The sequence below is a fragment of the Nesterenkonia suensis genome, assembly GCF_054782935.1.
On record NZ_BAAGRN010000011.1, the window covers coordinates 1 to 53,706 of the forward strand.

Below are 53,706 nucleotides of genomic sequence, written 5' to 3' on the forward strand. Positions count from 1 at the left end.
AGCCTTGATGGCCGCGGTGCGGGAGGAGTATTCGGACTGGTGGTCCAGCACCAGACGGACAGCGCGCTCCTTCAGAGCGGGATCGATTCGACGAGGCATGGCTACATCCTTTCAGCTTGAAAAGATGTGGCATCAAACCTGGGGCGCTTCAGTCCGAGTCGGAGCCGCCACCGCAGCGTGATGATGCATTTCTTGATCGGTTCGGGCGTCTTGTGCGGGACACGGTGCGGCTGCTGGAGCGGACCTGCATCCTGCCCGCGCCTTCGGCCCGGTAGCGGGCGGGCCATTCGCATGCGATCACGGGTGAGACCGATGAACATCTTCGCGGCGACGAGGGTCGAGTATCCGTCCTCGACGATCAGGCGGAAGCCTCGTGCGCGGGGTCAGGACAGCGTTAGCGTGGGACACGCAGGCCTCACGGGGGCTCGTGAAGCGGTGAATTCGACAGCTCCACTTCACAGTCCGGAAGCCCTCACCTGCCGGAAGACTCAGCCCTGTGTCGGGAAATAACGTCCCCGGGCATCACAACTAGCCGCGTGATGACGGCACAGTTCTCAGCCCATGTCCTATTCCGACCTCTGGTGCCGTGTCATACCGATCGATTACCGTCGACACCATGACCATCAACACCGAGCTGCTTCAGTTCGTCTCCATCGGGGAGCTGCTCGGCGCCAACGCTCCCGATCTGCGCATACCGGATTTCCAACGTCCGTATTCCTGGTCGCCGCGCATCGCGGCACAGCTGTTCACGGACATCGCGGAGGCGCTCGACAGCAGGCCGGCGTATTCCTACATTATGGGCACTGTCATCCTCTTGAGGCGCCCGCATGAGTCGCATTTCGAGGTGGTCGATGGACAGCAGCGAATCCTGACCCTCCATCTGCTGCGGGTGCTCCTGCGCGGCCAGAGGATCGCCACCCTCCAGTCTGGTGACACGCCGATCTCCCATGTCTATCAGGAGCTCTTGGGACGGGTCTCCGACCTCGACCGTTCTCGCGTCGAGAGGTACCGCGAGTTCCTCGACGCCAAAGCTAGAGTTCTTAAGATCGTAACCGATGACGAGGATGAGGCCTTCCAGTTCTTTGACTCGCAGAACTTCCGCGGCAAGTCACTGCGCCCGCACGACCTGCTCAAGGCCTTCCATTTGCGTGAGATGACGGATACCAGCACTGCCGAGAAGCGCGTCGTGGTCGCGCAATGGGAAAGGGCCGAAGAGAACGATCTGGACCGGCTCTTCGGCACCTACCTGGCCCGCATTCAATGGTGGAGCCGTAACATGCCAGCGCATGCCTTTACCGCTGACGACCTCGAGCTCTTCAAGGGCGTTGGCAGGTCTACACTCCGCCTACCGGGAGCCGAATACCATCGAACTGCCCAGGCGGTGCTTCCCGGCCTCCAAGGGTGGGCGTATCCTGATGCCGACCCGACTACCCGTAGAGATCTCAAACGTGCTCAGCACCAACTCGATGCTCCGGTAGCTGCGGGGAAGTCATTCTTCGACTACGTCGCGTTCATGCTCGAGGAGGCTGATCGGCTGGATGAAGAGCTTTTCTCCGACGCCAACGCAGTTGGTCTCACGAGTGAGGATTGTTCGGCCTTCCGCGACGGGGCGCGCTTCAGGTACTGCCGGGAGCTGTACGTTGCTGCGGTCCTGTACTACACGAACAAGTACTCCGAGTTAGATCTCCCGCAGGTGCAACGCTACCTCTTCCGTTGGGCATACGGCCTCCGTTTGGTGTATGAGCGTCTGAGCTGGAGAACCACGGACAACTACGCGCGGGGGCTCAGTACCAATATGGACGGTAGGAACAAGGTGAACCTATTCTCCGCGATCCGCGACAGTCTCGATCCGAGGAAGATTGGGCTGGAGAATATAAGGGCTCCGCACAAGGCGCGGACTGAACACCCTGAGGATGCGCGGCTACTCGACCTGCTGAAGGAGTCTCGCTGAAATGACACAGACTGCCGCTCAGGATGATGTTCGGGCTATCCCCGTGGGTCAGCTCTTCAGCCCGGAATCTCCCAGCTATTCGATCCCCCTCTATCAGCGCAATTACACCTGGGGTGAGGAGGAGATACACCGCTTGATATACGACGTATTCGACGAGGCCGAGCAGGAGGAAGCCAAGGACTATTTTCTAGGAAACCTCGTGGTCTCCCCGCCGCAACGGGCCGATGAACCATTTGACGTGATCGACGGACAGCAGCGCCTGACCACTTTGTACATCCTGCTGGTGAAGCTCTCGTCCCGGCCAGGTCTCAAGGATCGCATCGGTCCGCTTCAGCCGCTTACCTACGAGGCTCGGGAGAGGGCTACCCGCGCTCTCCGTGGTGTCGCCGATACGATCCGTGAGCCGGCGGAAGATGGGAAGGAGCGAGAGGACAGCGGCATCCTCCGCGCTTCGACGATTATTGACCAGCTACTGGACGGCGGGGCCGACGGGGAACGTTTACAGAGTTCACGGGTGATCAACTATCTTCTTTCCAGAGTCCTTGTCATCCGCATGCCGATCGACCGGGGTGCCGATCTGAATCGTTACTTCGAGATCATGAATACGCGCGGTGTACAGCTTAGTCCCGTAGACATCGTTAAGGCGCGACTCCTCCGTCAACTAACTGACTCTCGCGATCGCGCCCTGTTGAATCTCGTCTGGACAGCCTGCTCCGACATGGAGCACTATGTGGGGATGAGCGTTACTGCCGCAAACACCGCGCAGCGCACCGAAGTCTTTGGCCCCGACTGGGACCAGATGCCGACACCAGATTTCTTTCGTTTGCGGGCACAGCTCATCGACGCCACCTCGGAAGTAGGCTCGTCAGGCACCGGCGCCTCTTCGACCGCCCCCGAATCCACCGCGCTGACGCTCGACAATGCGGTGGATGCCTACTCCCAGACCACGGTCACGGCCGAATCGGAAGAGGCCAACGGCGGGGAGCGATTCACATCGCAGATCACCTTCCCGACTCTGCTGCTGCATGTTCTCGCGGTGAAGACATCAGACAACGCCTCCGCACGGACGGAGGACCGTCAGCTTGACGACAAACTGCTAGTGCAACGTTTCTCGGCACGAGTAGATTCACTGCCGCCGTCGGAGCGGATGGGCTGGGTGCGAAAATTCACCACGGACCTGTTGCGCATCCGACACCTATTCGATCAGTACATTCTCAAACGTGACGCGACGCTTACCACCGGGCACGAATCCACCACTGACGAAGAGCCTGGCAGCTGGTCACTGTCCCGGCTCGCACGCGGACAGTACCGTCACGGCAACAGCTGGCAACACACACCCCGGTACCCTGCGACCTTCGCCGCTGACGAATCCCGTGGAGGTCCGCTCAGCCTTCAACGACGGATCCTGTTGCTGCAGTCGGCGCTGCGCATCACCTACACCTCACCTCGGACGATGCATTGGATGACCGACGCCTTGCGCTACGTCACCGGACTGGCCGATGGCGATGAGCCGATCACGGCCCGGGGCTTCCTCCAGCGTCTAGAGTCTTATGCACTCGGGCGCCTGCGCGAGGCGATGACCCCGGACCCGGAGAAGGAGGAGACTGGCCCGGATGGGATGGCGCTCGGTTTTGCCATCCCACGCATCGTCTTCACGTACCTGGATTACCTATTGGTGGAGGAGGTGGGCCGATGGGACTTCACCTTTAGCTACCGGACCTCTGTGGAGCACTTCTGCCCCCGTGCCGAGGATGTCGAGCATTCCTCCCGCGCTTACCGCGTAGAGGATCGGCACCTTCTCGACTGGTTCGGCAACTTGGCGCTCGTCACTGTGAGCACGAACTCGAAGTTCAGCAACTACCTTCCTGCGCAGAAGGCGAACAACCACGATGCTCGTCGCCAGAGTCTGAAGCTCGACCTCATGGCGCGGCAAGCCGAGACCTGGAGTTGGAGCGACGCAGACGTGCGAGCCCATCACAAACAGATGGTGGACTTGTTGCGCCGGGCGCTTGCAAGAGACCAATCTCGATCAGTTCCTGGCATCTGATAGTCCCCGTTCGGGCGACATTACGTGTGGACGGAGCAACGGCATCGTGTGCCGTCCGGGCATGAGGCGGATCGGTGGGTCAAGAGGTTGTTTGGCTACGGAGCGTGGTGGAGTTCAGGTTCAATGTTTAAGGCTCAGGTCGACGGGGGATGACCGCGGGATGACCTGGTGCACCGGCATTCGAGAGGTGAGATGGTTGGGGAAGGGCTTGATGGCTCTTCGCGTTTGAGGGTGTAGAAGCTGGGACGCGCGTCGGAGTCGGCGTGGCGGTGGATGGATAGAAGTCGAGGCCTTCCGATGATGGAGGTTCCTACACCTAATCCATCCAGAAGACCTCGACGATGCCCCAGCCTACTTTCACGACCCCTGACCTCAATAGCTTCTGCCTGCTCGATGNACCACGATCGAGCAATACTGGAATGCCGCCTGGCCGAAGACGATCCGTGGTGCCGACACTGCGGCGGTGAAGGCATCCCGCGGGGCACGGTGGTCCGCCGCCTGGCGCATCTTCCCCTGGGGTGGCGGCCGACCACCCTGTGGGTGCGGGTCCGCCGATACCGGTGTACCGACTGCGCTCGGGTCTGGCGTCAGGACACCAGTACGGCTGCGGCACCCAGGACGAAGCTGAGCAGGCATGCGGTGCTATGGGCCCTGAAGTCGGTAGTGATTGACAGGATGTCCATCGCCAGGGTGGCTGCCGCCCTGGCGGCTTCCTGGCATACCGTCAACGACGCCGTGTTGGCCGCCGGCCGGGACCTGCTGATTGAGGACCCCCACAGGTTCGACGGGGTCGCGGTGATAGGGGTCGATGAACACTGCTGGCGCCACACCGGCAGGGGGTCCCACTACGTCACTGTGGTCATCGACCTCACCCCCGTGAAGGAACGTCGTGGCCCGGCCCGGCTGCTGGACATGATCCCGGGCCGATCCAAAGCGGTGTTCACCACCTGGCTCAAGGCCCAGAGAGACGAGTTCAGGGAGGGGATCGAGGTGGTGGCCATGGACGGGTTCACCGGGTTCAAGACCGCCACCGCCGAGGAACTGCCCGAGGCTGTGGCGGTGATGGATCCCTTCCATGTGGTGGCCTTGGCCGGGGACGCGTTGGACCAGACAAGGCAACGGGTCCAGCGTGAGACCACCGGACACCGCGGCCGTTCAGGGGACCCCCTCTATGGGGCGCGCAAGACGCTGCGCACCGGGGCTGACCTGCTCACCGAGCCTCAGAGCCGCAGACTCGAGAAAGTCTTCGCCGCTGACGAACATGTGGAGGTCGAGGCCACCTGGAGCGCGTATCAGAAGATCGTCGCCGCCTACCGGTGCGCCTCCAAGCCCACGGGCAAGCAGATGCTGACAGAGGTGATCAACTCGCTGCGCCGCGGGATCCCCACCAGGCTGGTTGAACTGAAGACGCTCGGCCGGACGCTGAACCGCCGGGCGGTCGACATCCTGGCCTACTTCGACCGCCCGGGCACCTCCAACGGGCCCACTGAGGCGATCAACGGCCGTCTCGAACACCTGCGTGGGACCGCCCTGGGGTTCCGGAATCTGGCTAACTACATCACCCGAGCGCTGCTGGACACCGGAGGATTCAGATCCCTGCTACACCTTCATCTGCGATGAGCCGGCTTGATGCAATAGCGTCGAGCCCAAGAAGGAGGGTATGAGTGTCGATCGTTGAAGCAGTGACGTCGATTCGAGACGCCCAGGCGCGCGAGTGGGCGCAGACCTACTACGGGAAGAACGGCCAAGCAGCGTATTCAGGGGCATACTTTGAGGTTCTTGGGGCGCGCGAGTCCGATGCCGACCGTCTGTCCGCAGGAGACTTGTACGCGACTATGTGTTTGTCTGTCGATGTTCCTGTCGCCGCGGGAATTGATCTGCTGGAGAGGGAATCGGCACGGGTGAACGAACTTTTGGGAAGGATTCCTTCAGACCGTGAGCTGAGAACGGTGACGTGCAGTGAGTACGCCGCTCTCCTGGGCAAGGAATCTGCTGCCTGGAAGCTGTGGCACATCCTGCGCGCGACGGACCGTGAAGAGGGTCGTTGGGGAATCGGTCCCACCCGCGCGAGCAAGCTCATGGCACGCAAGCGCCCGCATCTCGTTCCTATTGAGGACTCCGTTGTCAACAAGGTGATCGGTTTCAATGGCAATGATTCCTGGATGATGTGGTGGGAAGCACTATCAAGAAGTGGCGACGAGCTCGAGAGGGTGGCGCAGGTGGTCCGAGAAGCTGTTGGTCGTACGGACCTGTCGACCCTCAGGGCACTCGATGTTGTTCTTTGGATGAAGGGCAAGGGCTTTTAGCTTCTCGACATTGAGGCGATTGAAAGATTGTGCGATTTGCACTGTGTCGGCTCGGTAACCAGCATGTCTCAGTCATAGCTGCCGGTCAGGGGCATAACAGTGCGCCTTCCGAAACGACAACCAACTACTCGCTGATGGCTGACCGCAGACAGAGGTTGCTACGTGCCGGAACTCGGTGGAGTTCCGTGTCAACATCTAGCTTGCATGTGCGGGCAGTGCAGCCCTGGCCGTTCCGTGTGCGTAGGTGTCACGTTGCGTTCTCGGCTCGAAGACTTTTCATGCGCGCAGCCCACGACGCGGGGATCTCGTAGTCCAGTCCGCGCGCAATGACAGCCTTGTCGGGGTCGGCGGGGCAATGTGCTGCGCCCCAGGTCCCGATCGTCGCGAGGACGGGGACGAGATCGATGCCGCTGTCACTGAGGTTGTAGACAGCTTTCTGCTTGTGCGTCGGGTCATCGGCGCGGGTGAGGATGCCGGCGTCGACGAGTCGGTGGAGGCGGTCGGCGAGGACGCTGCTGGTCAGGCCCTCATCCGAGCCGCGCAGAATGTCGCGGAAGTGTCGACGATGTGCGAAGGCGATGTCACGCAGGATCAGCAACGTCCACCGGTCTCCGAACAGCTCGAGGGCGAGGTTGATCGGGCAACCCGATCGTCCGGTCGCAGCCACTGCTCAGGCCTTCGCGGAAGCGTAGTGACGGAACTCCGCCTCGAGCAGATCGACGGTGGCGTCGAGGGCCGAGACCATGGGCCAGTGTCCGCTGACGAGGTGCCTGCGCCGCCATCCGGGAGCCGATCTGGCGGCAGGCGGAGCCTCCTTCCAGGCCTCGTCGAACCCTCCGCTGGGTGTGAGAGCGACATAGGTCGAAGGCTGCCATTCTGCAGGGGTCGATAGGTGGGCCTGGTCGAGGATCGTTCGCCCTGGGTGCGGTGTGAAGCGTGAGGCCAGATGGTCTCGCTCACGGGGGGAGAGGTCGGTCTCGAAGTCGAGCATCTGCCGAGTGGGGGCGTGCCACACGTTGCCCGCTGCCTCGATGTCGGCCCGCTCCTGTGCGCGCTGTACGTCTGACCCGCCCCAGTCGTCGAGGAGGGATCGCTTGTCCTTCGCGATGAATGCGCCGACATGGATGAGACCGACCACGTGGTCTGTGAGGCGGTCCGCCGCTGAGGATGTGACGATGCCTGAGTAGGAGTGTGAGATCAGGACGACAGGCCGCGAGCTGTCGCCGCTGACGTGTTCGACGAGTTGATTGACATGGTCGTCGAGGCGTACTTCTGCGATATCTGCATCGGATTGACCGGATGCGAGCCCCTTGAGCGTGATCGATTCCGCGTCGATGCCCCGGTGTCGCAGCCGCTCGGCGGACTGCTGCCAGATCCAACGTCCCATCCAGGCTCCGGGCACGAGGATGGCCTTCGCTGCTGGCGTGGTCATGGCGCTCTCCTGACTGATCGCACTTTACGATCAGTCTGAGGATAGCGGTGACTGATCGTAAAACACAACCAGTAGGCTGTCTTGGGATACTGGCCAGGTTTGAGGGCCTGAGGCTGGTCGGCGAGCTCGTGGCGCAGGTGCGGGAGGGGCTGGCGCGCCGCTGAGCAGTGCCGTGTGTCGGATCGCCAGATGTGACTGAATGCGGTGCTCGTCCGCTTCGACGTGTGAATCGTCGGAGTGGTTCGCCGCTGCGGTCTCTCATGCCTCGGCTGCACTGGTCTCCGGTGATCTTGAGTCCGTTCACCGAAGGCCGCAAATGCTCCTCAGGCACCGGCGGCGGCTGACAGCGCCCAGAGCGGTGTTCAACGCTAGACGCGAGTAGGTGATGACTACGATGCTCAGCAGCGGGGGCGTCGTGCTCACGAACAGTCTGAAGACATCGAGGGCGAAGAGGGAAACGCTGCTGGCGACGAGGGCCGCGAGGACTGGCGGGACAGGCGACTCGTCGAGGAACGCAATCTCGTCGCTGACGACATCGGCCGCTGTGGTCGGATCCGTCGGGCCTCCACCTTGCCACCTTCGCTGCGATCGCGGGGTGTTTGCGCAGAGGGCGGCGGCACCTGCGAGTCTCACCGTGAACGGCATGCCCGCTGGAAGCTCCAATGCAGTGGCCGGGTTCCGCCCCGAGGTCGATCTACGCAAGCCCTTGCTCCCGTCTGCCGGAACCCGTACCTTCGGCATGAAAGCGTGCCAAGTCAGGGGCGGTGAGGGCCGCACGTGCGGTCCGTACAGCGGGCCGGTGGAACCCGCCAGTCGAGGGGCCGGCAGGGGCGACCTGATCCGGCCTTGCGAAGAGTGCACCCGCCGGAGGATCGGGAGCAGCAGGCGGATCCCCGTGGGAATCCCTCGGACATCGTCGACTCCGCAGGCTTGACTCTGACACTGTGTGAGCCTGTGAGGTGAAGTGGTCATGTTGAGAATCGGAGATTTCGCAAGACTGGCCGGCGTCTCGGTGCGCATGCTGAGGCACTACGACCAGCTGGGTCTGCTGACCCCGGCGCGCACTGACGAGTTCACCGGGTATCGCTACTACGAGGTGGCCCAGCTGGATCGGGCCAATCAGCTCGTGGCGACGAAGGAGCTCGGGTTCACCCTCGACGAGGTGAGTGAGATGCTCCTCGAGGGGCTCAGCGGCGCTCGGCTGATTGAGATGCTCCACGAGCGCGAGGCCGCGCTCATGGCGCAGATCGATGCAGATCAGCTGCGGCTGCAGCGGGTCCGCGCGAGGCTCCGATCGATGGAGGAGGGAACCACCATGTCCACGAGGAACTTCACCGAGAAAAGCCTCCCGGCAGTCCGACTTGTCCAGCTCTCTGCGACCGTGTCATCCATGGAGGAGATCGAGCCTCAGATCGGGCCCATGTTCGGGCGCGTCAATCAGGCGATCGACGACGCCGGCCTGGCCCGAACAGGTCCGGGCATCGCCCATTACACAGTCACGGATGCGGGAGTGCTCGCCGCCGCTGGTGAGCAGATCGGCGACGCCTCCCCGCCAACTGGGCTGGACGTCGTGACATTGGGTTCGGTGCCACGGGCATTGACCATGACGTTCGAGGCAGACGGCATCGAGGGGATCCAGGCAGCATGGCAGGCGCTCGTCGTCGAAGTGGACGCGCGCGGTCTGACGCCGACGGGAGTCTGCCGCGAGGTGTATCGGGAGACTCCGTTGGACCCGGAGGGCACGAAGTGGGTCGTCGACCTGCAGCAGCCTATCGAATGAGGTGGAGGAAACGCGGGGGCCGGTAGAGTTCCGTTTCATGTCTGAGCAGCTGCCGCTGTGCCCCGGGTGCGGGTCTGAGTACACCTATGAGCAGGGCCCCCCTGTTGGTCTGCCCGATGGATGGCCACGAGTGGTCATCCATCGGGCAGACGCCGATGACGCAGTAGACGCCCCCGGGCCCGTGGTGATCCGCGATGCGGCGGGCAACCGTCTCGCCGACGGCGTCGGCGACCACGACATCGACGCCGCGGTGCCCGGATTCGGCCGCATTCAGCTCAAATCGAGTGTGGTGAAGAAGGCGTCCTGAGCGAGGCGTCGACGTCACTCCCACGGGCTGATGCGCAACGGGCTGCCTCCGTCGATGGAGAGACGCGCCTCGGGGCGCTGCGGCGGAGCCTCAATGATCTCGGAGAGGAGGGGCGACAGTCTGCCCACGACAAGGTCCTCCCTCCGACCGGCCCGCTCCTCTCAGCGTACGCCGCCCTGCATAGCATGCTGGTCCTATGCCCAGCGCCGTGACTCTGATCCGTTCCGAGAAGCTCTCCGGCGTCGCCGAGTACGCCTACGCGGCCACCGCGCCGACTGAGGCCAGGCTGATCTTTCTCGCCGGCTCCTGCCCGCTTGATGCCGACGGTGCCACAATCGACGACGTCATCAGCACCCACGTGCTGGTGGCCTCGTCATCCCAGGCCGACCTCGTGGAGGCACGGGAGGCTGTGCGCGGCGCCTTCGGCGACCATGACGTCCCGAGCGCGCTGATGGGAGTCACCGTGCTCGGCTATGACAGCCAGCTGGTGGAGATCGAAGCCGTCGCGGCCGTGGTGGACTGACGGTCGGCGAAGCGTCAGGGACGCGGCAACGCGCGCTCCAGCGGAATGCGCCCATCCTGCCAAGGCGTCAGGATCCAGACGACCACATAGGCTCCGACGCCCAGGACGGGAAGCAGGAATGAGACGAGGAGCAGGGCACGGACCAGCCAGACGTTGACGGTCAGCTTCTCGGCGATGGCACCACCGATGCCGGCGAACATACGGTCTGGGCCTCGCCGGACGCCGAGGCGGCGGATGGAGTCGAAGACGCGTTCCATGGTCATGATGGTACGCCTGGTCAGCCCGCCGGTCACCGGGTCGGTTGCTTCAGTAGCGCACGGTCGCGGGGGCCGGCCGTGCGGGAGCTTCATAGGGCTCGGGCCAGAACTCGGTCACCTCGGTGATCATTCCCGCCTCATCGAAAGTCAGAAACGCCTGCGCGTCACCTCGCCCGTCGCCCACCGTCCACGTGAACCAGAGGACGGCGCGCCCGGCATCACCGAGGATCCACTTCTCCTGAAGGTGCCCCTCGCCAGGGTAGGAACGGTTGAAGCTCAGGAAGGCGTGCCTTCCGTGCCAGCGCTCGCGGCTGTGAGGAGTCGTGTAGACGACGTCGGCATGCAGCATCTCGGACCAGGTGTCCCAGTCGCGGGCCTCAAGCCGGTGGAGATAGGCGCGGGCAAGAGTTGAGGTGTCCACCATGGGCAGAGTCTATGTCCTGGACGTATGCGCGGGTCGACAGCGTCAGACTGGGCCGACGTCGTGTGGACCGGGATCTCAGTGTTTGAAATGGACGAACAGCCGCCCGAAGTTCTTGCTGTCCTTCTCCACCCGGTGGTACCTGGCCTTGACGTCCTTGCGGTCCAGGAACCGCAGCACCCGTTTCTTCAGCTGCCCGCTGCCCTTGCCCGGGATGATCTCCACGGTCTTGACCTTGGTGCGTTCGGCCTCATCGATGATCTCGGCCAGGGCACGGTCGATGTCGCGGCTCTTGTTGTAGATGTCGTGCAGATCGAGCGTGAGTCTCTTAGCCATCGTGGGGCCCTGTCGTGGGTGGAAAACGTGAGCGTCTTTTCAGGCTACAAGGTCTTCCGACGGAGAAATCCTCCGGCAGCAGGGCCGCCGCGGGACGCGGTTCCTGGTTCAATGAAAGGGTGCCGGCGAAACGGAGGATCCGCTCATGGTCGCACCCAAGGATTCTGAGACCGTCGACGGCTTCGAGATCAAGTATCACGCGGACGGCAGGACGCGCTGGTCGAAGGGCAAGGTCGTGGATGGGACGCCGGTCGGATACTGGGAGGGGTATCGGAAGGATGGGACCCTGACGCGTCCCGGGCACTTCGACGCCGGCGAGCCTGTGGGCGGGTGGATCACCTACGACAAGCAGGGCCAGCACTACAAGGTGACAGACCGCGGCGCGGGTTCCGGCTGATCCCGTGGAGAACGGATCTTCGGAGTTTTCCACAGTTGCCACCCGGGGGTGGCGGCCCGTTCGGCGTCGGCGGAGGATCGAGGCATGAGTTTCCACGAACTTCCTGAGAACTGGACCGAGATGCCCCTGACCTCCCAGCAGCTGGCAGCTGACGTGGTGGACCTGCTGATCAGCGAGAAGGACCGCGCTCAAGAGACGATGCTTCTGCTGCCCTGCGATGCACGCGGGGTCGCCTACCCAGTCCCGGTGCTGATCGGCGAGACCGACTGGCGCGTCGATCCGACCGAGCGTCGAGAAATGCTGGAGGCTCTGGCCTCCCTGCAGCTGGAGTCGGCGCTGATGGCAGCCTCCTCCCACCGTCGGCTGCCCGACGACGTCATCGCCGCCTGGGCCACAGACCTCCAGGAGGTCTTTGCCGACGCGGGCACCCAGCTGCTGAGTTTCTTCTCTGTCTGGCCGTCCACGGTGGAGCCGGTGGCCATGAGGCTCACAGCGTAAGCCAACTGGCAGGGATCAGTCGGCCGTCCACGCACCTCCGGGCTGCCGCATGGCTTCACCCTCGCTGATCCCGCACCTCCACGGTGACGGTGACGTGGTCGCCGACGTCGATCTGCTCGGCGCGCTGGACTGCCACTTTCACCGGCAGCAGGAAGCAGCCGTCCTTCGGCCAGACGGCCGTGTCGAAGTCAGTGGCGCCGATGGTGGCGCTCACCGGCACCTGCCCCCAGTATATGAGACCCCGAGCAGCCTCCTTCAGCTGGGCGGCGACCTCTTCCGGCATGGGAGCAAAGACGAATGGTGCAGGTCCGCGCCATTCGATGAGCTCTGCGTCGAAGGTCCAGCCCGTCATCGACTCTCCATGCGCCCATGCTAGCGGCAGGCCGGGGCAGGGACGTTCGTCAGGCCGGAGCCCTCCGGCCGGTCGAACCCGCGGCGTGCCCCGTAGGAATCACGGCGGGCCGCGTAGGCCAGGGTGGCCTGCTCGGGGCGTCGCCGCGTCAACCGAGCCCGCCACTGACCGCCTCCAGCGCGCGATCACTGCAGAGAGTCAGACGGACCTCGTCGTTGCTGACAAATTGGTTCACCGTCTGCTCCGTCCTCAGCTCGACGTCACCGCTGCGCGCATCACGGCAGGGGTGCAGGCTGGTCAGGCCGGTGAGTCCGTGAATCCGCAGCTGGCGGCGGAGTTCCTCTTCGGCCCGGTCGTCCACCGCTGGCTGCTGCGAACCGGCCCGCTGGACGACGAGTTCGCCGATGGTGTGCTGGCCATGGTTCTGGCAGGCTTGCGGCCCCGCTGACCCTGGAGTGAGGCTTCCATCCCGCCAGGCCGAGCAGTCATTGTGCGAGGTGGCCCTGCGGGCTACTGTGTGGGCCGTACTCGATCTCACCGTCAGGAAGGCCGTCGTGGGAAAGCTCATCGCGTGGAACATCATGTCGATCGACGGTCTCTTTGAAGGGGACGAGCCGTGGGACCTCCGCCTCCATGAACACATCTGGGGCGAGGACCTGCGCGACCTCAGCCTCCAAGTCGGCGAGGGGGCCGGGCTCCTCGTCTTCGGGCGCACCACGTATCAGGGAATGGCGGCCCATTGGCCGAGCGACACCAGTGAGCCGGAGATCGCCCGGTACATGAACAGCATCCCCAAGCTCGTGGTCTCCCGGACGCTTACCGATCCCGAGTGGAACAACACGGACGTCACTGCCGATCCTGTCGCTGAACTCGCGCGCCGGAAACAGGGGGCTGATCAGCCCATCTACGTCTTCGGCAGCGCGAAGTTGGTGGATTCCCTGCTCGACGCTGGCCTCGTCGATGAGCTGCTGATCGGCATCGCGCCGGTGATCCTCGGCTCCGGCACGCCGTTGCTCAAGGAGCGCGCCGCTGCGCGTCCGCTGCATCTCCTCGAGTCGCGCGCAGTGGACACCGGCGGTGTCCTGCTCCGCTACCGCGTCACAGACGGATGACGGCTGCCGCTCTCCGGCGGCTGCATCGTCGAGTGCTGCCGTCTCCTGGCCGGCCATCCGGGCATCGGCCGGCGCCTGCCCTAGGGATAGGAGGAGGTCCATGACCTCCCCGCTGAACCCCTTCACGGTCTGCCTGCCGATCGATGACAGACGGCGTGCCATGGATTTCTGCCGGGATGCGTTCGGCTTCGAGCCGGCCGGTCCGCTCGCCGTCGTCGGGCTCATCAGGCGAGCGGTCATGCCCTCCTGCCACCCTGTGATTGGTGCTCTGGCGGTGACGGCGGACTCGGCGGTCGGCTGCACTTCCAGGTGACGGATCGCCTGGATCATGACGGACAGGACTGAGGAGACCAAGACATGTCCGGATGGGGTGCCGCGCCTCGACCTGCGCGGAAGACTACGGTGTCGCCTGCCCGAGGCGGCTGACGAAAGGACATGATCATGACGGACAGGACTGCGAAGAACCACGAGAAGGTCGTCAGCAAGATTGCGGCGATGGACGAGCCCCAGCGGTCTGTCATGCGCCGCCTGCATGACCTGATCCTCGACGCTGCGCCGGATCTGAAGCCACGCATCTGGTATGGCATGCCCGGTTATGCGAAGTCGGCGAGCTCTCCGGTCTTGGTGTTCATCCGCAATGACGAGCTGATCTCGCTCGGGGTGAGTGAGAAGGCCGGGCCCGTACCGGCAGGCGAAGGAGAAGGTCGGCTTCTCCCGTCGGCCTGGTTCGTCGACGAGCTGGACGACGTGACGGAGCGTCGCGTCGCAGAGATCGTCCGCGCTGCCGTCTCCTGACGCCAGCTGGGCTCATGCTCGCAGCAGGCGGCGCACCCGCTCCTGGTGGCGGGTCCATCGGCTGCCGGTCGGCAGGGCCGCCGGGGTCGCGTGGGCCAGCTGGACATGGCCGAGGTAAGTGGCCACGGCCGTCACGGCGGCGCTGTAGGCAGCCTCGCCGTCGTGGCCGGCTGTCTCATAGAGGGAGGCGACATAGTCGATCCGCCGTTGGGTGACGCGCGCGACGACGGGGCCCGCCGCCGGCTCCTGGGCGGCGGCGAGCAGGGCCACCTCGACTGGGTCGGCCCGGTGATCCAGGACGACGGCGAGCAGCTCGTCCAGGCGCTCGGCCGGGCGATCGATACTGTCCATCGCCGTGATGACGCTCTCGGTGTGGTGCTGCTCCCAGTGAGCCAGGGCCGCGTCGACGAGCGCCTGGCGGCTGCTGAAGTGCCAGTAGAAGCTGCCCTTCGTCGCGCCGAGCTCCGTGGCCAGCGGTTCGACGGCGACGGCCGACAGACCGCCGCGTCCGATGGCCGTCAGCGCAGCCTCGATCCAGTCCTGTGCGCGAAGCCTGCGGCGCTCGCTCTTCTCCTCCGCCATGTCCATACGCTACCGTATGCTCATCACCATACGGGGTCGTATGGTGCGGGAGGGATGAGCATGATCCACAACGTCCATACTCGCGAGATCGCAGCCCCCGCGGACCGTGTGGCTGCGGGGATGGTGACCCTCGGCGGTCCGGAGGACCGATGGTGGCCGGCACCGGCGTGGGATCCGATGGTCCTCGACCGTCCGCTGTCCGTCGGGGCTGCCGGGGGTCACGGGTCGATCCGTTACCACGTCACCGCCTACGAGCCGGGCCGCCGCATCCGGTTCGCCTTCGACCCCACCTGTGGCCTCAGCGGCCATCACGAGCTGTCCGTGATGCCCTCCGGGTCTTCTGTGATCATCCGCCACGAACTCCACGCCTCCGTCTCCGGGACGCTCTGCCTGGGCCAACCGTTGCTGGTCAGGATCCATGACGCCGTGATCGAAGACCTCTTCGACAACGCCGAGCATGAGGCGACCGGAGCCGTGCGTAGGCGCGCTCGGGGGTCACGGACAGTCAGCATGCTGCAACGCCTCGGACTCCCGAGGGCCGACCCGGTCCCCGTCCCGACCGCGGCGCGGCTGGCGCAGCAGGTGATCGCCCGAGAAGGGAGCAGCGAGCGGGCTGACCTGATCGACGCCTATGAGGTGCCGCACCACCCGCGGCTGCCCGCGGATCCGCAGGATTGGGCCGACGCCGTCTTTCGCCGCCCGCCGCGCTGGGTCGTGGCGATGCTGGGGCTCCGCCAGGCCCTGGTGGGCCTCGTCGGCATCGAGCGCGGGGACGCGGAGTCGTTCGCCACGCGTGCCCGGACCGACGATGAAGTGTTGCTTGGCAGCGACGCCGGGCATCTGGGCTTCCGTGCCTCGGTGCTGGTGGCCCCCGGCTCGGTCACGCTCAGCACGGTCGCCCGCGCCAAGAACTGCCGGGGACGCGTCTACCTGTGTGCCGTCCGGGTGTTGCACCCGCTGATCGTGCGGGCGATGCTTACCCGCGCGCATCGGGAGTTCGTGACCGGCCGCCACGACGGCGCCGAGGTGGGTCGCCAGGACGAGGCGCGCCGCCAGTACAGTGGAGCCCATGGCTGAACCGACCCGCTGGGTGACCGAGACCGGGGACGACTACTCGCAGTGGTACATCGAGCGTTTCCGCCGCATGGCGGCCGAGGGGAAGGACCTCGTCGGTGAGGCGCGTCTGGTGGACGCCATGGTCCCGCGGCAGGCCCGGATCCTCGACGCCGGCTGCGGCACCGGGCGGCTGTCCGGCGAGCTGCACGCCCGCGGCCACATGGTGGTCGGAGTCGATGCCGACGATGAGCTCGTCGCCGCGGCCCGGCAGGATCACCCCGGCCCCCGCTATGCCGTGGCCGACCTCTCCGAGCTGACGCTGGAGATGCTGGGGGAGAGCGAGACGTTCGACGCCGCCGTGCTGGCGGGAAACGTCATGGTGTTCGTCGCCCCCGGCACGGAGGTCCAGGTGCTGCGCAGCGTCCTGAACTGCGTGACCGAGGAGGGCTTCCTGATCCTCGGCTTCCACGTGGACCGCCACCTGAGCCTGGAGGACTTCGACCGGCATGCCGCCGACGCCGGGCTGCGGGTCGAGCACCGCTTCGCCACCTGGGATCTGCGGGCCTGGCACGACGACGCCGACTTCGCCGTCACCGTGCTGCGCCGCGCGGCCGACTGAGGCGCTCGCAGAGCGCCGTCATTCGGCGCGAGGACGACGGCGGTGCTGCTTGGTCTCGGATCGACGTCGCTTCGCCTCCAGCCGTCGACGGCGTGAGGCCCGAGTGGGGCGGGTCGCTCGACGAGCGGTCTCGGGGACCACGGCGTCGCGCAGCTGGGTGGCCAGTCGTTGTCGTGCGGCGGCCCGATTGCGTCGCTGCGACCGGTGCTCCGAGGCGCTGACGGTCAGCACGGTCCCGGTGAGCCGGGAGCCGAGTCGGTGCAGGACCCGCTGACGCTGCTCCTCGGTCAGCGCCGTCGTCGCGGCGAGGTCCAGGCTGAGCTGCACGCGGGAGTCTGTGGTGTTCACGCCTTGTCCGCCCGGACCGGAGGCGCGCGAGAACTGTTCGTCCAGCTCGGCCTGCGGCACGCGCAGCCCGTGCGGCGCCCCAGGGCCGGGGAAGACATACAGATCGTCCATGGGGACGAGTCTGCCGCATCCGGCGTCCGGCCGCTCGCACGGGTCCCGGTGGGAAGCTGAGCGTGCCCCCAGTAGGCTGGGGACGTGGACACCTCGACGGATCTCAGCCTGCACACCACCCTGATCGGGGAGGACGGCCCGGTGGTGGTCTTCCTGCATGGGCTTTTCGGACAGGGGAAGAACTTCACCCAGATCGCGAAGGGGCTGACCCCGGAGCATCGGAGCCTGCTGGTGGACCTGCCCGATCACGGCAGGTCCGGGTGGACCGAGCGTGTGGACTACACCGAGATGGCTGACCATGTGGCCGCGGAGCTCCGGTCCGGCGTCGCCTCCGAAGGGCCCGTCCACCTGGTGGGGCATTCCATGGGCGGCAAGGTCGCCATGGTGCTGGCCCTGCGGCACCCCGAGCTGATCGATCGGCTCGTGGTGGTGGACATCTCTCCGGTGGCCTCCGGGGGGTCCAGGGGTCAGTTCGCCCATCTGCTGGACAGCCTCGCCACCCTCGACCTGTCTCGCCTGGACTCACGTCGAGAGGCCGACGCGCAGCTCCAGGAGCCGATCCCGGACGCGATGACGCGCGGCTTCCTGCTGCAGAGCCTGGTCCGTGAGGACGGCTCGTTCCGCTGGCTTCCCCACCTGGAGCTGCTGCGCTCCGAACTCGACGAGATCGGCGGCTTCCCGGACACCGGAGACGCGCAGTTCACCGGGCCGGTGCTGTGGGTCGCCGGCGCTGACTCGGACTACATCGCCGACGAGCATCGGCCGGTGATGCGGGAGATGTTTCCTCAGGCGCACCTGCTGCGCATCAAGGACGCCGGCCACTGGGTCCATGCGGCCCAGCCCGAGGTCTTCACCGCAGTCCTGCGGCAGTTCCTCGGATCATGACCGATCACACTTTCGTCCCGACGGACTTCGATCCGCCCACGGGGTGGGCCACGGATCAGTTCCTGCTGGAGCCTCTGGGGCCGCAGCACAACGCCGCGGACCTGGCGGCCTGGACCTCCAGCATCGAGCACATCCGCGCGACCCCCGGCTATCCGGACGGCAGTTGGCCTCCCCGTGAGGGCATGAGCCCGGAACGGAACCTCCAGGACCTGGAGCGCCACGCGCGGGACTTCGCCCAGAGGCGGGGGTTCACCTTCACAGTCCTGGCCCCGCAGGATCGGGAGATCATCGGGTGCGTGTACCTGTATCCGGCCCCGGGCCCTGAGCACGATGTCACCGTCCAGACGTGGGTGCGTGCCGACCGCGCGTCGTTGGACGGGCCGTTGGCCGAGGCTGTGCGCGACTGGATCCATGCTGCGTGGCCGTGGGATCGGTTGGACCGCTGCGGCCGGTGAGCGGGCAGCCGATGTCCAGGTGATCAGCCCGCCGCCGGCACGTGGTCCGGGTGCGCGGTCCGACGGCCCTTCTCGCCTCGATCCAGGGCGTCGAGGACGGCGGCGTCCTCGGCGGGGAGGTCCCAGTCGAGGATCTCCAGGTTGCTCGCCATCCGTTCGGGATGGTCGGTCTTCGGGATGACGACGTCGCCGCGCTGCAGGTGCCAGCGCAGGATCACCTGGGCCGGCGTGCGCCCCAGCCGGTCGGCCAGCTCGACGACGGCGGGATCTGACAGGTCGTCGCCCTTGCCGAGCGGGCTCCACGCTTCGACGGCGATCCCGTGGTTCCAGCACCAGCGGCGCAGCGCATCGTTGGCGAAGTACGGGTGCGCCTCGATCTGGTCCACGGACGGGAACACCCCCGTGGCCTCGATGATGCGCTCCAGGTGGTGGGATTCGAAGTTGGAGACGCCGATCGCTCGCGCCCGGCCGGACTCAGCGGCGGCGATCATGGCCCGCCAGGTGTCGACGTAGTCGATCTGCAGCATCGGCATGGGCCAGTGGATGAGGAACAGGTCCACGGCGTCCACGTCGAGACGGGACAGCGACTCGTCCAGGCTGCGGTCGACGTCGTCGGGGGCGTGGTTGCCGTTGTCGAGCTTGGTGGTGAGGAAGACGTCGTCCCGGGGGACACCCGAGGCGCGGAGGCCCTCGCCGACGCCGGCCTCATTGCCGTACATCTGGGCTGTGTCGACGTGGCGGTAGCCGGCCTGCAGGGCCGCTGCCACGTTCCTGGCCGGATCCGACGACCGGCCGGTGCCGTACCCGATCCGCGGGATGCTGGTTCCGGAGTTCAGCTGCTGGTGTTCCATGGGCCGAGCATACGCGTCTGCATCGATCCGGGGTGCTCGGTGGCGGCGTAGGATGCCGTCATGTTCGGTCTGACGCTGATGCTCACCCGCTTCCTCTCTGCTCTCCGGACGGCGTGGCAGGACCTCGTGTTCCGCGGGGCGCTGCTGAGCCTGCTGATGCTGGTGCTCAGCGCCACGATCTTCTACACGCTCACCGAGGGCTGGTCCGTCCTCGACGCCCTCTACTTCTCCGTGGTCAGCGGCCTCACCGTCGGGTACGGGGACCTGGCGCCGAGCAGCCCGCTGGCGAAGATCTTCACCATGCTCTACGCGCTGCTGGCTGTGGGGCTGTTCGTCACCATCGCCGCCTCCCTGGGTGGGGCCTTCGCCAGGAATCGTTCCGAGCGCCGCGCGGGACGCCGTCGTCGTCGGCAGGACGGTGCGTCAGCGGGGGAGTCGCTGCTGCAGGTCGACGGGGAGCTCGATGGTGAGCAGCTGGAGGACCTGCGCGCCCGAGTCCACCCGGACGGGCACACGTCGACCTGGTCTCCGCGCACCGCCGACGGTCGGGAGAGCTGGGTGACGGCGACGATCTCCGGACGCCTGGTGGGATTCATCCGGATGGTCGGTGACGGGGACCGGGATGCCGTTCTGCGCGAGCTGCTCCTCGATCCCGAGTACCACCAGCTGGGGGAGTCTCTGGTGCAGCGGGCCGCCGAGCAGGCGCGGTCGGCCGGATACCAGCGGCTCTTCGCCGACTTCGCCGACCCTCAGGACCGTGCACTGTTCAAGGCCTGCGGATTCTCTCGGGTCGCGGCCGGCGTCCGGCAGCTCACCTGAGGGCGAACACCGGGAATGTGTGCGGGGCAGGGTCGGTTGCCGCCACCATGCGTGCGATGACCTATTCCCAGTACGGTTCCCCGGACACTCTGCAGCTCACGGAGCAGCCGACCCCGAAGCTGGGCCCCGGCGCGGTGCTCATCGCGGTGGAGCGAGCCGCGGTCAACCCCGTGGACTGGAAGCTCATGGCCGGAGCGCTCGACGGCATGCTCGACGCGATCTTCCCCGTGATCCCGGGCTGGGACGTCTCCGGGGTGGTCGAGGCCGTGGGCCCGGACGTCCCCGAGTTCTCTCCCGGCGACCGGGTGGCGTCCTACGCCCGCAAGGACGTCGTCCACGGCGGCACCTACGCCGAGTACGTGGCGGTGCCGGCCGCCTCCGTGGCACGCGTCCCCGAGGGCGTCTCCTTCGATGATGCCGCGGGTTTGCCGCTGGTGGGGCTCACCGCGCTGCGCTCCCTGGAGACGCTGAGCCTGTCCGGCGACGACACCCTGCTGATCCACGCCGCCTCCGGCGGCGTGGGCCACGTCGCGGCCCAGTTGGCGACGGCTGACGGTGCGCGGGTCCTCGGCACCGCCTCGGAGCGGAATCATGAGAAGCTCCGAGCCCTGGGAGTGGAGCCGCTGACCTATGGTGAGGGGCTCGAAGAGCGCGTCCGCGAGCTGGCGCCCGCAGGCGTCACCGCCGTGGCGGACTTCGCCGGGGGAGTGCTCCAGCAGACGCTGGCCGTGCTGGCCGAGGGCGGTCGCCACGTGTCGATCGCGGACCCCGCGGTGGAGGAGCACGGCGGTCGCTGGGTGTGGGTGCGCCCCGACGGCCAGAAGCTGGCGCAGCTCCTGACGAAGGTCGCAGACGGCACCCTGCGCGTGGAGATCGACCGGCACGTCCCGCTCGAGCAGGCGGCCGAGGCGATGAGGCACAATCAGTCCGGTGACGGATCCGGGAAGATCATCCTCGACGTCACGGAGTGATCGGCTGATCCAGCAGCTCCTGCACGGCGCTGCGGTCACCGCCCACCTCGAGAGATGCGGTCGTGAGGTCGCGCCGCCCCCACAGCAGCAGAGCGACGTCCTGGGCCCGGCCGCGGATCTCCGCGGCCGGGTCTTCTGCGTCGGCGGGCATGGTCCAGCTGGTCTCGGCGTCTGTGGCGTTGATCCGCACCGGCGACGACGGCGGCTCCGCCCGTCCCCGCCGCAGCTGACGGGGATGCATGACGGTGACGATCTCATCGATCGAGTCGGCCCAGACCGCCGCCGCCACCTGTGGTGGGTCGGCGTCGAGGGCAACGGCGAGGTCATCGAGGTGGATCAGGGTCTCGTGCAGCTGGCGGCGATGCCAGAACGACGCCGTCCCGTCGCCTCCGAAGGTCCGAGCGGAAGCGTCGGGGCTGAGGCGAGTGAGTGTGCTGTGCAGGTGATCGGCGCACGTCCGGTAACGCGCGGCGGGATCCTGGGGATGTTCCACAGTCTGTTCCTCGTCCGGGGTCGAGGCGTGGCCCTGCGCCATACCTGCGGCCCACACGTAGACGTCACTGAGATGCACAGTGAGGTCCCGGACAGTCCACGGGCCACAGGCAGGCACCGGTGAGTCAGGGTCGGCGACGAGCAGGTGCGCGTGGAACTCCCTCTGCAGTCCGGCGAGCAGGGGGAGGTGGTCGATATCAGTGCGACGGGAAACGTCACTCATGGAGACAGCGTAGCGGCGGAAGCCATGGAGCGGGGTGGACATGCTGAGGGCGGCACCTGAGGGGGTGCCGTCCTCAGCGTGTGGGGCGGTGCATGTGGTGGGCGCTGTGGTGGGCGCTGTGGTGGTCAGGGGTGGGCGCGGATGTGGATGCGGTGCCTGCTGTGGAGCAGATCGACGGGTTCGGCCGGCCCGGTACGCCGGTGAGGGCTCGGGCTTCGGCTTGTCGGGCGGTGAGGACCAGTTTCCGGGCCTCCGCGAGCTCGGGCTCATCAGGCAGGCACACGCGCCCAGGCGGCACCGGAGGCTGACCCTGCGGGTCAGTGCTCCGCTGTGCGCGTTGCGGCTCGTCCTCCATGTATTCCACGCTATCCACCCCCTCTGACACGTCCCGGAGAGGCCGGATCAGACCTTCCAGCACCGAACCGTGCCATGCTTCTTCCCATGCGAGCAGTCGTCATCGATGAGGTCCGTGCCCGTCCTGAGGTGCGTGAGGTGTTCGCCCCGAGTGTTCCGGACGGCGGCATCGTCGTCGCCGTGCAGGCCACCGGCCTGTGCCGCAGCGACTGGCACGCCTGGGCGGGGCACGAGGACATCGCCTGGCCGCATGTGCCGGGCCATGAGCTGGCGGGGATCATCCAGGCGGTCGGCACCGGAGTGGAGAAGTGGGGCCCCGGGGACCGTGTCACCGTGCCCTTTGTGTGTGGCTGTGGCAGGTGCCGCTGGTGCCTTCAGGGGGAGCCGCAGGTCTGCCCGCGCCAGGAGCAGCCGGGCTTCACCCAGTGGGGATCCTTCGCTGAGCAGGTCGTCCTGCACGCCGCCGACGCCAACCTCGTCGCCATCCCGGACGGCGTGAGCTCACAGGCGGCGGCGAGTCTCGGCTGTCGATTCGCCACCGCGTATCGGGGGCTGGTCGGACGGGCCCGGATCAGTGCCGGCGAGACCCTCGTGGTGGTCGGTGCCGGCGGCGTCGGGCTCAGCGCTGTGATGATCGGCCACGCGCTCGGCGCGGAGGTGATCGCGGTGGATCGCAGTCAGGCGGCGCTCGACCTGGCCCGCAGCCTGGGTGCTGCGCAGACGATCCTCACTCCGCAGGCTTCAGAGACACCGGGCCAGGGCGACGACGTCCCCGCCTGTGTCATGGCCCTCACGGGCGGCGGGGCCCACGTCGCCGTCGACGCCGTGGGCTCCGAACAGACCTGCACGGATGCGATCCACAGCCTCCGCCGTCACGGCCGACACGTGCAGATCGGGCTGCTGCCGGCCGCAGAGGGTCACCCGCGGGTTCCGATGGACCGGGTCATCGCCTGGGAGCTGGACGTCCTGGGCAGCCACGGTATGGCGGCCGGCGCCTATCCGGGGATGCTCGCGCTGATCGCCGACGGTCGACTGGACCCGGAGCGGCTCCTCACCCGGACCATCGGCCTGGAAGAGGCGGCCGCCGCCCTGCCCACCATGGCCGATGCGGCCCAGCCCGGCATCACGATGGTCGACCCGCGGCGCTGAGCGGTGGTGTCACACATGCCGTCCGACATTGACCACCCGGCCCGAGGCGTCTCGGTAGAAGAACCTCTTCACGCCCCAGGCCTCCACTGTCAACGGGTGGACGATCTCCGCGCCGGCCTCCTGCGCGAGCCGGTGGGCCTCGTCGACGTCGTCGACGAACACCGAGACCTCCGGGTTCACCGGCGCGGAGGCATCCCGGGTGATCAGCCCGAGCTGATGCCCGGCGTCATCGGCCAGGAACGCCACCCACCCGAGGTCCATCACCACCTCGAGTCCCAGGACCTGGCGGTGCTGGCGGATGGCGGCGGGGAGATCCTCCACGGTGAGGAGGGCTGTGACACGCTGTACCGTCATGCTCCTATGCAACGCCGTCAGCGGATCCTGGACAAAGGCCCGCCGCCCGCGCCGCGCGGGATGAGCACGGTGCCGTGATCGGACTCGACCTCCTCGGCTGACTGCTGCCCGGTGACGACCCTCCTGAGCTCCACCGTCTCCTCCTTCCTCGCGGTGAACCTCGCGCAGCGGTCCTTCCCGGTGGGGCTGGGACTGCTGAACCTGCTGATCTGACGCGGTCTTGTGCCCTGAGTCTCGGCATGGTCTTGTAGGGAAGGACCACCAGGTCCAGGCCGCCGAGGAGAAGGAGGACGCCGTGCGCATCGCCGTCGTCGGAGCCACCGGGAACACCGGAACGGCCGTGCTCAGGGATCTGCATCTCCGTCCGGAGGTCAGCTCTGTGCTCGGCATCGCCCGCCGTCTCCCTGACACGGACACCGAACCCTATTCCCACCCCGAATGGACCACCTGCGACATCCAGTTCCCGAAGTCCCGGGAGGTACTGGCGGAGGCCTTCCGCGACGTCGACGCCGTCATCCACCTGGCCTGGCTGGTCCAACCGAACACGCAGCGGGAGCTGCTGCGCCAGGTCAACGTGGAGGGCACCCGTCACGTGCTCGAGGCCGCCGCCGCGGCGGGAGTGCCGCGGATCGCCGTCGCCTCGTCAGTGGGGGCCTATTCGCCGGTCGACGACGACCAGCCGCGCAGCGAGGACTGGCCCACCCAGGGGATCCCCGGATCCCCTGACAGCATGGACAAGTCGGCCCAGGAGCGGGTGCTGGACGAGTTCGAGGCCGAGCATCCGGACATCGCCCTGGCACGCCTGCGCCCGAGCCTGATCTTCCAAGGCTGCGCGGGCTCGCAGATCCAGCGCTACTTCGCCGGACGGTGGGCACCGGTGCAGGTGCTCGACGCGGTCCGCCCGCCGGTGGTGCCGCTGCCGCGGGGCATCCGTGCCCAGGCGGTGCACGCCGCCGACGTCGCCGCCGCCTCCATCGAAGCCGTCCTGCAGGGAGCCCGTGGGGCCTTCAACATCGCTGCCGATGACCTCCTGGACGCCCAGCGGCTGGCACAGATCATCTCCGGAGGGAAGGGTCGCGCCGTGGTGCTGCCCGCCGGCGCACTGCGCGCCGCGATGCGGACCGCGCACCGGGTGCGCGTGCTGCCCGCCGATGAAGGCTGGCTGGACATGGGCCTGAAAGCCCCGATCATGGACACCAGCCGTGCTCGTGACGAGCTGGGATGGCATCCTCGGCGCAGCGCCGCCGAGGCGGCGGACAGTCTCCTGCGCGGGATGGCCTCCGGTGACGGCGCTGCCTCGATCCCGATGCGACCCCGGTCAGGTCCTCGGGTGGACACCACTCCGCTGCCCGCCTCCGGGCATCAGCTGCCCCAGGATATCGACGCCGTTCTGCTGCGCCGGTACATGGCCGACCACCTCACCGGCGCCACCGCAGGGGTGGAGCGCATCGAGGCCATGGCCGAGGCCTACGAGGACACCCCGGTCTTCCCCCAGCTGTCCGCCGTGGCCGACGAGATCCGCTGGGAGCACACGTTTCTGCAGAAGCTCATGACCAGTCAGGACCTTCCACGTCCCGGTGTCACCGCCGCGATGGCCTGGGTGGGGGAGAAGGCCGCGCGTCTGAAACCTGATGGTCGGTCCCCGCTGCGCAGGTCGCCCGCCGAACTGCTGCTCGAATGCGAACTGATGTCCAGTGCGATCACCGCGAAGATGCACGGGTGGCTGGTGCTGCAGGAGCACGCCGAGGCCCTCGGTGTGGAGGAGGAGGTGTTCGCCCAGTTGGTCGACGACGCGGAGGGGCAGCTCATGGCGCTGCGGGAGGCGCATCGTCATGTGCGTCGGCGGGCCTTCCGGAGCAGCCCGGACGCCCTGCCCGAGTAGTCTGTGACCATGCGCACACAGAACATCCTCCAGACCGACATCACAGCCCCGAACGTCACCCTCGGCCTGATGCGCATCGCGGAGAAGTCCGATGACCAGATCCGTGAGCTCGTCAGCGCGGCCCGTGAGGCCGGGATCGACTTCTTCGATCATGCGGACATCTACAGTCCGGGGCTGACCACTCATGAGTGTGAACGGCGCTTCGCCGAGGCGCTGCGGCTCAGCCCGGCTGAGCGCGAGGAGGTCACCCTGCAGACGAAGGCCGGGATCGTCAAGGACGGCCCGTACTACGACCTCTCCAGTGAGCACATCGTCAGGTCGGCGGAGGAGTCGCTGCGTTCCCTGCAGACCGACCACATCGACGTCCTGCTGCTCCACCGGCCGGACATCCTGGTCGCGCCGGAGGAGGTCGCTCGCGCCTTCGACCACCTGGCCTCCACCGGGAAGGTCCGCCACTTCGGGGTCTCGAACCACACTCCGGGGCAGATCGAGCTGCTCCGCACTGCGGTCACCCAGCCGCTGGTGGTCAATCAGATGCAGCTCTCGCTGCCGCATGCAGCGATCCTCGCGGAAGGCGTCATGGCCAACACGCTGGACCAGAGCGCCGCCGTCTCACCCACCGGGGAAGGCATCGTGGAGTATTGCCGGATCAACGGCATCACGCTGCAGGCGTGGTCCCCCTATCAGTCGCCCCACGGAGTCTTCATCGGTTCTGGGCAGTACCCGGAGCTCAACGCGGTGCTGGACCGCCTGGCGCATGAGTACGCCGTCACTCCGACGGCGATCGCCACGGCGTGGATCACCCGCCATCCCGCCGGCATCCAGGTGGTGCTGGGCACCACTCGTCCGGACCGTGTCGCTGAAGCCGCCGCAGGTTCTGAGATTCCGCTGACCAGGTCCGAATGGTACGAGCTTCTGCGGGCGGCCGGTCACCCCGTGCCCTGATCGGCGGCCGGAGTCCGGACCCTTCGCCGGGGACGGTGGTGGCGCCTATCATGAAGTGACCATGACCGAGTCCGTTGCCGCCGACGCCGTCGCTCGCGCGATGGAGGAAGTGCCGCGTGCCGACTTCCTGCCGGGGCCGCAGCGACGGTTCGCCGCCGCCGACGAACCGCTGGCGATCGGCCACGGGCAGACCAACTCTCAGCCCAGCACGGTCGCACGCATGTTGCGCCTGCTCGATGTCCGCCCGGGACAGCGGGTGCTCGACGTCGGCTCCGGCTCCGGCTGGTCCGCGGGGCTGCTGGGCCGCCTGGTCGGCCCGCAGGGCGAGGTGTTCGGTGTGGAGCTGATCCCCGAGCTGGTGCTGCGCGCCCAGGAGGCCCTCACGGAGCAGCAGATGCCCTGGGTGCAGGTGCGGCAGGCCCAGCAGAACGTGCTGGGGCTGCCCGAGGCCGCGCCCTTCGGACGGATCCTCGTCTCTGCTGACGCGCCACAGACCCCCTATGAGCTGATCGACCAGCTCGACGACGACGGTGTGCTCGTGGTGCCGGTGGTCGGCGAGATGCTCAGGATCTGCCGTACGGCCGAGGGCGTCGAAGCCACGGTGCATGGCCAGTACCGATTCGTGCCGCTGCGCTGACTCCCGGGTGGTTCACCGCCGTCTCCGGGCGGAGCGGGGCGGGACGTCGTCAGGGATTCCCACTCGGAAATAGGCCACGGGGTGTTCTACTCCCAGCGAGGGGGCAGTGGACGGGCAGTCGATCACCTGTGAGGCCGGGGACACCGACAGTCCCTGCCGGTGCAGCTCCAGCCAGAGCCGCTGGAGCTCTCGGCCGGCCCCCAGCAGTCCGGCGGGGGAGAGGTCCGCCGTCTCCATGACCACCGGGACACCGGTGCCGGCCCCGGCCAGCGGTGGGGAGACCCGGCCCAGCAGGGTCGGCAGCACGGGGCGCAGCGCTCGCAGCCCATGGTGCAGGATCCTACGCATCGCTGGGGGCAGCTGAAGACATTCCGCGGAGAGGCCGTCCTCATGCCAGCGGGGATCCGCCGGGTCCAGGCGCAGCCAGTCCAGCAGCTCCGCCACCAGGGCCGGGGAGGAGGCCAGGTGTCGGCCCGCGCGTCGTTCCAACGGATCGGCGTCCAGAGCATCGAGGATGTGGAAGCCCTCCGGCAGGGGCAGCTTCGCCGGGGGCTGCAGTCGGCCGCGGTGGACACGGCGGCCGAGCACATCGTCGACGTCGGCGGTCACCTCCTGCGCCTCGCCCGGAGTCCAGGTCAGGGTGATCCGCATCTCGGGCCCGACCCCGTGGAGATCCGCGATCCGGAGCTTCTGGCCGTCGGCGGCCGCGGCGACGGCGAAGCACTCGATCCACGCCCCCAGACTCAGGTGGAGGTCGCGGTGTTCCGGGTCGCCCACCGGCAGCGTGCGCGCAGAGTCCACCGTCAGCTCGAGACGCGCCCCACCGTCGAGGAGCCGCGGCTCCCAGGGTTGGGTGTTGTGGGCGCTGGGGGCGCGCGACGCCACCTGGCACCAGGCCAGCGGGTTCGGCGGCTCGCCACGGTGGGGCAGCCGGCGGCGGAAGAAGCTCAGCCGGTGCAGCGGTCGACCCCCGGCCTGCGCGAACACTGCCGCAGATGCGGGATTCTCCTCGCCGATGAACGTGACTCGCAGGTGCTCCCAGTCGCCCGCATGCAGCTCCGCGAACAGCTCGCGGGCGACCAGCGAGAGCAGGCCGTGGCCCTGCCGGTCGGGCCGGGTGCCCTGGACGATGAGCACCGCGTCCCGGAGCCGGCCCCGGAGTCGACCCCGCCGGAGCAGCGCCGGAAGCTGACGGAGCCCCAGCTCCCCGCGGGAACGCCGCAGCAGCGGGGCCGGGTCCGGCACCACCAGGGCGAAGCTCGCCAGCGTCCCGGAGTCATCAGCGAGCAGCACCATCAGCCGCGGATCCATCAGCAGCTCCAGGCCCGCGGTCTGGCGGACCATCTGTCGCCGAGAGATCGGCGTGTAGTAGGGCAGCTGGGCGAAGGAGGCGTTGAGCCCGCGTCGCAGCATCTCCACCTGGCCGCGCACCCCGCGCAGTCGCAGCCGGGAGGCGGGCACACGTCGCACCCCTGCGGAGGAGAGCTCGGCTGCGGTGGGGCGTCGCCGCCGCTCGGGAGGGACGCTGCGCACCGGAACCTCCCAGGTGGCCGCCGGGTACCAGGAGTCGAAACCCTCGGCGGTGAGCGTCTCGGCCAGCAGCGGCGGAGTCCAGGGCGAATCGTAGAACCCCGGGTGCTCGCAGCCTCCGGTCAGGGCCCCGCCGAGCTGATTCGGCAGCAGGGCCACCGGCCCGAACACGCCCGTCGCTCCCGTGGTCTCCGCCCGCCGGTGGATCTCCTCCAACAGCACGCGCAGCACCGTGGCGGATCCGGCCTCCACCGCGCCGAAGAGCTGGAAGGGGCCGGGCCCCAGGTCGGCGGAGAGCACGGCGTCGGCTTCGCTGGACCGGTGGGTGAGGCAGCGGCCCACCGGGGCGCCGTCGTCGTCGCGGACCAGCAGCAGGTCCACCGAGTCCACGTGGGGATGCTCCCCGCGGAACCAGGCGCGCACATCGTCGGCCAGCAGGGGGACGTCACGGGGGTCCGGGGCGCCCAACGCCAGGAACTCCTCGCAGGCCGCCGCCGTGAGCACCGTCTCCACGGTGAGCTGCGACGTCGGCATCAGCGCCTCCGGCGCAGCGGGTTCAGCGCATGGACCAGCGCCGTGAGCCGGCCGGCCCCGGTCACCGTGGCGCGAAGCTCCGGGGTGAGATCGCCGGGACTGCGGTCTCCGGGGCGCTGGTCCTGCCAGCGTTCCACCATGCGCAGCTCCTCGCCGTCGGCCCGCCAGGTGCCGTTGACATAGCCGACGTCCTCGGCCTGCAGGATGCGGATGAACCCGCCGGCCACCGGAGCCTGCGTCGGGTTGGCGGAGCGGGTGCCGGTCTCGGGAGAGGTCCCGACCAGCCAGTGCATGATCGCCTGGTGCTCCGGGGCCTTGGCGAAGGCCATCAGCGACTGCCGGGAGTCGAAGCACACCACCAGGCCGATGCGCAGCGGGAACTCGTAGTAGCTGCGGTGCCACAGGTAGCCCGGCGCGTTCTTCAGCGCGCGGGCCAGCGGGGCCCAGGTGATCAGCTGCTCGGCGAACGCCTTGGGGGTGCGGTACTCGTTGCAGCCGAGGAACAGCGCCCCGGTGCGGGCCTGCGGCGCTCGGCAGGCGGAGAAGTCGCGGGTGCGCATGCTCAGCCCTCCCCGGTCCTGAGATAGACGTTCTTGATCTTCCGTCGCGAGGCGTCGTCGGCGAAGGGGCCCGTGCGCCAGGGGTGGACGTGGACGCGCAGATCTCCGGCGCTGTCATCCTCCTCCAGGGATTCGGCGACGTCTCGGGAGACGGTGGCCAGATGCTTGAGCACTCCGGCGGCCAGCGTCTCGGCCAGGCGGGCGCGGGCGTCGTCGTCGAGGTCGGCCTCGGGGTGGAGCTGCGGATCATGCAGCTGCACGTGCAGGGTCGGACGCTGCTCCAGCTCATCGGTCTGCTGCAGCTCGATTTGAAAGGACTCGATGAGCCGAGCGATCTGCGGGTCCCGGTACAGGCCGTTCTGCACGTCCACCGGGTAGATGTTCGCCCCCATGTAGGAGATCGTCGAGTCGCTGCGGCCGAACAGCAGCAGAAAGGGCAGCTTCATCCGCTGATGTCGGTAGGCGCTTTTGAGCCGCGGCACGAGCTCGGGGAAGTCGGCGCTGAGCTCCACCATCTGAGGGAAGGAGAGCAGGCGGGCCTCGTCGCCGATGTTGTAGCGGAGACGCGGGCTCATCACCGCCGCCGAGTTGATGGTGACCACCAGCTCGTTGTCCTCCGTGGTCTCCAGGTAGGTCTCCAGCGGGTTGTACTGGAAGACCATCGGGATGCGGGTCTCGTCCTCGCCGAGGACCCGCGCGCGGAAGTCCGGGTTGCTGATCAGCTCGCGACGCAGGGTCACGGACAGGTCAGTCTCCCCGCCCATGCCGATGGTCAGGTCCGAGGCCCCGTAGCCGGAATAGACCCGGTGGAAGCGGCGCTGGAGGTGGTCTCGCAGCCCCTCGGTCATCGCCTCGCCGCCGACGAAGCCGTTGAGTCGGAACTCAGCGAACTCGTCCCCGGCGGCTTCCAGCCGGTCGGTCAGATGCTTCAGGAAGGGTGGGTAGGCGGTGATCAGGTAGGTGAACCGTGGGCCGAAGTGGCGCATCGTGTCCAGGATCTTCTCCAGATCCGGGCCCGTGTTCTTGACCATGGCGATCTTGGCCATGGCCTGTCCGGTGTTGGTGCCGGTGGCCCAGGCGCCCATGGAGAACGCGTTGATGCAGAACAGGTTCTCCTCGCCGAAGAGGGTCGTCACATAGCCGGCCACGTTCTTGTGCACGGTGTCGAGCTCCTGCTTGGAGCGCATCCAGTTGAAGGGGGTGCCCGAGGAGCCGGAGGACTCGTCCACCACGGTGCCGGCGACGTCGATGCGTCCTCGCCAGCACCGGGTGGCCTCCTCGTAGCGCCGGACGTACTCGTCCTTGGACGTCGGAGTGTAGGAGGCCAGGTCCCACCAGCTGAACCGGTAGCCGGTGCGGGCCAGGTAGTCCTGGTAGGCGGGCACGTCGAGGGAGGCGTGCTGGCAGATCATCCAGGCGTTGAGCTGGGCGAAGCGTTCCAGGGCGGGGTGGTAGTTCCGGGCGGTGAACCGCCACAGCAGCGGGTCGGTGCGGTAGAGACGGTAGGCCGCCGTCAGGCCCAGGTTCGCCGAGCGCAGCATCACCTGCCGGGCGATGTTGACCGGGCCGCGACGGATCGGCAGGCGCCGCAGATGGGCCTGCTCCACGTCAGGCACGACGGGGCGCAGACGGAGGGTCTTGAGCGAGGACAGCAGGGTGGAGGGCGCCATGAGGGTCAGTCTATGATGCGCGCCACGTCAGGTTCAGCGGAGGCGGACACTGAGATCAGATCGTGGCCGAGCCGGTGGATCGCGTCCAGCACCTCCGGGGGATCGACCACCTGCAGCGGCAGCTTCAGCTCCGCCAGGTGCACGGCGATCCATTCGGCCTCGTCGGCGCCCACGGTCATCAGGCAACGGTCCGGACCGGCGGGGGCGACGTCGGCGGCATGCGGCGAGACCCGGGCGCGGACCTGGTCCGCGGGGGCCTCCACGATCACCCGTGCCACCAGGGCGTAGGGGGAGCGCAGCACGGCCTCCTTCACGGTGGCCACGGGGTCCGGGGACGGGATCGCGCTGTAGCGCAGCGTGGTCACATGCAGGTCGCTGATCCGGTCGACCCGGAAGGTCCTCCAGTCTCGGCGCAGGTGGCACCAGGCGAACAGGTACCAGCGCCCCGCGAAGGAGACCACGCGGTAGGGGTCCACCCGGCGGCCGGTGGGGCTGCCGTCTCGGCGGTGTGCGAAGGTGACGGTGCGGCGTTCCGCCGAGGCCTCGGCCAGCCGCGCCACATGTTCCACCGGGGTCCCGGCGTCGCGGTTTCCGATGACGGCGGTGCCGCGCCGCACCTTCTCCGCGGCCGCAGACACCTGCGGGGGCATCGTGCGGCTGACCTTGGCCAGGGCGGACAGCGCCGCATCCTCGAGGCCGGACAGGCCGAGGTCCGTCAGGTGGGCCAGGCCGATCACGACGGCGGAGGCCTCCTCCGGCTCCAGGACCAGCAGTGGACGGTCGGCCCCTGCGACGAGGCGGTATCCGCCGCCCTGTCCGGCTGTCGACTCGATCACGTACCCGAGTTCTCTCAGCCGTTGGACGTCACGGCGCACGGTGCGCGTGGTGACGCCCAGCCGCTCGGCGATCTCCTCGGCGCTGGCCGAGGAGCGCGCCTGCATGAAGCCGAGGATCTGCAGGGCACGGCGCGTGGGGTCGGTGGTGTCGTGGGGCATGTCTCCACAGTACTCGCAGGATGCGGACAGTATCTGTCCGCATGAGCGGGAACACTGAGTCGCACCTACCCCGAGAGGAGACCGTCATGCCCTTCCTGACCGCCGAGGTGACCGATGAGCGGGACGCCTGTGCCATCTATGCCGTCCAGCAGCTGGAGCAGCTGCGCATCGCCGCTCTGGACCTGGACGACGCCCAGCTGCGTGCGGCCCCCACCGCCGGCGCTCTGAGCATGGGCGGGCTGATCGCCCATGTGGCGCAGACCGTGGTCCGCTGGCTGCATCATGTCTACGTCCACGGTGTCGCCGAGCCGGACAGTGGGCTTGCCGAGGAGGCCTTCGCCCTGGGCTTCGACGGGTTCTGGACCGGCGAGGAGGTCCCTGAGGAGACCGGCACGCAGCTGCGTGACCGTCTGGCGACGGCGCGGGATCTGGTCCGTCCCGTGCTGGCGGACGCGGATTTCGACGCGCGGGTGCCGATCCCGGAGGCTCCCTGGTTCCCGAAGGAGCTCGAGTCGTGGAACGTCCGCTGGGTGGCCCATCACCTGGTGGCCGAAGTCGCGCGGCATGCGGGACACGCGGACATCATTCGTGAGCACCTGGACGGACAGATCGCCTATGCGCTCAACGCCCGGGACGTCGGGGAGACCTTCGACTGGGCCGAGTACGCGGGATGATCGTCCGCTGCGGCCTGTGATCACGCGCAGAGGTCGGAGAGGCGCTCGCGGAAGGTGTCGGCCACCGGCGCGGAGAACAGGACGAAGCGGACCTCCTCGAGCGCGTCCCAGCGGCCGGGGGCCTCGGTGAGAGCGAGCCGGGCGGCCTGGGCGACGTCGTCGGCCTCCCACCCGTAGACGCCGGCGCCGATGGCCGGGAAGGCGACGCTGTCAGCACCCAGGCGCAGTGCCTCCAGTAGGGAGTCCCGGAAGCAGGAGACCAGCACGGACGGGTCGGTCTCGCCGGCGTGGCGGTTCGGTCCTACCGTGTGGATGACCCAGTCGGCAGGCAGTTGACCTGCCGGAGTGGACGCCGCCCGGCCGGGAGGCAGTCCTTCAGGCCAGTGGTGCGCCCGCAGCGTCCGGCAGTGCTCAAGGAGTTCCGGGCCGGCCGCGCGATGGATGGCGCCGTCCACGCCGCCCCCGCCCATCAGGGAGGAGTTCGCCGCGTTGATGATCGCGCTCACGTCCTGCTCGGTGATGTCGCCGTCGACCACGGTGATACGCATAGGGCCAGAGTAGTTCTCGTCGGAACGACATGGCACCGTCCGTGAACGTCACGGCGTCCGGTGGCGGGGCAGCTCATGCCTGGGCCTTCCCCACGGCTGGGCGTGGCGCTCGGCGGTGGGGACGGCACAGTGCAGCTGATGGAAGGGCTCAGAGTCCCAGGCCGGCCAGCAGGTCGAGGATCGTGTCGGTCAATCCTCCGGCGATGGCCAGGACAGTGTCGAGCAGACCAGAGATCACGGTGAAGCACCTTTCGTCAGGATGTCGATGTCGTCTCGTCCACCGCATCGGCGGCGACGGACCCATCCTGGCAAAACGGATTCAGCAGTTCGCAACAATTATGTTGCTTTCGTGTTGATGATCATCCTGTCATCCAGAGGAACTGGATCATCACGGAGTCGACCCCAGGTCAGCACGTCCACGCGGACTCCGGCGACCAGGAATTTCTCCCTCTCCAGGCCCTCCTGGACGAAGCCTGCCGCGCGGGCGATCGCACCAGAGCGCGGATTGTTGCGTCGGTGGCCCAGCTCCAGGCGGTGAAGATCGCCGCCACCCTGGTCTGTGGGCGTCAGCGCCCAATCGGCCACAGACCGAGCGGCTGTCGTCATCAGCCCACGACCCCGGTGATCCCGGTGCATCCAGTAGAAGAACCACCCCACCCGATTCGCCCGGTCGATGCTCAGGCCCACCAGCCCGACGGGCGAGCCGCCGACATCGACGGCGAAGGCAAGCCGTCCTGCTCCGGCGTCTGTGACGGCGCGGATGTAGGCCTCCGCCGAGGCCAGGTCGGACACCTCGCCCTGGCGGGACATGGCCGGGTCGGAGTCGAAGGCGGCGAGCACCTGCGGCGCATCGCCGGTCACCAGCAGTCGGAGCTCAGGCATCGTGGGTCGTCCTCTCGTGGTGGGTGTTCCCGTCAGTGACAGGGATCCTGCGGTCCAGGTCGAGCTGCTCCAGAAAGTGCTCATCGTGGCTGACCAGCAGAAGGGCCCCTTGATGGGACTGCAGGGCCTGGATCAGGTGCCGCACGCTGGCGAAGTCCAGGTTGTTGGTCGGTTCGTCGAGGATCAGCAGCTGGGGAGCGGGCTCGGCCAGCAGCAGACAGGCCAGTGTCGCCCGCCAGCGTTCGCCGCCGGAGAGGCTGCCTGCCGGCTGGTGGACGGCGTCACCCCGCAGGAGGAAGAGTGCCAGCTGGTGCCGGACCCGAGTGGGGTCGGCCTGCGGTGCGTGGTGGCGCACGTTCTCCAGCACGCTCAGCCCGGGGTCCAGCACCTGGAGGTCCTGCGGCAGCACGCGGTGCGGCACCAGCAGCTCAGCCTCGCCATCGGCAGGATCCTCCTGCCCGAAGAGGCAGCGCAGCAGGGACGTCTTGCCCACTCCGTTGGGACCGGTGAGCGCCACGCGCTCGGGTCCGCGCAGCATCAGATCCAGCACCGCCGAGCCGTAGGCCGGACGGAGCGCCCGGGCTCGCAGGACGTCCCGACTGGCGGGAACGGCGGTGTCCGACAGGTCGATGCGGATCTCTGCGTCGTCCCGGACCCGGCGCTCTGCCGACTGGAGGGTCTCCCTGGCTTCATCGAGTCGGCCCTCGTGCAGGGCCTTGAGCCGACCCGCCGACTCCTCGGCGCGACGCCGGTAGGCGTGGGCGACGATGGTCGGCAGACTGTCCGCCTTCTTCCGTCCCTGACGGTCCCGTCGGGCCTGCTTGGTGTGCTGGGCGGTCAGGTCGCGCTGCTGTCGCCGAATCTCGGACTGCGCCGTCGCCACGGCCTGGGCGGCCGCCTCCTGGTCGGCGGCCACTGCCGCCTCGAACAGCGACAGGCCCCCTCCGTACCAGTGGAGGTCGCCGTCGCGGACCTCTGCAATGCTGTCCACGCGCTCGAGCAGGTCACGGTCATGGCTGACCACCACCAGGGTGCCCGGGAAGTCCAGAATGAGGTCATGGACGCGGCCCCGAGCCGCGGCGTCGAGGCTGTTCGTCGGCTCATCGAGCAGCAGCACGTCGGGGCGCCGCAGCAGCCGCGCGCTGAGGCTGAGCAGCATCAGCTCCCCGCCGGAGAGCGAACCGACAGGCCGGTCCAGGTCGATACCCTCGAGGCCGATGCGAGACAGAGCGGCGGTGAGTCGCTGATCGATGTCCCAGTCCTCGCCGACGAGGTCGAAGTCTCGGACCTCCACCGAACCGGCCTCGATCCGGCGCAGCGCCGACAGGGTCGCCTCGACGCCGAGCAGGGCCGAGACCCGACGTCGAGGGTGGATGGCCGGATCCTGGGGGAGGCTCGCGAGCTCGCCAGAGAGCCGGACATGGCCCCCCGTGGGGGCGAGCTCCCCCATGATGATCTTCAGCAGCGTCGACTTTCCGGCGCCGTTGTCGCCGACGATCCCGTGACGCCCAGGGCCGAGGCTGAACGTGACGCCGTCGAGGATCGTGTGGCCGTCAGGCCAGCGAAAGATGAGATCGGTGCAGGTCAGAGCACCAGTGGTGTGCAACATGAGGAGTCTCCGGGGTGCGCAGGGGCGGGGGATGCGTGGAGACGCTGCACAGCGGGGCGGCTGCCGGGCCGAGGGCGTCGTGCCGCAGAAGGGACCGAACGCAGGTGAAGCACCGAACCGTCAGAGAGCACAGTGTTCGTGCCGCTTCTCAGCGGCCGCACTGCACAGGTCTCAGACGTCAGTTCTTCACCGGTCACCTCGTGGTCGACGACAGGGCCGAATTCAGAATACCCCCGGATCAGGACGAAGACCAGGCCCGATGCTCGGACTCCAGCAGCCCCATGGAGACCTCGTCATGGAACCGCCCCCGGTGGAGGACGGACTCCCGACGGCGGCCCTCCACGCTGAAGCCAAGCTTCTCGTAGAGGCCGATGGCGCGGGCATTGAAGGAGAAGACGGTGAGCTCCACCTTCCGGGCGCCCATCTCGTCGAAGGCCAGCCGCAGCATCAGCTGCGCCGCCTCCTCGCCGAGGCCCTGGCCCTGGGCGGGTGGACCGAGCACGACGCCCAGGGTCGCGATGCGCGCTGGCACGCTGAGACCGTGGAGGGAGATGTGTCCGGCCACCGCGCCGTCGTCGACCCGGGTGACCGTGTAGCCGACGGCGCCGGGGGAGTCGTTCCGTGCCCAGGTGGAGATCAGCTCCCGCACCTGGGCCTGGGGCTGCTGGACGATCCGTGTCTGCTGGAACAGTGCGACGTCTGGCTCGTTCCACCACTCGGCCAGCACCGGCAGGTCGTCCTCGGTCGTGGCGCGCAGCGCCACCTTGTCTCCCTTGAGCAGGCTCGCGGCCCAGTTCCTCAGCTCGTCAAATTCACCCATGGCTCCTGACCCTACCGGCGGGTTCGCGTAGTCTGGAGCGTATGAGCGCAGAGCAGGGGGGATCCCACCATCAGGGCGCCGGTCAGGCGCCGCGCGAGTGTGCCGCCTATGGCGAGAACGGCGCTGAGGACCTGGCCTACGACCCGGACCACTGTGGACGGGTCGTGACCGCCCATGACGTCATCGACGCGCCCGCCTCCGAGATCTTCGAGCTCATCGCCGACCCTGCCCGTCAGGTCGAGTGGGACGGCAACAGCAACCTCTCCCATGCCGAGCCCGGCCAACGTGTCACCGGGGTGGGAGACGTCTTCCGCATGACGCTGACCAACGGCAAGACCCGCGAGAACCACGTGGTCGAGTTCCTCGACGGCGAGCTGGTGGCCTGGAAGCCCTCCACGATGGGAGAGCCGCCAGCCGGCCACCTCTGGCGGTGGTCCCTGGCCCAGCTCTCTTCGGGCGCTGTGGAGGTCACGCATACCTATGACTGGTCGCAGCTGGACGACCCGGCACGTGTCCAGCGCGCTCGCAGCACGTCTGCGGAGATGCTGGCCGCCTCCATCAGCCGGCTGAAGACGCTGGCCGAGTCGGCGTGACGCCGACGTCGCAGCTCAAGACCATCGTCGCGGCGGCGCTGATTCGGCGGCCTGACCACGGCGTGGCGGAGATGCTCATCGCCCGCAGGACCCAGCCCGCATCGGTCCGACGCCTCTGGGAGTTCCCCGGCGGCAAACTGGAGCCGGGGGAGAGTGCGGAAGAGGCCACGCATCGCGAGATCGCCGAGGAGCTCGGCGTCGGGATCCTCCTCGGCGAGGAGGTCACAGGCCAGGGTGGAGAGTATCTGCCGGGCCTGGGCTGGAGGCTCGCCGGCCCTGCGGTGATGCGCCTGTTCCTCGGGGAGATCGTCGACGGTCACCCGTGGCCGCTGCAGGACCATGATCGTCTCGACTGGGCGTCGCTCACTCCGGAGCTGGTCGATCACCCGTGGATCCCGGCGGACCGCCCGATCGTGGCTGAGCTGCTGCGCCGCTTCGGCGACGGAGGATGTGGCCACGAAGACCCCAGACATGGGAGACGCGCGCAGAAGCAGTGAGGAGGGCTTCTGCGCGCGTCGCGCTTCCCATCGCGCTCTGCCATTAGAACACGTATTCTAGGGGGGCTGCAAGCCTTCTGGGCTCTCTATCGAATATATATTCTATCTCGGGAGTCTGTGAGAAAACTGTCAGAACACTGGTTCGAGAGCCGCTCCGAGGGTCGTTCATGACTCAACTCGGCAGGGTCACCACGAACCGCATAAACTGAGCGGGATCGTCCCCCGCCCGCTGACAGTTGGAGAAGCATGTCCAGCACTGACACCACTCCGGAGACCCGGGAGCAGGAGGCTGCGCCCGATGTCGACGGCGCCGTGCCGCACCCGCTCGACGAAGCTGCCGTCGAGGCCTGCGTCCAGAGGGCCCGCGCGGCGTTCGACCAGGCCTCCGATCTCGAGCAGCTGAAGGAAGCCCGGCTCGCGCACACCGGTGAGAAGGCCCCCATCACGCTGGCCAACCGGCAGATCAAGGATCTCCCGAAGGAGGGCAAGAAGGATGCCGGCAAGCTGCTCGGCGGCGCCCGCGGCAGGATCCAGAAGGCCCTGGCGGCGCGCACCGAGGTGCTCGAGGCCGAGCACGCCGAGCGGATCCTCGTCGAGGAGACCGTCGACGTCACCGCTGCGCTTCGCCGCCGCCCTGCCGGCGCCCGCCACCCGCTGACCGTGTTGCAGGAGCGGGTCAGCGACGTGTTCGTCGGCATGGGCTGGGAGATCGCCGAAGGGCCCGAGGTCGAGTCTGAGTGGTTCAACTTCGACGCCCTGAACTTCGACCCGGACCATCCGGCGCGCGAGATGCAGGACACCTTCTTCATCGAGCCCGCGGACTCGCACCTGGTGCTGCGCACCCACACCTCTCCGGTGCAGGTGCGCTCGCTGCTGGAGCGTCAGCTGCCGGTCTACGTGCTCTGCCCCGGCAAGACGTTCCGCACTGACGAACTCGACGCCACGCATACCCCGGTGTTCCACCAGTTCGAGGGCCTCGCCGTGGACAAGGGTCTGACCATGGCCGACCTGCGCGGCACGTTGGAGCACTTCGCCCGGCAGATGTTCGGCCCCGAGGCCGCCATCCGCCTGCGCCCCTCCTTCTTCCCGTTCACCGAGCCCAGTGCCGAGATGGACATCTGGCACCCCGGGGCCAAGGGAGGCCCGCAGTGGATCGAGTGGGGCGGCTGCGGCATGGTCCACCCGAACGTGTTGCGCGCCGCCGGAGTGGACCCGGAGATCCATACCGGCTTCGCCTTCGGCATGGGCGTGGAGCGCACGCTCATGTTCCGCAACGACGTCTCCGACATGCGCGACATGATCGAAGGCGACGTCCGCTTCAGCCAGCACTTCGGAATGGAGGTCTGAAGACATGCGCATCCCCCTGTCATGGCTTCGTGAACACACTCAGCTCCCGGTGGACGCCACTCCCGAGGACCTCATGGCCGATCTGGTCCGTGTCGGGCTCGAGGAGGAGGACGTCCACCGTCCCGCCGACGAGATCTCCGGACCGATCGTCGTCGGCGAGGTCCTGGAGAAGTCCCCGGAGCCGCAGAGCAACGGCAAGACCATCAACTGGTGCCAGGTCCGCGTCGTCCCCGAGGGGCAGCAGCAGACCCTCACCGGCGAGGGCATCTCACCCGACGGCGTCCAGGGCGTGGTCTGCGGGGCGCACAACTTCGAGGTCGGAGACAAGGTCGTGGTGACCCTGCCCGGCGCGGTGCTGCCCGGTGACTTCCGGATCAGCGCCCGCAAGACCTACGGGCATGTCTCCGCCGGAATGATCGCCTCGGTCCGGGAGCTCGGCATCGGGGAGGACCACGACGGCATCCTCGTGCTCTCCACGCTGGGTCTGGATCCGGAGATCGGTTCGGACGCCCTGGAGCTGCTCGGCCTGCGTGATACGGCGGCGGAGATCAACGTGACCCCGGACCGCGGGTACGCGTTCTCCATCCGGGGTGTGGCCCGCGAATACGCCCACGCCACCGGGACGCCCTTCGTCGATCCTGCCGAGCAGATCAGCGCCGACGGCGCCGTCCGGCCCGGCCACGAGGTCACCCTCGCCGATCAGTCGCCGATCTACGGGGTGGCCGGCTGCAGCCGCTTCGTCACGCACACGGTCACCGGGATCAACCCGCAGGCACCCACCCCGCCATGGATGGCGGCCCGACTGCGGCTGGCCGGGATGCGCCCCCTCTCGCTTCCGGTGGACATCTCCAACTACGTGATGCTCGAGCTGGGGCAGCCCAACCACTGCTACGACGCGGCCACTCTCGACGGCGGCATCGTCGTCCGCCGTGCCGCCGCGGGGGAGCAGCTCACCACTCTGGACGAGAAGGTCCGCACCTTGGACCCCGAGGACCTGGTCATCGCCGATCAGGCCGGGCCCATCGGCATCGCCGGGGTGATGGGCGGGGCCCGCACCGAAGTGGGCAGCACCACCTCCACAGTCGTCGTGGAGGCTGCCCATTTCGATCCGATCACCGTCAGCCGCAGCAAGCGTCGGCATAAGCTTCCCTCCGAGGCGTCCAAACGTTTCGAGCGGGGGGTGGATCCGCTGCTCCCGCCGTTGGCGGCCCAGCGGGTGGTGGACCTGCTGGTGGAGCTGGCCGGCGGAACGGACACCGGGGCGGTCACCGATGCGGGCGGCCCGGTGCTGCCCCAGCCCATCACCTTCGACCCGACGCTGCCGCAGCGGCTGACCGGGGTGGCGATCCCCCGCGATCAGGTCATCGGGACCCTCGAGGAGATCGGCGCCGTGGTCGAGCCCGGCGACGACGGCTCGCGGCTGCGTGTCACCCCGCCCAGCTGGCGGCCTGACCTCACGATCGGCGAGGACCTGGTCGAGGAGATCGCCCGGCTGACCGGATATGACCAGATTCCGTCCCGCCTGCCGGTGGCTCCGGCCGGCCGCGGCCTGACCCGTGAGCAGCAGCGCCGTCGGCAGGTGCTCGGCGGGATGGCCGCCGCAGGGTTCACCGAGACGTTGAGCTACCCCTTCCACTCGGAGGAGGCCAACACGCTCTTCGGCACCCCGGGAGACGGCGACCGGACGATGCTGCGCCTGGCGAACCCGATCGCTTCCCAGCACGGCACTCTGCGCACCAGTGTGCTGCCCGGACTGTTGGACACGCTGCGCCGCAACGTCTCCCGCGGCTTCGGCGAGCCCGCCCTCTATGAGGCCGGGCTCGTCTACCTGCCGGGCGAGACCGTCGGCGCCCCGTCCCTCCCGCCGCTGGGAGCCCGCCCCGAGTCGGAGACCCTCGCCGTGCTCGACGCCGGCATCCCGCACCAGCCGTGGCATCTGGCTGTCGCGCTGGCCGGCTCTGAGCCTGCCGTCGCGCCGGGGCAGCCGGGTCGGGCGCGGGACTGGGCCGACGCCGTCGAGGCTGCGCGGACCGCGGCCGAGCTGGTCGGCGTCGACCTCACCGTCCGGCAGGGGCGCCACCAGGCGTTCCATCCGGGGCGCACTGCCGAGCTGGTGGTCGACGGAGCCGTCGTCGGCCACGCCGGGGAGCTGCATCCGAAGGTCGTCCAGGAGTGGGACCTTCCGGCGCGCACTGCAGCGATGGAGCTTGACCTCAGCGCCGTGCTGGCCTCCGCGCCGGAGAAGGTCGTCGCTGAGCCGATCTCGGCGTTCCCCGCCTCCACGCAGGACGTCTCGCTCATCGTGGACGAGTCTCTGCCGGCCGGTGAGCTGGAGTCCGCACTCACCGCAGGTGCTGGAGAGCTCCTGGAGGACATCGAACTCTTCGACGTCTACTCCGGGGAAGGCATCGGTGAGGGCAGCAAGTCGCTGGCCTTCGCTCTGCGTTTCCGGGCGGCGGATCGGACTCTCACCGCGGACGAGGCCTCCGCGGCGCGCGGTGCCGCGGTGGCCCTGGCCGCTGAACGGTACGGCGCCGTCCAGCGCTGACAGCGGCAGGTCGCCGCACAGAGCATAACGCTGTACGCCTGCCGTACGCCTCGCCGCCTGCGACGACGGCCCCTCGCCCTGGATCACCAGGGAGAGGGGCCGTCGTCGCAGGCGGGCCCATGATGCGGGCGTGCGTTCAGGGGGTCAGCAGCAGCTTGCCGGTGGTTCGGCGATTCTCCAGATCGTCGTGGGCGCGCCCCGCCTCGGCCAGCGGGTAGGTGTCGCCGATGCTCAGCCTGAGATCACCCTCGGCGAGCGACTTGAAGAGCTCGGAGAACCGCCAGGCGCGCTCCTCGGCGTTGCGCAGGTACCAGTGCAGCGCCGGCCGGGTCACGAAGAGGCCTCCGCGCCGGTTGAGCTCCTGCAGGTCGAACGGCGGGACCTGGCCGGAGGACCCCCCGAAGAGCACGAGGGTCCCGCGGACTCCCAGGCTCTCCAGCGAGCCGGTGAAGGTGTCCTTGCCGACGCCGTCGTAGACCACCGAGACGCCCTCACCCTTGGTGATCTCGCGGACCTGCTCAGCGAAGGTGTCGTAGCTCAGCACATAGTCCGCCCCGGCGGCCTGGGCGATCTCGGCCTTCTCCGGGGTGGAGGTGGTGGTGATGACCCGGGCCCCTTTGGCCTTGAGCAGCTGGGTGAGGATCTGGCCGACACCCCCGGCGCCGGCGTGGGTGAGCACCGTCTCTCCGGGGGCGACGCGGTAGGTGGAGTTGATCAGATAGTGGGCGGTGGCTCCCTGCAGGGGCAGTGCCGCCGCCTGTTCGTCGGAGACGTCGTCGGGGATGACGACGGCCTTGGCGGCGTCGACCAGGAAATGCGAGCCGTAGGTGCCGGAGGCGGCCTCGGTGGTGGTCACGCGCTGACCGATCTCCGGGCCGTCGACGCCGTCGCCGTGGGCGATGACGATGCCGGCACCCTCGGTGCCGGGGACGAAGGGATACTCCACGGGGTAGACCCCGCTGCGCTGATAGGTCTCGATGAAGTTCACGCCGGCGGCCCGCGTCTCGACCAGCACCTGGCCCGGGCCGGGCGCGGGCAGGGAGACCTCGACCGTGCTGAACACTTCAGTTCCGCCGGGCTGCTCGGCGCGCGTGACGCGTGCGACGCTGGGCAGGTCCTCGGGGAAGACGCTCTGTTCGTTCATGCGGGTCAGACTATCGAAGTCGGCTGGACATGAAGAACGCATTCCTCACCGACACCTCAATGCATAAATATTGATTCCAGTGCATACATGTGCGTAGACTGCCGGTCATGAGCTATTCGATCGCCGTCTCCGGCGCCTCCGGCTACGCCGGCGGCGAAGTTCTACGCCTGCTCCTGGGCCACCCTGAGGTCGAGATCGGTGCCGTCACGGCGCACTCCTCGGCAGGGGAGCTGCTGGGCTCGGTGCAGCCGCATCTGCGCACGCTGGCGGAGAAGACCATCGTCGAGACCACTGTGGAGAACCTCGCCGGCCATGATGTCGTGTTCCTCGCGCTGCCGCACGGTGCCAGCGCCGAGATCGCCGCCCGGCTCGACGACGACGTGCTGGTCATCGACGCCGCCGCTGACCACCGCCTGGAGTCGGCCGCAGCCTGGAAGGCCTTCTACGGATCCGAGCACCATGGCGCCTGGCCCTATGGTCTGCCGGAGCTGCCCGGCCAGCGGGAGAAGCTCGTCTCCGCGCAGCGGGTCGCCGTGCCCGGCTGCTATCCCACCACCATTCTGCTGGGCCTGGCCCCGGCCTTCGCCTCAGGTCTCGTCGAGCCGACCGACGTCGTCATCGTCGCCGCCACCGGCACCTCCGGGGCCGGGAAAGCGCTGAAACCCCACCTGTTGGGCTCCGAGACCATGGGCGGCATGAGTCCCTACGGGGTGGGCGGGGTCCACCGACACACCCCCGAGATCGAACAGGGGCTCAGCGGAGTCGCCGGCACTGAGGTGCAGGTCTCCTTCACCCCGACACTGGCCCCGATGGCCCGTGGGATCCTGGCCACCTCCACTGCGCGGCTGGCCGAGGGGGCGACCGCCGCCTCCCTGCGGGAGGCCTACGCCGCCCGCTACGACGACGAGCCCTTCGTCCATCTGCTGCCCGAGGGGCAGTGGCCGGCCACCAAGCAGGTCATCGGCTCCAACCACGTCACCGTCCAGCTGGCTGTGGACGAGCACGCCGGGCGTGTCATCGTGGTCTCCGCCAGTGACAATCTCACCAAGGGCACCGCCGGCGGTGCCGTCCAGTCCATGAACCTCGCCCTGGGTCTCGCGGAGACCACCGGGCTGAATCTGTTGGGAGTCTCCCCATGAGCGTCACCGCAGCCGCCGGCTTCACCGCCGCAGGCGTCACCTCCGGGCTGAAGTCGTCCGGACGCGATCTCGCCCTGGTGGTGAACACCGGTCCGCTGCGGCACGCATCCGCCGTGTTCACCAGCAACCGGGTCGCCGCCGCGCCGGTGCTGTGGTCCCGGCAGGCGATCAGCGACGGCCGCGCCGACGCCGTCGTGCTCAACTCCGGCGGCGCGAACGCCTGCACCGGCCCGGCGGGTTTCGCCGACACCCATCACACCGCCGAGCGTGTGGCCGAGGCGCTCGAGCTCTCCGCCCAGGACGTGCTGGTCTGCTCCACCGGGCTGATCGGTGAGCGGCTGGACATGGGCGCCCTGCTGCCCGGTGTCGATGCGGCGGTGGCCGCACTCGCGGACGACGACGCCGCCTCCGCGGCCGCCGCGGACGCCATCCGCACGACTGACAGCGTCTCCAAGACGGCTCGGGTCCAGGGGGACGGCTTCGTGGTCGGCGGTATGGCCAAGGGAGCCGGCATGCTGGCCCCGGGCATGGCGACGATGCTCTCGGTCATCACCACTGACGCCGTGCTCGCCCAGCCGGATCTGGACGCCGCCCTGCGCGAGGCGGTCCGGGTGAGCTTCAACCGGGCCGACTCGGACGGCTGCATGTCCACCAACGACACGGTCATCGCGATGGCCTCCGGGGCCCATCCGCAGGCCGACGCCTCCGGAGTCGATCTGGCCGAGTTTCAGGCCGCGCTGACCGCAGTCTGTCAGGACCTGGCGGCGCAGCTGATCGCTGACGCCGAAGGCGCCCACCACGAGATCGCCATCACCACTGTCAACGCCGCCAGTGAGGACGACGCTGAGACCGCCGGACGGGCGGTGGCGCGCTCCAACCTGTTCAAGACTGCCATCTTCGGCCAGGACCCCAACTGGGGGCGGATCCTCTCCGCAGTGGGCACCACGGAGGTCGCCTTCGACCCCGCCACGATCGACGTGGCCGTCAACGGGGTGTGGATCTGCCGGAGCGGGGGAATCGGCGAGGACCGTGCCGGGGTGGACCTCTCCGGCCGGACGGTCGAGGTCACCATCGACCTCAAGGCAGGGGTCTCCCAAGCCACCATCCTCACCAATGACCTCACGCATGACTACGTGCATGAGAACAGCGCCTACTCCACCTGAGGGGAACCCGTGATCGAGAAGACCACCAGCCTGCAGCCCCGCGAGCGGGACCCGCGGGCCGACGCCGGGGCGAAGGCCGCGACCCTCATCGAGGCGCTGCCCTGGATGCAGAAGTTCGCCGGGGAGACCATCGTCATCAAATACGGAGGCAACGCCATGGTCGACGACGACCTGCGCCGCGCCTTCGCTGAGGACGTGGTCTTCCTGCGCCATGTCGGGGTCAACCCGGTGGTGGTCCATGGTGGGGGCCCGCAGATCAACGCCATGCTGGAGACCGTCGGCGTGGAGTCGCAGTTCCGCGCCGGCTACCGGGTCACCACCCCGGAGGCGATGGACGTGGTCCGCATGGTGCTCACCGGGCAGGTGGGCCGTCAGCTCATCGGCCTGATCAACAGCCACGGCCCCTACGCGGTGGGGCTCTCGGGGGAGGACGCCGCCCTGCTGCGCGCCCGCCGCAAGACCGCGGTCATCGAGGGTCAGGAGATCGACCTCGGGCTCGTCGGCGAGGTCACCGGGGTCAACCCCGCCGCGGTGGAGGACCTGCTCGCGGCCAAGCGGATCCCTGTCATCTCCACGATCGCCCCGGAGTTCGACGAGGCGGGCCAGCCCACCGGTGAGGTGCTCAACGTCAACGCCGACCTCGCCGCCGCGGCCGTCGCCTCCGCGTTGGGGGCCGCCAAGCTGGTGATGCTCACCGATGTCGAGGGGCTCTATGCAGACTGGCCGGATCGAGACTCACTGATCTCGTCGCTGAGCGCCTCGGACCTGCGGGGCATGCTGCCCGACCTGCAGTCCGGCATGATCCCGAAGATGACCGCCGCACTGACCGCCGTGGAGGGCGGGGTGCCGCGGGCGCACATCGTCGACGGCCGTGAGCCGCATTCGATGCTGCTGGAGATCGTCACGACCGAAGGGGTGGGCACCCAGGTGGTCCCGGACGGAGAGGAGTCCTGATGGCCGAGCTGTCCTCTGACGAGCTGACCACCGCGTCGCTGGCCGCAGCCGAGGCCGGGGAGGTCCTGCTCAGCCGGTATCGGGACTCGCTGCTGGGCGTCTTCGGCACGCCGCAGCGGGTGTTGGTGCGCGGTTCCGGTGTCACCGTCTGGGACGCCGACGGGCGCGAATATCTCGATCTGCTGGCGGGAATCGCCGTCAACGCACTGGGCCACGCCCATCCGTCGGTGACCTCGGTGGTGGCCAGCCAGGCGGCGACCCTGGGCCACATCTCCAACTTCTTCACCAGCCCCACGCAGATCGCCCTGGCGGAGAAGCTGCTGCAGCTCACCCGGGCGCCGGAGGGATCCAAGGTCTTCTTCACCAACTCCGGCACGGAATCCAACGAGGCCGCCTTCAAGCTGGCCCGGCGGCACGGAGGCGGGGACCGCCCACGGATCGTCGCCCTGCAGGAGGGCTTCCACGGCCGCTCCATGGGCGCACTGGCGATGACCTGGAAGCCTGCGCACCGGCAGCCCTTCGAACCGCTGCCCGGCGGGGTCGACTGGGTTCCCGCCGGGGATGTGGAGGCGCTGCGCGCCGCCGTGGACTCCACTGTGGCCGCCGTCGTCGTCGAGCCCGTCCAGGGTGAGGCGGGGGTCCGGGGGATGCCGGAGGGGTATCTGCAGGCGGTCCGGGAGATCACCCGTGAGGCCGGGGCACTGATGATCGTCGACGAGGTGCAGACCGGAGTGGGGCGGACCGGCGAGTGGTTCGCCTCCACCGGTGTCGAGCCGGACGCGATGAGCCTGGCCAAGGGGCTCGGCGGCGGATTCCCGATCGGCGCGCTGATCACCTTCGGTGAGCAGGTCAGCGGTCTGCTCTCCGCCGGGGACCACGGCACCACCTTCGGCGGCAATCCGGTGGCCACCGCCGCCGCGCTGGCGACAATCCACGCGCTGGAGTCCGGCGAGGTGCTGGAGAACGTCCGTCGGGTGGGAGCGGCTACAGCGGCAGCCCTGGAGCAGCTGGAGATGGTCACCGAGGTGCGCGCCCATGGCCTGCTGGTCGGGTTCGACGTCGACGCTGCTGACGCTGCTGACGCTGCTGACGACGCCGGCTCCGCGGACTCCGCTCCGCTGGCGCCCGCCATGGTCGCTCAGGCGCTGGAGGCCGGATTCATCATCAACGCCACCGGCCCTCGGACTCTGCGACTGGCTCCGCCGCTGACCATCACCGAAGACCAGATGATGCGTTTCGTGGAGGCCCTCGACGGGATCCACCGCGCCGCGAAGGAGAACTCATGACCCGCCACTTCCTGTCCGACCTGGATCTCAGTCCCGAGGAGCTGGTCCGGGTGCTCACCCTGGCCGAGGCCTTGAAGGCCGACCCCTATGCGGTGGCCCCGCTGACCGGCCCGCAGACCGCGGCGGTGTTCTTCGACAAGACCTCCACCCGCACCCGGATCTCCTTCGCCGCAGGGATCTCGGCGCTGGGCGGGGCGCCGCTGATCGTGAACCCGGGGGAGTCCCAGCTGGGCCACAAGGAGTCGATCGCGGACACGGCCAAGGTTCTGGAGCGCATGGTCTCGTTGATCATCTGGCGCACCTACGCCCAGTCCGGCTTGGAGGAGATGGCGGAGAACAGCCGGGTGCCGGTGATCAACGCGCTCTCCGACGACTACCACCCCTGCCAGCTGCTGGCCGACCTGCTCACCGTCCGGGAACACCTGGGGGACCTGGGCGGGCGGTCTCTGGCCTATCTGGGAGATGCCGCCAACAACATGGCCAACTCCTACCTGCTGGCCGGGGTCAACGCCGGCATGGACGTGCGCATCGCGGGCCCCGAGGGGTACCTGCCCGAAGAGCGGGTCGTCGCCGCGGCCCGTCGGCGGGCCGAGCGCACCGGCGGCACGGTGACCATCACCACCGAGGTCGCCCGGGCGCTGGAGGGCGCCGACGTCGTCGCCACGGACACCTGGATCTCCATGGGGCAGGAAGACGAGAAGGAGCAGCGGCTGCGACTCTTCGGGGACTACCGCGTCGACTCCGCGGCGATGGCTCGCGCCGCCGAGGGGGCGATCGTGCTGCATTGCCTGCCGGCCTATCGGGAGGCGGAGATCAGCGGTGAGGTCATCGACGGTCCGCAGTCGGTGGTGTGGGATGAGGCCGAGAACAGGCTTCACGCGCAGAAGGCGCTGATGGCGTGGCTTCTGGTGGAGTCCGGCCTGACCGACGAGACCACTGCGGCACAGGTCCGAGCGGCGGAACAGGGCGGGGAGATCGGTCGCCGATGAGCAGCCACGCCGCCCCGACCACCAAGACCGCCCGGCACGCGAAGATCCGCGAGCTGATCACCCGTGGTTCCATCCGGTCGCAGGCCGAGCTGGTCGAACAGCTGGCCGAGGAGGGTGTGCGGGTCACCCAGGGCACGCTGTCCCGTGACCTGGTGGAGATCGGCGCGGCGCGGGTGCGTGCGGCCGACGGCGGGCTGATCTACGCGGTGCCCGGGGAGGGCCATGAGCGGGAGCTGCAGGCTGATCAGACCGAGGCCACCACGCTGGCGCGGCTGGTGGGACTCTGTCGCGACCTGCTGGTCTCCGCCGAGGCCAGCGCGAACCTGGTCATCCTGCGGACCCCTCCGGGTGCGGCGCAGTTCCTGGCCAGTGCAGTGGACCATGCCGGCCTGAAGGAAGTCTTGGGCACGATCGCCGGGGACGACACGATCATGGTGGTCACCACCCGGCCCGACGGCGGGGCAGAGGTCGCCGCACGGTTCCGCGGTTTCGCTGAGGGAGAGACATACGCCCCAGACTCCACATGACGAAACCGGGGTTCCAATGACTGCCTCGCTGTGTGATGCTGGTCTCATCGTGCAGGCGACACAGGGGGACGGCATGACGAAGACCTGGCAGCTCAGGGTCAACGGGCACGACGAGTCCCAAGACCAGCCTTCTCCCCGGGTCAACCTCCTCGACTGGCTGAGGGGGCGTGGACTCACCGGCGCCAAGGAGGGCTGCGCCGAGGGAGAGTGTGGAGCCTGCGCCGTGCTGGTGGTGCGGCCGGACGGAGGGCACCGGTCACGGTGGACGGCGATCAACGCCTGCCTGCCACCGGCTGCGGCCTTCGACGGCCAGGAGGTGGTCACCGCCGAGGGCCTCGCCGACGCGACATCCGCTCCGCCGGTCCCGCAGGAAGCCGCGCAGGAAGCCGCGCAGGAAGCTCCGCAGGGGACCGCCGGGAAAGTCGCCGAGGAGCTGCACCCGGTGCAGCAGGAGATGGTCCGGCGTGGTGGGTCTCAGTGCGGCTACTGCACTCCCGGTTTCGTCTGTTCGATGGCGGCGGAGTATTACCGACCCGGGCGGAGCCCCGCCAGCCGGGAGGACCGTCCGGCAGACCACGGGCCGAACGGCTTCGACCTGCACGCCCTCAGCGGCAACCTCTGCCGCTGTACGGGGTATCGCCCGATCCGCGACGCCGCCTATGCGTTGGGCGCGGCCCAGGAGCAGGATCCGCTGCGGCAGCGGCAGGGCAGTCCGGCGCCGGCTCCGCAGCCCACCCTGCTCACCGGTGACGGTGCGGAGTTCCGCAGGCCCGCGAGCTTCGCCGAGGCGCTGCAGCGGCTGGCCGAGGATCCCGGCACAGTGCTGGTGGCCGGGGCGACCGATCTGGGCGTTGAGCGCAACATCCGGCATTCCCGGCCGCAGAAGATCCTGGCGATCGATCATCTCGAGCAGCTGCGCCGGATCAGCTGGGAGGAGGACCTCGTCGAGATCGGGGCGGGCGCGACACTCTCCGAGGTGGAACGGGCCTTGGAGGGCCGTGTGCCCCTGCTGGCCGAGCTCTTCCCGCAGTTCGCCTCACGGCTGATCAGGAACACGGCGACTCTGGGCGGCAACCTGGCCACGGCCTCGCCGATCGGGGATGCCGCCCCGGCGCTGCTGGCCCTTGACGCGGAGCTGGTGCTCTCCTCGGCCGAAGGAGAGCGCACGGTGGCCCTGGCGGACTTCTTCACCGGATATCGGCAGACCGTCCTGGGGCCCGGTGAGCTGATCCGCAGTGTGAGGATCCGGCGTCCCCTGCTGGAGCACGTCGCGTTCTACAAGGTCGCCAAGCGCCGCTTCGACGACATCTCCTCGGTGGCGGTCGGCATCGCCGTGGAGATCACCGACGGCACCATCACCCAGGCCCGCATCGGGCTCGGCGGGATCGCGGCCATCCCGCTGCGCGCCCGTTCCACGGAACAGGCGCTGATCGGCAGGCCGTGGGCAGCGGAGACGATCCAGGAAGCAGCCCGGATCATGGGGGAGGAGGGTACTCCGATGGATGATCTGCGGGCCAGCGCCCGGTATCGGGCAGCGATGCTCGAACAGACCCTGCACAGATTCCATGCCGCACATCAGACGGGGGATCACCAGGAGGTGCGGTCATGAGCAGCGTCGGTTCCCCGGAACCCCATGAGAGTGCTGCACTCCATGTCACCGGACGGGCCCTGTACACCGACGATCTCGCAGTCCGTGACTCCCGGGCGCTGCACGCCTGGCCGGTGCAGGCGCCGTATGCCCATGCGCGGGTGGTGTCAGTGGACACCGACGACGCGCGCCGGATCTCCGGGGTGGTGGAGGTGCTCACCGCTGCTGAGGTTCCCGGCACCAACGACGCCGGGGTGAAGGGGGACGAACCCCTCTTCCCCGCCGAGGTCATGTATCACGGCCATGCGGTGTGCTGGGTGCTCGGCGAGACGGAGGAGGCGGCCCGGCTGGGTGCCGAGGCCGTGCAGATCGACTACGAGCCCCTGCCCGCCCTGGTGACCATCGATGAGGCGATCGCCGCAGAGAGTTTCCAGGGCCGGCAGCTGGTGCTCAGCCGAGGCGACGCCTCAGCGGCCCTGCAGGCCGCGCCGCACCGCTTCACCGGACACGCCGAGTGCGGTGGGCAGGACCACTTCTACCTGGAGACGCATGCGTCCTTCGCTGCGGTGGACGAGGCGGGACAGGTCATGGTGCATTCCTCCACCCAGCACCCCACTGAGACTCAGGAGATCGTCGCCCATGTGCTGGGCCTGGCCTCCCACGAGGTCACCGTCCAGTCGCTGCGCATGGGCGGGGGCTTCGGCGGCAAGGAGATGCAGCCGCACGGATTGGCCGCCGTGGCCGCGCTCGGCGCGGTCCGGACCGGCCGCCCGGTGCGCCTGCGGCTCACCCGCACCCAGGACATGACCATGACAGGCAAACGCCATCCGTTCGCAGCCGAATGGGAGGTCGGCTTCGACGAGGAGGGGCACCTGCTCGGACTCAGCGCGGTGATCACCTCCGACGGCGGGTGGGCGCTGGATCTGTCGGAGCCGGTGCTCTCCCGTGCCCTGTGTCATCTCGACAACGCCTATCTCATCCGCGATGTGGAGGTCCTGGGCCGGATCGCGAAGACGCACAAGACCTCTCAGACGGCCTTCCGAGGCTTCGGCGGACCGCAGGGCATGCTGATCATCGAGGACATCCTGGGACGGTGCGCGCCGCGACTGGGTCTGGAACCTGATGAGCTGCGCCGGCGCAACCTCTACCGCTCCGGTGACATGACCCCCTATGGTCAGCCGGTGCGCCACGCCGAGCGGATCGGCGACATCTGGCAGCAGCTGGATCAGCGGGCGGAGGTCCCGCGTCGGCGCGCAGAGATCGCGGAGTTCAACGCCACGCATCAGCACCTGAAGCGAGGGCTGGCGGCGACGCCGGTGAAGTTCGGGATCTCCTTCAACTTCACCGCATTCAACCAGGCCGGGGCTCTGGTCCACGTCTACAAGGACGGCTCGGTGCTGATCAACCACGGTGGCACCGAGATGGGCCAGGGGCTCCACACGAAGATGCGTCAGGTCGCCGCCACCGCTCTGGGCGTCCCGCTGCATCAGGTGCGCCTGGCGCCGACCCGGACGGACAAGGTGCCCAACACGTCGGCGACCGCGGCCAGTTCCGGGGCGGACCTCAACGGTGGAGCAGTCAAGAATGCCTGTGAGCAGGTCCGTGGCCGTCTGGCCGAGGTGGCCTCACAGCGTCTGGGGGTGAACGCCCGGGACGTCCGCTTCGAGTCCGGTCAGGTGCGGGCTGTGGGGCAGAGGGAGGCACTGAGGTTCGTCGAAGTGGTCAAGGAGGCTTATCTGCAGCGTGTCCAGCTCTTCGCCGCCGGCTACTACCGCACTGAGGGCATCCACTGGGATGCGGCGCGGATGCAGGGGGAGCCGTTCAAGTACTTCGCCTACGGGGCAGCTGTCAGCGAGGTCGAGGTCGACGGCTTCACCGGAGCCTACCGGCTGCTGCGGACTGACATCGTCCACGACGTCGGAGATTCGCTGTCGCCGATGATCGACGTGGGGCAGATCGAGGGAGGCTTCGTGCAGGGTGCCGGGTGGCTGACCCTGGAGGACTTCCGGTGGGACACCTCTGAGACCGAGCGGCGGGGGCGGGTGCTGTCTCAGGCGGCGAGCACCTATAAGCTGCCCAGCTTCTCCGAGATGCCCGAGGAGTTCCGCGTGCATCTCTACGAACGAGCGACCGAACCTGGGGCGGTCTACGGCTCGAAGGCCGTGGGCGAGCCGCCCTTCATGCTGGCCTTCAGCGTCCGCGAAGCCCTGCGCGCCGCGGCCGGGGCCTTCGGCCCCGGAGGGACCGAGGTGCAGCTGCCCAGCCCGGCCACACCCGAGGCGGTCTATTGGGCGGTGCAGTCGGTCAGGGCAGCCTCTGCGGGATCGTCTGAGAGATCCTCGGCGGGATCGTCTGGTGCCTCGGCGACCATGCCGACGGGCGGCTGATCGATGGACTGGCATGCGGCCGTCGGAGAGCTCACGGAGCGAGGCGAACCGGGCGTGCTCATCACCGTACTGCGGACACGAGGCCATGCCCCGCGTGAGGCCGGGGCCAAGATGGTGGTCTCCCGCGACGGCGCCTGGGACAGCATCGGTGGGGGAAACCTGGAGAAGACCGCCGTCGACCATGCCCGAGACATGCTCGGCTCTGCTGCCGAGGCACCGCAGGTCATCGACCTCTCGCTGACCGAGCACGCTCCGGCCGTCCATGGTCGGCAGTGCTGCGGAGGGCAGGTGTCCGTGCTGTTCGAACGGCTCGCCGCCACACCGGCGGTCGCGATCTTCGGCCTCGGCCATGTCGGCTACGAGGTCGCACGGATCTTCTCTCGGATGCCGATCTCCCTGCACCTGATCGACAGCCGCGAAGACCGGGCCCGTCTGGCGGAGGCGGAGGATCTCCGGGGCGGGAAGGCACGTCTTT

56 protein-coding genes and 2 pseudogenes (1 of these 58 only partly in view) are annotated in these 53,706 nt (G+C 68.3%); 37 read left to right on the plus strand and 21 right to left on the minus strand.

What is annotated here, in order from left to right; genetic code table 11:
* Positions 1 to 152: 152 nt before the first annotated feature.
* Positions 153 to 408 (minus strand): annotated as a pseudogene (locus ACYVKI_RS12500) (leucine zipper domain-containing protein); the annotation flags it as partial.
* 208 nt (positions 409 to 616) lie between these two features.
* Here ACYVKI_RS12500 and ACYVKI_RS12505 point away from each other — a divergent pair.
* The 4 genes and pseudogenes from ACYVKI_RS12505 to ACYVKI_RS12520 all read left to right on the plus strand — a co-directional run bounded on the left by ACYVKI_RS12505 (position 617) and on the right by ACYVKI_RS12520 (position 6,304).
* Complete coding sequence (locus tag ACYVKI_RS12505; protein ID WP_460690696.1) at positions 617 to 1,951, plus strand: DUF262 domain-containing protein; 1,335 nt, start codon at positions 617 to 619, stop codon at positions 1,949 to 1,951.
* A gap of 1 nt (position 1,952) precedes the next feature.
* The gene (locus tag ACYVKI_RS12510; protein WP_460690697.1) at positions 1,953 to 3,998 is read left to right on the plus strand and encodes a GmrSD restriction endonuclease domain-containing protein; all 2,046 of its coding nucleotides are present in this window, start codon (positions 1,953 to 1,955) and stop codon (positions 3,996 to 3,998) included.
* Between the two features lie 341 nt (positions 3,999 to 4,339).
* Positions 4,340 to 5,618, plus strand: a pseudogene (locus tag ACYVKI_RS12515) (ISL3 family transposase).
* 44 nt (positions 5,619 to 5,662) lie between these two features.
* A complete protein-coding gene (locus ACYVKI_RS12520) occupies positions 5,663 to 6,304 on the plus strand; it encodes a DUF6308 family protein (RefSeq protein WP_460690698.1) in 642 nt (213 codons plus the stop codon).
* 247 nt (positions 6,305 to 6,551) lie between these two features.
* Here the strand turns inward: ACYVKI_RS12520 and ACYVKI_RS12525 are convergent, their stop codons facing one another.
* On the minus strand, positions 6,552 to 6,971 hold the full coding sequence (locus ACYVKI_RS12525) for a winged helix-turn-helix transcriptional regulator (RefSeq protein WP_460690699.1): 420 nt from the start codon (positions 6,969 to 6,971) through the stop codon (positions 6,552 to 6,554).
* Between the two features lie 3 nt (positions 6,972 to 6,974).
* Positions 6,975 to 7,736: an alpha/beta fold hydrolase gene (locus ACYVKI_RS12530; protein WP_460690700.1), complete on the minus strand. Its 762-nt coding sequence runs from the start codon at positions 7,734 to 7,736 to the stop codon at positions 6,975 to 6,977.
* A gap of 970 nt (positions 7,737 to 8,706) precedes the next feature.
* Here ACYVKI_RS12530 and ACYVKI_RS12535 point away from each other — a divergent pair.
* The 3 genes from ACYVKI_RS12535 to ACYVKI_RS12545 all read left to right on the plus strand — a co-directional run bounded on the left by ACYVKI_RS12535 (position 8,707) and on the right by ACYVKI_RS12545 (position 10,346).
* Positions 8,707 to 9,516, plus strand: a complete 810-nt coding sequence (locus ACYVKI_RS12535) for a MerR family transcriptional regulator (RefSeq protein WP_460690701.1) — start codon at positions 8,707 to 8,709, stop codon at positions 9,514 to 9,516.
* Positions 9,517 to 9,553: 37 nt separating this feature from the next.
* Entirely contained in the window at positions 9,554 to 9,823 is a 270-nt protein-coding gene (locus ACYVKI_RS12540; RefSeq protein ID WP_460690702.1) for a PhnA domain-containing protein, read from the plus strand.
* A gap of 196 nt (positions 9,824 to 10,019) precedes the next feature.
* Positions 10,020 to 10,346: a RidA family protein gene (locus tag ACYVKI_RS12545; RefSeq protein ID WP_460690703.1), complete on the plus strand. Its 327-nt coding sequence runs from the start codon at positions 10,020 to 10,022 to the stop codon at positions 10,344 to 10,346.
* 14 nt (positions 10,347 to 10,360) lie between these two features.
* Here the strand turns inward: ACYVKI_RS12545 and ACYVKI_RS12550 are convergent, their stop codons facing one another.
* The 3 genes from ACYVKI_RS12550 to ACYVKI_RS12560 form a co-directional block, all read right to left on the minus strand.
* Positions 10,361 to 10,603 carry a PspC domain-containing protein gene (locus ACYVKI_RS12550; RefSeq protein WP_460690704.1) on the minus strand — a complete coding sequence of 81 codons (243 nt, stop codon included), beginning with the start codon at positions 10,601 to 10,603 and terminating at the stop codon, positions 10,361 to 10,363.
* Between the two features lie 49 nt (positions 10,604 to 10,652).
* A complete protein-coding gene (locus ACYVKI_RS12555) occupies positions 10,653 to 11,027 on the minus strand; it encodes a nuclear transport factor 2 family protein (protein ID WP_460690705.1) in 375 nt (124 codons plus the stop codon).
* A 75-nt stretch (positions 11,028 to 11,102) separates the two neighbouring features.
* Positions 11,103 to 11,360 (minus strand): Smr/MutS family protein, encoded by a 258-nt coding sequence (locus tag ACYVKI_RS12560; RefSeq protein WP_460690706.1) that lies wholly within the window; start codon positions 11,358 to 11,360, stop codon positions 11,103 to 11,105.
* A gap of 145 nt (positions 11,361 to 11,505) precedes the next feature.
* Here ACYVKI_RS12560 and ACYVKI_RS12565 point away from each other — a divergent pair, with 145 nt between their 5' ends.
* Both ACYVKI_RS12565 and ACYVKI_RS12570 read left to right on the plus strand, forming a co-directional pair.
* A complete protein-coding gene (locus tag ACYVKI_RS12565; protein WP_460690707.1) occupies positions 11,506 to 11,757 on the plus strand; it encodes a toxin-antitoxin system YwqK family antitoxin in 252 nt (83 codons plus the stop codon).
* Positions 11,758 to 11,841: 84 nt separating this feature from the next.
* Positions 11,842 to 12,255, plus strand: a complete 414-nt coding sequence (locus ACYVKI_RS12570) for a hypothetical protein (protein ID WP_460690708.1) — start codon at positions 11,842 to 11,844, stop codon at positions 12,253 to 12,255.
* 55 nt (positions 12,256 to 12,310) lie between these two features.
* Here the strand turns inward: ACYVKI_RS12570 and ACYVKI_RS12575 are convergent, their stop codons facing one another.
* A complete protein-coding gene (locus tag ACYVKI_RS12575) occupies positions 12,311 to 12,607 on the minus strand; it encodes a DUF1905 domain-containing protein (protein WP_460690709.1) in 297 nt (98 codons plus the stop codon).
* Here ACYVKI_RS12575 and ACYVKI_RS12580 point away from each other — a divergent pair.
* From ACYVKI_RS12580 to ACYVKI_RS12595, 4 genes are all read left to right on the plus strand, one after another.
* A complete protein-coding gene (locus ACYVKI_RS12580; RefSeq protein ID WP_460690710.1) occupies positions 12,576 to 13,055 on the plus strand; it encodes a TetR-like C-terminal domain-containing protein in 480 nt (159 codons plus the stop codon). The two genes, ACYVKI_RS12575 and ACYVKI_RS12580, sit on opposite strands and share 32 nt — an antisense overlap.
* A 106-nt stretch (positions 13,056 to 13,161) precedes the next feature.
* The gene (locus tag ACYVKI_RS12585) at positions 13,162 to 13,719 is read left to right on the plus strand and encodes a dihydrofolate reductase family protein (protein ID WP_460690711.1); all 558 of its coding nucleotides are present in this window, start codon (positions 13,162 to 13,164) and stop codon (positions 13,717 to 13,719) included.
* A 100-nt stretch (positions 13,720 to 13,819) separates the two neighbouring features.
* Positions 13,820 to 14,032 carry a hypothetical protein gene (locus ACYVKI_RS12590; protein ID WP_460690712.1) on the plus strand — a complete coding sequence of 71 codons (213 nt, stop codon included), beginning with the start codon at positions 13,820 to 13,822 and terminating at the stop codon, positions 14,030 to 14,032.
* 128 nt (positions 14,033 to 14,160) lie between these two features.
* Positions 14,161 to 14,514, plus strand: coding sequence for a DUF1801 domain-containing protein (locus tag ACYVKI_RS12595; RefSeq protein ID WP_460690713.1), 354 nt, complete (start codon positions 14,161 to 14,163; stop codon positions 14,512 to 14,514).
* Positions 14,515 to 14,526: 12 nt separating this feature from the next.
* Here the strand turns inward: ACYVKI_RS12595 and ACYVKI_RS12600 are convergent, their stop codons facing one another.
* Positions 14,527 to 15,096, minus strand: a complete 570-nt coding sequence (locus tag ACYVKI_RS12600; protein WP_460690714.1) for a TetR/AcrR family transcriptional regulator — start codon at positions 15,094 to 15,096, stop codon at positions 14,527 to 14,529.
* A gap of 54 nt (positions 15,097 to 15,150) precedes the next feature.
* On the opposite strand from ACYVKI_RS12600, the gene ACYVKI_RS12605 reads away from it, so the two are divergent.
* Positions 15,151 to 16,173, plus strand: coding sequence for a DUF2867 domain-containing protein (locus ACYVKI_RS12605; protein ID WP_460690715.1), 1,023 nt, complete (start codon positions 15,151 to 15,153; stop codon positions 16,171 to 16,173).
* Positions 16,166 to 16,771, plus strand: a complete 606-nt coding sequence (locus ACYVKI_RS12610) for a class I SAM-dependent methyltransferase (RefSeq protein ID WP_460690716.1) — start codon at positions 16,166 to 16,168, stop codon at positions 16,769 to 16,771. Before ACYVKI_RS12605 ends, ACYVKI_RS12610 begins: the two co-directional genes overlap by 8 nt.
* Positions 16,772 to 16,789: 18 nt before the next feature.
* Here ACYVKI_RS12610 and arfB read toward each other — a convergent pair whose 3' ends face one another.
* Positions 16,790 to 17,230, minus strand: a complete 441-nt coding sequence (arfB, locus tag ACYVKI_RS12615; RefSeq protein WP_460690717.1) for an alternative ribosome rescue aminoacyl-tRNA hydrolase ArfB — start codon at positions 17,228 to 17,230, stop codon at positions 16,790 to 16,792.
* Positions 17,231 to 17,314: 84 nt separating this feature from the next.
* On the opposite strand from arfB, the gene ACYVKI_RS12620 reads away from it, so the two are divergent.
* The gene (locus ACYVKI_RS12620) at positions 17,315 to 18,115 is read left to right on the plus strand and encodes an alpha/beta fold hydrolase (protein ID WP_460690718.1); all 801 of its coding nucleotides are present in this window, start codon (positions 17,315 to 17,317) and stop codon (positions 18,113 to 18,115) included.
* Positions 18,112 to 18,570, plus strand: a complete 459-nt coding sequence (locus tag ACYVKI_RS12625) for a GNAT family N-acetyltransferase (RefSeq protein WP_460690719.1) — start codon at positions 18,112 to 18,114, stop codon at positions 18,568 to 18,570. Before ACYVKI_RS12620 ends, ACYVKI_RS12625 begins: the two co-directional genes overlap by 4 nt.
* A 23-nt stretch (positions 18,571 to 18,593) precedes the next feature.
* Here ACYVKI_RS12625 and ACYVKI_RS12630 read toward each other — a convergent pair whose 3' ends face one another.
* Positions 18,594 to 19,421: an aldo/keto reductase gene (locus ACYVKI_RS12630; RefSeq protein ID WP_460690720.1), complete on the minus strand. Its 828-nt coding sequence runs from the start codon at positions 19,419 to 19,421 to the stop codon at positions 18,594 to 18,596.
* A gap of 60 nt (positions 19,422 to 19,481) precedes the next feature.
* Here ACYVKI_RS12630 and ACYVKI_RS12635 point away from each other — a divergent pair, with 60 nt between their 5' ends.
* Both ACYVKI_RS12635 and ACYVKI_RS12640 read left to right on the plus strand, forming a co-directional pair.
* On the plus strand, positions 19,482 to 20,240 hold the full coding sequence (locus ACYVKI_RS12635) for a GNAT family N-acetyltransferase (protein WP_460690721.1): 759 nt from the start codon (positions 19,482 to 19,484) through the stop codon (positions 20,238 to 20,240).
* 56 nt (positions 20,241 to 20,296) lie between these two features.
* Complete coding sequence (locus ACYVKI_RS12640) at positions 20,297 to 21,211, plus strand: NADP-dependent oxidoreductase (RefSeq protein ID WP_460690722.1); 915 nt, start codon at positions 20,297 to 20,299, stop codon at positions 21,209 to 21,211.
* Here the strand turns inward: ACYVKI_RS12640 and ACYVKI_RS12645 are convergent.
* Complete coding sequence (locus ACYVKI_RS12645; RefSeq protein WP_460690723.1) at positions 21,201 to 21,926, minus strand: maleylpyruvate isomerase family mycothiol-dependent enzyme; 726 nt, start codon at positions 21,924 to 21,926, stop codon at positions 21,201 to 21,203. The two genes, ACYVKI_RS12640 and ACYVKI_RS12645, sit on opposite strands and share 11 nt — an antisense overlap.
* 441 nt (positions 21,927 to 22,367) lie before the next feature.
* On the opposite strand from ACYVKI_RS12645, the gene ACYVKI_RS12650 reads away from it, so the two are divergent.
* Positions 22,368 to 23,429, plus strand: a complete 1,062-nt coding sequence (locus tag ACYVKI_RS12650; RefSeq protein WP_460690724.1) for an alcohol dehydrogenase catalytic domain-containing protein — start codon at positions 22,368 to 22,370, stop codon at positions 23,427 to 23,429.
* Positions 23,430 to 23,438: 9 nt separating this feature from the next.
* Here ACYVKI_RS12650 and ACYVKI_RS12655 read toward each other — a convergent pair whose 3' ends face one another.
* On the minus strand, positions 23,439 to 23,783 hold the full coding sequence (locus tag ACYVKI_RS12655; protein ID WP_460690725.1) for a VOC family protein: 345 nt from the start codon (positions 23,781 to 23,783) through the stop codon (positions 23,439 to 23,441).
* Between the two features lie 295 nt (positions 23,784 to 24,078).
* Between ACYVKI_RS12655 and ACYVKI_RS12660 the strand changes: the two genes are divergently transcribed.
* From ACYVKI_RS12660 to ACYVKI_RS12670, 3 genes are all read left to right on the plus strand, one after another.
* The gene (locus tag ACYVKI_RS12660) at positions 24,079 to 25,665 is read left to right on the plus strand and encodes an NAD-dependent epimerase/dehydratase family protein (protein WP_460690726.1); all 1,587 of its coding nucleotides are present in this window, start codon (positions 24,079 to 24,081) and stop codon (positions 25,663 to 25,665) included.
* Positions 25,666 to 25,674: 9 nt separating this feature from the next.
* Positions 25,675 to 26,610, plus strand: a complete 936-nt coding sequence (locus ACYVKI_RS12665; protein WP_460690727.1) for an aldo/keto reductase — start codon at positions 25,675 to 25,677, stop codon at positions 26,608 to 26,610.
* Between the two features lie 61 nt (positions 26,611 to 26,671).
* Positions 26,672 to 27,247, plus strand: coding sequence for a protein-L-isoaspartate O-methyltransferase family protein (locus ACYVKI_RS12670; RefSeq protein WP_460690728.1), 576 nt, complete (start codon positions 26,672 to 26,674; stop codon positions 27,245 to 27,247).
* A gap of 12 nt (positions 27,248 to 27,259) precedes the next feature.
* Here ACYVKI_RS12670 and ACYVKI_RS12675 read toward each other — a convergent pair whose 3' ends face one another.
* Genes ACYVKI_RS12675 through ACYVKI_RS12690 form a run of 4 tightly spaced genes read right to left on the minus strand, consistent with a single transcriptional unit; the run spans position 27,260 to position 32,536 of the window.
* Positions 27,260 to 29,311, minus strand: a complete 2,052-nt coding sequence (locus ACYVKI_RS12675; RefSeq protein WP_460690729.1) for a hypothetical protein — start codon at positions 29,309 to 29,311, stop codon at positions 27,260 to 27,262.
* Complete coding sequence (locus ACYVKI_RS12680; RefSeq protein WP_460690730.1) at positions 29,311 to 29,871, minus strand: hypothetical protein; 561 nt, start codon at positions 29,869 to 29,871, stop codon at positions 29,311 to 29,313. The genes ACYVKI_RS12675 and ACYVKI_RS12680 overlap by 1 nt, the downstream gene beginning before the upstream one ends.
* 2 nt (positions 29,872 to 29,873) lie before the next feature.
* The gene (locus tag ACYVKI_RS12685) at positions 29,874 to 31,541 is read right to left on the minus strand and encodes a phenylacetate--CoA ligase family protein (RefSeq protein WP_460690731.1); all 1,668 of its coding nucleotides are present in this window, start codon (positions 31,539 to 31,541) and stop codon (positions 29,874 to 29,876) included.
* A 5-nt stretch (positions 31,542 to 31,546) separates the two neighbouring features.
* Complete coding sequence (locus ACYVKI_RS12690; protein ID WP_460690732.1) at positions 31,547 to 32,536, minus strand: helix-turn-helix transcriptional regulator; 990 nt, start codon at positions 32,534 to 32,536, stop codon at positions 31,547 to 31,549.
* Positions 32,537 to 32,622: 86 nt separating this feature from the next.
* Here ACYVKI_RS12690 and ACYVKI_RS12695 point away from each other — a divergent pair, with 86 nt between their 5' ends.
* Positions 32,623 to 33,210, plus strand: coding sequence for a mycothiol transferase (locus ACYVKI_RS12695; RefSeq protein WP_460690733.1), 588 nt, complete (start codon positions 32,623 to 32,625; stop codon positions 33,208 to 33,210).
* A 20-nt stretch (positions 33,211 to 33,230) separates the two neighbouring features.
* Here the strand turns inward: ACYVKI_RS12695 and ACYVKI_RS12700 are convergent, their stop codons facing one another.
* From ACYVKI_RS12700 to ACYVKI_RS12715, 4 genes are all read right to left on the minus strand, one after another.
* Positions 33,231 to 33,758, minus strand: coding sequence for an O-acetyl-ADP-ribose deacetylase (locus tag ACYVKI_RS12700; RefSeq protein WP_460690734.1), 528 nt, complete (start codon positions 33,756 to 33,758; stop codon positions 33,231 to 33,233).
* Between the two features lie 336 nt (positions 33,759 to 34,094).
* Positions 34,095 to 34,640, minus strand: coding sequence for a GNAT family N-acetyltransferase (locus ACYVKI_RS12705; protein WP_460690735.1), 546 nt, complete (start codon positions 34,638 to 34,640; stop codon positions 34,095 to 34,097).
* Positions 34,633 to 36,249, minus strand: coding sequence for an ABC-F family ATP-binding cassette domain-containing protein (locus ACYVKI_RS12710; RefSeq protein ID WP_460690736.1), 1,617 nt, complete (start codon positions 36,247 to 36,249; stop codon positions 34,633 to 34,635). Before ACYVKI_RS12710 ends, ACYVKI_RS12705 begins: the two co-directional genes overlap by 8 nt.
* Positions 36,250 to 36,487: 238 nt before the next feature.
* On the minus strand, positions 36,488 to 37,069 hold the full coding sequence (locus tag ACYVKI_RS12715) for a GNAT family N-acetyltransferase (RefSeq protein ID WP_460690737.1): 582 nt from the start codon (positions 37,067 to 37,069) through the stop codon (positions 36,488 to 36,490).
* A gap of 41 nt (positions 37,070 to 37,110) precedes the next feature.
* On the opposite strand from ACYVKI_RS12715, the gene ACYVKI_RS12720 reads away from it, so the two are divergent.
* From ACYVKI_RS12720 to pheT, 4 genes are all read left to right on the plus strand, one after another.
* Entirely contained in the window at positions 37,111 to 37,662 is a 552-nt protein-coding gene (locus ACYVKI_RS12720) for an SRPBCC family protein (RefSeq protein ID WP_460690738.1), read from the plus strand.
* Positions 37,659 to 38,159 carry an NUDIX domain-containing protein gene (locus tag ACYVKI_RS12725; protein WP_460690739.1) on the plus strand — a complete coding sequence of 167 codons (501 nt, stop codon included), beginning with the start codon at positions 37,659 to 37,661 and terminating at the stop codon, positions 38,157 to 38,159. The genes ACYVKI_RS12720 and ACYVKI_RS12725 overlap by 4 nt, the downstream gene beginning before the upstream one ends.
* A gap of 246 nt (positions 38,160 to 38,405) precedes the next feature.
* The gene (gene pheS, locus ACYVKI_RS12730; protein WP_460690740.1) at positions 38,406 to 39,506 is read left to right on the plus strand and encodes a phenylalanine--tRNA ligase subunit alpha; all 1,101 of its coding nucleotides are present in this window, start codon (positions 38,406 to 38,408) and stop codon (positions 39,504 to 39,506) included.
* A gap of 4 nt (positions 39,507 to 39,510) precedes the next feature.
* Complete coding sequence (gene pheT / locus ACYVKI_RS12735) at positions 39,511 to 42,054, plus strand: phenylalanine--tRNA ligase subunit beta (RefSeq protein ID WP_460690741.1); 2,544 nt, start codon at positions 39,511 to 39,513, stop codon at positions 42,052 to 42,054.
* Positions 42,055 to 42,190: 136 nt separating this feature from the next.
* On the opposite strand, the gene ACYVKI_RS12740 is transcribed toward pheT, so the two are convergent.
* Positions 42,191 to 43,198: a quinone oxidoreductase family protein gene (locus tag ACYVKI_RS12740; RefSeq protein ID WP_460690742.1), complete on the minus strand. Its 1,008-nt coding sequence runs from the start codon at positions 43,196 to 43,198 to the stop codon at positions 42,191 to 42,193.
* Between the two features lie 107 nt (positions 43,199 to 43,305).
* Between ACYVKI_RS12740 and argC the strand changes: the two genes are divergently transcribed.
* The 9 genes from argC to xdhC all read left to right on the plus strand — a co-directional run.
* On the plus strand, positions 43,306 to 44,337 hold the full coding sequence (gene argC / locus ACYVKI_RS12745; RefSeq protein WP_460690743.1) for an N-acetyl-gamma-glutamyl-phosphate reductase: 1,032 nt from the start codon (positions 43,306 to 43,308) through the stop codon (positions 44,335 to 44,337).
* Complete coding sequence (argJ, locus tag ACYVKI_RS12750; protein ID WP_460690744.1) at positions 44,334 to 45,500, plus strand: bifunctional glutamate N-acetyltransferase/amino-acid acetyltransferase ArgJ; 1,167 nt, start codon at positions 44,334 to 44,336, stop codon at positions 45,498 to 45,500. Before argC ends, argJ begins: the two co-directional genes overlap by 4 nt.
* A gap of 12 nt (positions 45,501 to 45,512) precedes the next feature.
* Positions 45,513 to 46,454 carry an acetylglutamate kinase gene (gene argB, locus ACYVKI_RS12755; RefSeq protein WP_460690762.1) on the plus strand — a complete coding sequence of 314 codons (942 nt, stop codon included), beginning with the start codon at positions 45,513 to 45,515 and terminating at the stop codon, positions 46,452 to 46,454.
* On the plus strand, positions 46,454 to 47,740 hold the full coding sequence (locus tag ACYVKI_RS12760) for an acetylornithine transaminase (RefSeq protein WP_460690745.1): 1,287 nt from the start codon (positions 46,454 to 46,456) through the stop codon (positions 47,738 to 47,740). Before argB ends, ACYVKI_RS12760 begins: the two co-directional genes overlap by 1 nt.
* A complete protein-coding gene (argF, locus tag ACYVKI_RS12765) occupies positions 47,737 to 48,729 on the plus strand; it encodes an ornithine carbamoyltransferase (RefSeq protein WP_460690746.1) in 993 nt (330 codons plus the stop codon). Before ACYVKI_RS12760 ends, argF begins: the two co-directional genes overlap by 4 nt.
* On the plus strand, positions 48,726 to 49,256 hold the full coding sequence (locus tag ACYVKI_RS12770) for an arginine repressor (protein WP_460690747.1): 531 nt from the start codon (positions 48,726 to 48,728) through the stop codon (positions 49,254 to 49,256). Before argF ends, ACYVKI_RS12770 begins: the two co-directional genes overlap by 4 nt.
* 73 nt (positions 49,257 to 49,329) lie before the next feature.
* The gene (locus tag ACYVKI_RS12775) at positions 49,330 to 50,865 is read left to right on the plus strand and encodes a xanthine dehydrogenase small subunit (protein WP_460690748.1); all 1,536 of its coding nucleotides are present in this window, start codon (positions 49,330 to 49,332) and stop codon (positions 50,863 to 50,865) included.
* Positions 50,862 to 53,231 (plus strand): xanthine dehydrogenase molybdopterin binding subunit, encoded by a 2,370-nt coding sequence (xdhB, locus tag ACYVKI_RS12780; protein ID WP_460690749.1) that lies wholly within the window; start codon positions 50,862 to 50,864, stop codon positions 53,229 to 53,231. Before ACYVKI_RS12775 ends, xdhB begins: the two co-directional genes overlap by 4 nt.
* A gap of 3 nt (positions 53,232 to 53,234) precedes the next feature.
* Positions 53,235 to 53,706: the 5' portion of a xanthine dehydrogenase accessory protein XdhC gene (gene xdhC / locus ACYVKI_RS12785; RefSeq protein WP_460690750.1), read on the plus strand. It continues 353 nt past the right edge of the window; only the first 472 of its 825 coding nucleotides appear in the window; its start codon is at positions 53,235 to 53,237; its stop codon lies beyond the right edge, outside the window.

Excerpts from the sequence above, each read along its gene's own strand:
- argC (WP_460690743.1), top strand. The coding sequence starts at position 43,306 with ATGAGCTATTCGATCGCCGTCTCCGGCGCCTCCGGCTACGCCGGCGGC.
- pheS (WP_460690740.1), top strand. The coding sequence starts at position 38,406 with ATGTCCAGCACTGACACCACTCCGGAGACCCGGGAGCAGGAGGCTGCG.
- ACYVKI_RS12630 (WP_460690720.1), bottom strand. The coding sequence starts at position 19,421 with ATGGAACACCAGCAGCTGAACTCCGGAACCAGCATCCCGCGGATCGGG.
- ACYVKI_RS12535 (WP_460690701.1), top strand. The coding sequence starts at position 8,707 with ATGTTGAGAATCGGAGATTTCGCAAGACTGGCCGGCGTCTCGGTGCGC.
- ACYVKI_RS12530 (WP_460690700.1), bottom strand. The coding sequence starts at position 7,736 with ATGACCACGCCAGCAGCGAAGGCCATCCTCGTGCCCGGAGCCTGGATG.
- ACYVKI_RS12590 (WP_460690712.1), top strand. The coding sequence starts at position 13,820 with ATGACCTCCCCGCTGAACCCCTTCACGGTCTGCCTGCCGATCGATGAC.
- ACYVKI_RS12685 (WP_460690731.1), bottom strand. The coding sequence starts at position 31,541 with ATGGCGCCCTCCACCCTGCTGTCCTCGCTCAAGACCCTCCGTCTGCGC.
- ACYVKI_RS12640 (WP_460690722.1), top strand. The coding sequence starts at position 20,297 with ATGACCTATTCCCAGTACGGTTCCCCGGACACTCTGCAGCTCACGGAG.
- argF (WP_460690746.1), top strand. The coding sequence starts at position 47,737 with ATGACCCGCCACTTCCTGTCCGACCTGGATCTCAGTCCCGAGGAGCTG.
- ACYVKI_RS12595 (WP_460690713.1), top strand. The coding sequence starts at position 14,161 with ATGACGGACAGGACTGCGAAGAACCACGAGAAGGTCGTCAGCAAGATT.
- ACYVKI_RS12540 (WP_460690702.1), top strand. The coding sequence starts at position 9,554 with ATGTCTGAGCAGCTGCCGCTGTGCCCCGGGTGCGGGTCTGAGTACACC.
- ACYVKI_RS12600 (WP_460690714.1), bottom strand. The coding sequence starts at position 15,096 with ATGGCGGAGGAGAAGAGCGAGCGCCGCAGGCTTCGCGCACAGGACTGG.
- ACYVKI_RS12605 (WP_460690715.1), top strand. The coding sequence starts at position 15,151 with ATGAGCATGATCCACAACGTCCATACTCGCGAGATCGCAGCCCCCGCG.
- ACYVKI_RS12670 (WP_460690728.1), top strand. The coding sequence starts at position 26,672 with ATGACCGAGTCCGTTGCCGCCGACGCCGTCGCTCGCGCGATGGAGGAA.
- ACYVKI_RS12505 (WP_460690696.1), top strand. The coding sequence starts at position 617 with ATGACCATCAACACCGAGCTGCTTCAGTTCGTCTCCATCGGGGAGCTG.
- ACYVKI_RS12690 (WP_460690732.1), bottom strand. The coding sequence starts at position 32,536 with ATGCCCCACGACACCACCGACCCCACGCGCCGTGCCCTGCAGATCCTC.
- ACYVKI_RS12655 (WP_460690725.1), bottom strand. The coding sequence starts at position 23,783 with ATGACGGTACAGCGTGTCACAGCCCTCCTCACCGTGGAGGATCTCCCC.
- ACYVKI_RS12575 (WP_460690709.1), bottom strand. The coding sequence starts at position 12,607 with ATGACGGGCTGGACCTTCGACGCAGAGCTCATCGAATGGCGCGGACCT.
- ACYVKI_RS12580 (WP_460690710.1), top strand. The coding sequence starts at position 12,576 with ATGAGCTCTGCGTCGAAGGTCCAGCCCGTCATCGACTCTCCATGCGCC.
- ACYVKI_RS12775 (WP_460690748.1), top strand. The coding sequence starts at position 49,330 with ATGACGAAGACCTGGCAGCTCAGGGTCAACGGGCACGACGAGTCCCAA.
- ACYVKI_RS12545 (WP_460690703.1), top strand. The coding sequence starts at position 10,020 with ATGCCCAGCGCCGTGACTCTGATCCGTTCCGAGAAGCTCTCCGGCGTC.
- ACYVKI_RS12510 (WP_460690697.1), top strand. The coding sequence starts at position 1,953 with ATGACACAGACTGCCGCTCAGGATGATGTTCGGGCTATCCCCGTGGGT.
- ACYVKI_RS12720 (WP_460690738.1), top strand. The coding sequence starts at position 37,111 with ATGAGCGCAGAGCAGGGGGGATCCCACCATCAGGGCGCCGGTCAGGCG.
- ACYVKI_RS12570 (WP_460690708.1), top strand. The coding sequence starts at position 11,842 with ATGAGTTTCCACGAACTTCCTGAGAACTGGACCGAGATGCCCCTGACC.
- ACYVKI_RS12695 (WP_460690733.1), top strand. The coding sequence starts at position 32,623 with ATGCCCTTCCTGACCGCCGAGGTGACCGATGAGCGGGACGCCTGTGCC.
- ACYVKI_RS12550 (WP_460690704.1), bottom strand. The coding sequence starts at position 10,603 with ATGGAACGCGTCTTCGACTCCATCCGCCGCCTCGGCGTCCGGCGAGGC.
- ACYVKI_RS12665 (WP_460690727.1), top strand. The coding sequence starts at position 25,675 with ATGCGCACACAGAACATCCTCCAGACCGACATCACAGCCCCGAACGTC.
- ACYVKI_RS12760 (WP_460690745.1), top strand. The coding sequence starts at position 46,454 with ATGGCCGAGCTGTCCTCTGACGAGCTGACCACCGCGTCGCTGGCCGCA.
- ACYVKI_RS12610 (WP_460690716.1), top strand. The coding sequence starts at position 16,166 with ATGGCTGAACCGACCCGCTGGGTGACCGAGACCGGGGACGACTACTCG.
- pheT (WP_460690741.1), top strand. The coding sequence starts at position 39,511 with ATGCGCATCCCCCTGTCATGGCTTCGTGAACACACTCAGCTCCCGGTG.
- ACYVKI_RS12650 (WP_460690724.1), top strand. The coding sequence starts at position 22,368 with ATGCGAGCAGTCGTCATCGATGAGGTCCGTGCCCGTCCTGAGGTGCGT.
- ACYVKI_RS12675 (WP_460690729.1), bottom strand. The coding sequence starts at position 29,311 with ATGCCGACGTCGCAGCTCACCGTGGAGACGGTGCTCACGGCGGCGGCC.
- ACYVKI_RS12715 (WP_460690737.1), bottom strand. The coding sequence starts at position 37,069 with ATGGGTGAATTTGACGAGCTGAGGAACTGGGCCGCGAGCCTGCTCAAG.
- argJ (WP_460690744.1), top strand. The coding sequence starts at position 44,334 with ATGAGCGTCACCGCAGCCGCCGGCTTCACCGCCGCAGGCGTCACCTCC.
- ACYVKI_RS12705 (WP_460690735.1), bottom strand. The coding sequence starts at position 34,640 with ATGCCTGAGCTCCGACTGCTGGTGACCGGCGATGCGCCGCAGGTGCTC.
- ACYVKI_RS12710 (WP_460690736.1), bottom strand. The coding sequence starts at position 36,249 with ATGTTGCACACCACTGGTGCTCTGACCTGCACCGATCTCATCTTTCGC.
- arfB (WP_460690717.1), bottom strand. The coding sequence starts at position 17,230 with ATGGACGATCTGTATGTCTTCCCCGGCCCTGGGGCGCCGCACGGGCTG.
- ACYVKI_RS12700 (WP_460690734.1), bottom strand. The coding sequence starts at position 33,758 with ATGCGTATCACCGTGGTCGACGGCGACATCACCGAGCAGGACGTGAGC.
- ACYVKI_RS12625 (WP_460690719.1), top strand. The coding sequence starts at position 18,112 with ATGACCGATCACACTTTCGTCCCGACGGACTTCGATCCGCCCACGGGG.
- ACYVKI_RS12635 (WP_460690721.1), top strand. The coding sequence starts at position 19,482 with ATGTTCGGTCTGACGCTGATGCTCACCCGCTTCCTCTCTGCTCTCCGG.
- xdhB (WP_460690749.1), top strand. The coding sequence starts at position 50,862 with ATGAGCAGCGTCGGTTCCCCGGAACCCCATGAGAGTGCTGCACTCCAT.
- ACYVKI_RS12565 (WP_460690707.1), top strand. The coding sequence starts at position 11,506 with ATGGTCGCACCCAAGGATTCTGAGACCGTCGACGGCTTCGAGATCAAG.
- ACYVKI_RS12555 (WP_460690705.1), bottom strand. The coding sequence starts at position 11,027 with ATGGTGGACACCTCAACTCTTGCCCGCGCCTATCTCCACCGGCTTGAG.
- ACYVKI_RS12645 (WP_460690723.1), bottom strand. The coding sequence starts at position 21,926 with ATGAGTGACGTTTCCCGTCGCACTGATATCGACCACCTCCCCCTGCTC.
- ACYVKI_RS12770 (WP_460690747.1), top strand. The coding sequence starts at position 48,726 with ATGAGCAGCCACGCCGCCCCGACCACCAAGACCGCCCGGCACGCGAAG.
- ACYVKI_RS12680 (WP_460690730.1), bottom strand. The coding sequence starts at position 29,871 with ATGCGCACCCGCGACTTCTCCGCCTGCCGAGCGCCGCAGGCCCGCACC.
- ACYVKI_RS12560 (WP_460690706.1), bottom strand. The coding sequence starts at position 11,360 with ATGGCTAAGAGACTCACGCTCGATCTGCACGACATCTACAACAAGAGC.
- ACYVKI_RS12740 (WP_460690742.1), bottom strand. The coding sequence starts at position 43,198 with ATGAACGAACAGAGCGTCTTCCCCGAGGACCTGCCCAGCGTCGCACGC.